The following is a 57,188-nucleotide window of genomic DNA, read 5'->3' on the forward strand; positions in this document are numbered from 1 at the left end:
GCGTCCGGGCTGCTGCGTGTCTGGTCGAGGAAGCCCTCAGCCGCGGGCGTGAGGGGTGTTGCATGGGTCTGATGATGCGGGAGGCAGTTTGATGGGGAACAGGAAGCGGAGCGGCAGGCCGTCGAAGGCTGTGGCACGGTACCCGAGCGGGCAGCCCATCCATTCAGCGCGCACGCCACGCGGCGAGACGGAGGGACAGATCATGGCCACCGCATTGGCCTATCGGCAGAAGCTCGTGCCGGTGAAGGACGCCCGGCAGCCGGAGGCCGGGTATGAGCTTGGGCGCATGTACCTCGCCGGCAAGGTCACGGCGCAGGAGCACCGTGCCGGCTTCGAGTTGATGAAGCTGGTGCGCGACTACCGGATTTCTCATGGCTATCCGAGCCCGTTCCCGCGGAGCCTGGACATCGGCGAGGTCCACGGGCTTTCGCTGTCGGCGGAGCCGGACGCCGCCAGGATCCGTCGCACGGCGAACGAATACATGCGCGCGCAGACGGCGCTTGCCGATGCCGGGCGCGCCGCGATGACCGAGGTGCGAGAGGTGTGCATCTTCGATCAGACGGTGCGGAGTGTGGAAGACCTGCGTCTGGGATTGCAGGCTCTTGCGCGCTTGCGACAGATTCCACTTGACACCCAGGCGAGATAGGGCTATAGAAAAGCATAGTCGGAGCGGTGTGCGAGAAATTCGCCCGCTCCGATTTCATTTCAAGCCGACGCGCTGTGATGTGGGACCGTCCTGGGGCCTGAGGCGCGCATGTGGCGGGCAAGTCCTTCAAAGGCAGGCCTCTGGCCTGTGCCGGCCGAGAAATCGGCGCCGGTGATCTCTGAGCAAAACGGATACTGAAGCTGAAGCACGGAGCTCGTGTCCGTGCAGCGGGCGCGCATGTCGCGCGGCACGGGACAGCAACAGGCTCGGGGACGTCGAGCATGGGCGGACGAGATTCGTGCTGGCCCCGATGTTCCGTGCGTCCGTCTCCGAATTCGACGCATGCTTCTGTCGGGGGAGGGGCGGCGGCGCAGGGATTGGCGACCAACGCCGGGGCGCCACGGTTCCGATCCTGTTCCGTCGTCCGCTTGTGCGGCGTCGCGTGCGGCGAAATGAGGGACGGAACCCGACCACGCTGCCGCCGCGCGGGTGTTCCGGTCCACCCGCCACAGGTTCTTTGCGGTTTCTGCTGTCTCCCGCGTTCTCCCCATCGCCGGGCCTGGAGGGGGGGGCACGCCGCCGGATCGTTGCCGGCGGCGTGACCCCCTCCGGCACGACATCTACGGCCGGGGGGTGAGCGGCGAGAGCCGCTCTGGCCGAGCGTCTCGGATCGAGGCCGGAGCCTGCGCCGGCTCCGCCTGGCAAGGCCCGTGCGTCTTGCCTGGAGGTATCTGGCTCCGTGGCCTCTCATTTCGACCGGCTCCACCCGATGTGCGGCCCCGGGTTTCACACCCTCCACGACCACTCCACCGTCGCGATGTTCATCCAGACGGCCAGTTCCTGCGCACCCCCGCCATGATTCGTTGACGGGGTATTTACCAAGGAGCACCCATGTCCAAGATCACGAATGCTGGAAGCAAGTATTATGTCTGCGCCGCGCCGCAGATCGCGCCCGTCGCCCAGGCGGCGCTCGCGGCGCTGACCTATGTCGAGATCGGGTTCGTCGGCAATCGCGGCGACATCGGCGCCGACGACAACATCGTGAACTACAGCACCATGGGCGAAACCGTGGTGAGCAAGGCCAAGGGCCAGAAGGACGCAGGGTCCTTCGAGATCGAGTGCGCCTTCGAGGCCGCCGACCCCGGCCAGATCATCATGCGCACGGCCTGCGCCAACAAGAGCAAGTACGCCGTCAAGATCGAGTATGACGACGCCCCGACCTCGGGTGCCTCGCCGAAGAAGACCGTCAAGTATGTGCTCGCTCTGATCGGCGGTCCGACCCACTCCGGCGGTGGCGTGGATGACTTCGTGGTGGAAAGTTATTCGGTCAATGTGACTGACCAGGATGTCATCACCGTCCCGGCCTCCGCGTCCTGATCCATTCTCTGGAGCGAATATATGGACATTCTTTCCATCAAGCCCAACACCATCTCGCTCGACCTCAAGCACCCCGGCACCGGTGCGCCGCTGGGCGTGACCCTGGAGCTGGTCTCCATGGACAGCGACGAGGTCAAGGCGGTGACCCGGCAGATTGCCAACGCCAATCTGCGCGCCAAGCAGGCGGTCCAGACCGCCGAGAAGGCGGAGGGCCATGTGGTCGCGATCCTGTCGGCCGCCATCGTCGGCTGGACGTGGTCGGCCGCGGCGACCCTCGACGGCGAGGCCAAGCCGGCGCTGAACGCGGAGAACAAGCGCAAGCTGCTCTCTGTTCCGTCCATCTCCAAGCAGGTGGACCAGGCATTGGGCAATGAAGCCGATTTTTTCGCGATCTCGGCGAGCGCCTAGCCGAGCACATCCGGACAACCGTCCTTTGGGGCACGAAGGACGACAAAGGTGAGACGCGGGCAGACCGCGCCCGCCGCTACGGACAGGGAAACACCATCCCCCAGATCGAGCCGCCCGAGGGTGCCGAGCATCTCATCGGGTGGTTCTGGGGCCTTTCGGCCTCCCGGCCATCGGGCATGACCGGCCCGCTGCCTGTGCCGTGGAGCGAGCTGCAGGCGTGGCTCTCACTTTCGGGCGAGCACGCCTCGCGCGCGGACGTCGCCCTCCTGAGGCAGATGGATGCGGCGTTCCTGTCCGGGCTCGATGACTGGCGCGCCTGGCACGAAACCCTGACCAAGAACAAGGGGAAGTGAAGGCCGGTCCCGCGTTGCCGGTCAGCGCGGGCATCGGCTGATGGTGCCGGCTGACTCATCCACATGCACGAGAACGCGGGACGGGGACTGCGCCACGGCCAGGCCCCGCCCCGTGTCGACCATCCCAACCCTCGCGCCAGCGGGGATGAGCGCTGACGTGCTCCCGTGAATTCCGGACACGGACAAGGTGGCTCTCCGGTGAGGCGAACCCTTCCGGCCGCCCCCCGTGATCCTCCCGGCCCGCTGTCAAAGGCACGGCGAAGGGCTGCGCGTCACAAGCTGTCGAAAGCTCACTGGCCCTGAAGCCCGCGTCGGCGCCGGGGGGAAGCGGGAGCGCTCGCGTGATGCCGCCCCCTCTCCGGGTGGCTTTTCGATTGGAGCCCACATGACTGCGATAGAGTCGAGTCTCAGCTTCAGCTTCGACAGGTCCAGCCTGAAGGCGGCGACATCGGGGCTCAATGAGCTGACCCGCGTGTTGAAACGTGCGGACCTTGCCGCTGCTGGCTTCAGTTCCGGTGCCACCAACGCGGCGAAGTCGCTCGGGTCGTGGACCAATCAAAGTAAAAAGCTCAGCGGTGCCATGGGGCAGCAGGCATCGGCGGCGGGAATGGCCGCCGCCGCCGCCAGCCAGAACATGAGCGGAAGCGCCGGGATTGCGACAAGCGGCCATGGTCTCCAGAAGGTGAAGAACCCCCCTGAGGACAAGGCTCGGGAGCGTCGGGGCGCGATCCTCGGCCAGATCGGGGCTGTGGACGCCGAGATCGCGGGCCTTGGAAAGACGGCGGCGGAGGCGGAGCTTCTGCGCCTCAATCAAATAACCTACCAGGACCTGCGCCGCGAGGCGGATGAGAATGGGCGCCCGGACATCGACCAGGCGCAATACAGGGACCTCCAGGCGGAGAACGCCAAGCTGGCCTTGCGCAAACAAACGCTCAGCCAGCGAAAGGCGATGGGCGAGATGATGGGCGAGGCAAGCCAGTTCATCTCCAAGCAGCGCCTGGGTGCCCAGGTCCTCGGGATGTCGACGCAGGCCGCTGCCGCTCTTGGTCATGAATATAATTTCCTGAACAAGGCGCGCCAGGCCGGCATCGTCCTCTCGGACACTGAGCGTGCGGCACTCCACGAGACCGCCAATGCGATGGCTGCGGAGGAGGAGTCAACGCGCAAGGCGAAGGAGGCTTACGATGACGCGCGCTCTCAGACAAAAGGGTTCATCGTCGATACGGTGAAGGGCCTGCGGGAAGGAAAAAGCGCGACGGATGCTTTTATCGGCGCCATGAATAACCTTTCCGCCAAGATGGTGTCGAAGGTTGAGGATCGGTTCGCGGACAGCATCGTCAACTTGCTCTTCACCTCGAAGGGTGACGGCGAGGATTTCCTTGCGCGGACCTTCGGCGGCAAGGCGAACGCGGATACCGTCGCGCTCAACGGTGCCGTGGCTCACGTCAGCGGTGCTTCGGGAGGCCTGGGCCGGGCGCTTCCGGGCGGCGGGCCGGCGCATCCCTGGAGCGTCGCCGGCGCGGCTGACAGCGGCTGGAGCGCGGGCCTGTCCGACCGGCTGGTCAACGCAGTCAAGGGCTTTGAAGGTTTCACGCCGCAAGCCAAGTGGGACAATCGCCAATATTCCATCGGCTATGGAACGCGGAGCGTCGCGGGAGAGGTCATCACGCGTGACGTCGCGGATGCGCGGCTACGGGAAGAGCTGCAATCGGCCCAGGCTGCTGTCGACAAGTTCGCGAGGGACATCCCGGCGGGCATCAGAGATGCCCTGACCTCTTTGACCTACAATACTGGCCAGCGCTGGATGTCGTCCGGGCTGGGCGATGCCATTCGTGCCGGGGATTATGAGACCGCCAAGCAGCGCTTTCTGCAATACAATCGCGCGGGCGGGAAGGTGCTGCCGGGGTTGGTCGAGCGGCGCCAGATGGAGGCGTCGTGGTTCGACGCGGGTGCAGGTGGCGTTTCCGCTCCGCTGGGTGGCAAGAGTGCCGGGCTGAACGACGAATTCGCCGCGCGACTCCAGGCGTTCCAGACAGCCGCGCAAGCCGCCGGTTACGACATCTCGGTCTCGTCTGGCTATCGCTCCATCGCCGAGCAGCAGCGGCTTTGGGATGCCTCCGACAAGACCGGCCGCACCGTGGCCGCTCCCGGAAAGTCATACCACAATTACGGCTTGGCGGCAGACCTGAAATACGGGCCGGGAGCGCGTGACTGGGCGCAGCAGAACGCGAGCACCTACGGCCTCAGCTATCCGATGGGCTATGAGCCCTGGCATATCGAGCCGTCCGGTGTTCGCGGCGCCGGAAGCGCGGCCGCCGCATCCTTGCAATGGAATGCCGGTGGGGCGTGGCCGTCCGTCGCCGCGCCCGTCCCGGTGATGCCGGGGGCGCCGGGACAGCCGTCCGCCGTCACTGCCAGCGGCGTCTGGCCCTCTGCCGGCGCATTGTCCGCGGCCGGATCGTGCTGCACCCAGATGCAGGCGTCCGGGAGCAGCGCGGCCAGTGCTCTTGATCGCACCGCGGCGTCCGCCGACCGGGCGGGAACCAGCGCCGCGGGCCTCGGCGTGGGCACCCAGAATGCCGCGGATGCGGCGAATGGGTTCGCCGGCGGGCTTGGAGGAGCGCTCCAGCAGATCATGTCGGGTCTCGGCAATGTGCTCTCCGGGGTCATGAATGTCGCGGGCGGCCTGGTCAAGGACGGCGGCGACCTGCTGTCCGGCGTGCTCGGGGCCTTTACCGGGTGGGGTGTCCATGCCGCCACCGGCGGCCTGATCCGGGGGCCGGGCACGGCCACCTCGGACAGTGTCCCGGCCATGCTCTCGCGCGGCGAGTTCGTGGTCAATGCCGCGGCCGCCGGACGCTACGGCCCGCTGCTCCAGGCGATCAACGACAACAGCGTCTCCCGCCTGGCTGCGGCTGGCCGCGTCAGCCGACCGGCCGCGATCCGCATGGCCCAATACGATGGACGAACAATCATGACGCCAAATAGCAGCGGCAGCCCGCCTCCGGCGGCGCCGCAGATCGCGGTCCATAACTATGCCGGCGCCCAGGTGCGGGCGGAAACCGACCCGACCACCGGGCGGACCGACATCTACCTGGACCAGCAGGTGTCCAAGGTTCTCGGCAAGACCGGCTCGGCAAGCCAGCGGCAGCTGGCGCAAGCGGGGGCCAAGCGCCCGCCGGTGCGGCTATGAGCATCGCGATCTGGCCGCAGGACCTGCCGCAGCGCGTCCTTGCCGACGGCTACCAGGAGGGCGTGCGCGACGGCCGCCTGGTGCAGGCCATGGACAAGGGGCCGCCCAAGATGCGGCGCCGCACGTCCGCTGCCGTGAAGCCGGTGCAGGCGGCGATGGTGGTCGATTTCAACGGCCGCGCGCGGTTCGAGCGGTTTTGGGACGACGACACGGCGGGCGGCGTGCTGCCGTTCTATGTGCGCGACCAGGCGCTGGACAGCCTGGCCCTTGGAGTGAGCGCCGACGGGGAAGCCGCCGGTCCGCTGCTGACGGCCCATGGCGCGCCGGTCCTCATCGCCGCGAGCTGGCTGTGTCAGTTCGCGGAGGAGCCGCCGTCCGTCACCGCCATGGACGGGATTTGGTTCCGCATTTCCTTCGGACTGCTGGTGCTGCCATGAGGACACGGGCATGAGAACACTTTCGCTCACCATGCGCGAGGCGCTGACCGCGCAGGCGACCGACAAGGTGCCGGTCACGCTGGTGACCCTCACCCACCCCACCACGGCGGACGTGGTGCGGCTGTCGTCCGACCCGACGGTCAATCTGATGGACCTCGGGCTGTCGTCCGATCTGCGCTACGGCACGCTCAGCAATGGGGAGGTGTTCACCCATGTCCTGATGACGCGCGTCTGGCCCGACGACAAGGAGGGCGAAAACCCCTCCGGACAGATGACGTTCGACAATGTCGCGTCCGATTACGTCAAGGTCCTGCGCAGCTTCGTTGTGCCCGCCACCTGCAACATCCGCCTCGTGCTGTCGGATGCGCCGGATACCGTGGAGATGGAGTTCGACGCGATGGCGACCCTGTCCGCCACCGGCAACGCCAGCACCATCACCGTGGACATCTCCCGCGAGGATTACACCCACTGGCCCTGGCCGTGCCACCGCATGACCAAGGACCGTTTCCCCGGTCAGCACTGATGCACTGGTCGGCGGACTACGTCGGGCTGCCGTTCCTGGCGACGGGGCGGGACCGGGCCGGAGTGGACTGCTACGGGCTGGTCGCGCTGTGCTACCGCGAGGTGCGCGGCATCGTGCTGCCCAGCTACACCGGGCATTACACCTCCATTGACGAACGGGCCGAGATCGCCGCCGCCCTGAACGCGGGTAAGGCGGCGTGGACCCGCGTCGACGCGGCGCGCGAGTGGGACGTGGTCCTGTTCTCGGGTGCGGTGGGGGCCTGCCACGTGGGCCTGGTCGTGGCGCCAGGGCGGATGCTGCACACTTCCTCCGGCCATGACAGCCGGATCGAGCGCTACGAGGCGCCGCAATGGCGGCGCCGGCTGATGGGAGTTTATCGCCGGTCATGATCCGCGTCATCCTCATCCCCCACCTGGACCACTCCGGCCGGCGCGAGCACACGGTGTGCGCCGGGACCTCGGTTGCAGCCATCGTTGCTCTGGTAGCGCCGGTGGCGCCTCTCGATAACGTGCGCGTCGTACTGGTGGGCCCCGCGGGCGATCACGTCATCACCCCGGACATGTGGCGCGCGGTGCGCCCCAAGAGCGGCGCCGTGCTGGTGGTGCGCGTGGCGCCGGGCGACAGCGGAGCCCTGCGCTCGGCCCTCACGATCGGCGCAAGCATCGCCGCCATGACCATCGGCGGCCCGCTGTTCGCCGGCCTTGGCGCCTTCGCCCCCGTGGCCACCGCGGCCCTGGGCATGGGCCTGACGCTGCTCGTCAACTCCCTGGTGCCGGTCGAAACCCCCGCCAAGGCGAGCGGCAAGACGCCCCACACCATCACCGGGTTCCAGAACCAGCTCAGCAAGGACGGCGTGGTGCCGGCGGTGCTGGGCAAGGTGCGCTGGGCGCCGGTGTACGCGGCGGCGCCCTGGACCAAGGCCGACAGCCACAAGCGCTTCATCACGGCGGCCTTCCTGTGTGGCTACGGCCCCCTGCGCCTCAGCGATATCCGCATCGGCGACACGCCCATCGAGAAGTTCAAGGGCGTTGAAATCGAGGTGCTCGAAGGCTTTCCGACCGATGGAAAGATGAGCATCTACAACAAGCAGGTGGTGGAAAAGCAATTGTCCATCAACCTGACCTGGGTCGATGGCGAGGAAATGGGCCCGGAAAGCGAGTTCACCGCCATCGACGGGACAGAGTTTTCGTTTGACGTCTCCTTCCCTCAAGGCCTTTACGCCATGACGAAGGAGAAGAACCCCCGGCAGATCCAGATGGGGGTGGGTATCGAGATCGGCTGGCGTCCGGCCGAGTCCACCAGCGAAGCCGATTGGGTCATCAAGACCTATTCGTATTGGGCGAAGTCCATGCAGCCGGTGGTCTTCACCACCCGCATCACGCCCCGCGACAAGAATGGCGCGCGCCTGCCGCGCGGGCAGTACGAGGTGCGGTGGAAGCGCCTCACAGAGGATTGGGACGAGGTCAACGACATCGGCCCGTTCCAGGCCTGCTCGCGCTGCGACATCACGGCCTTGCGGACCTTCCGCCCGGAATATCCGATCAACTTCGGCAAGCCGCTCGCGCTCATCAACGTGCGCATCAAGGGCACCGGCCGGCTCAACGGGATGCTCGACACCCTCAATGTGCTGTGCAGCTCGATCCTGCCCGATTGGGACCGCGCCACCGGCACCTGGATCGCGCGGGAGACCAACAACCCGGCCTCGATCTTCCGCCACATCCTGACCGGGCCGCAGAACGCCTATCCCGTGCCGACGAGCGCCATGCGGGCGCTGGAAGAGTGGCATGAGTGGTGTGCGGCGAAGGGCCTCGAATACAACGCGGTCATCACCGACGAAGGCTCGGTGCTGGATCGCCTGAAGGAGGTGGCCGCCGCCGGCCGGGCGAGCCCGCAGGATCTCGGCGCCGAATGGACGGTGGTGATCGACCGCATTCTCGATACGGTGGCGGGCCACGTCACGCCCCGCAATTCCTGGGGCTTCGAGTGGACGCGCAACTACAGCCGCCTGCCCGACGCCTTCCGGGTGAAGTTCCTCGACCAGGCGAACAGCCATGAGGCGGCCGAGCGCATCGTGCCGCTGCCGCATTTCACCGGCGGCGAGCCGCAGATCGTCCAGGACCTGGAACTTCAGGGCTACACCGACGCCGCCAAGGTGTGGCGCGAGGCGCGCCGGCGCGGTTACGAGCTGCTGCACCGGCCCGACACCTACACCGCCTTCCAGGATTGGGAGCACCTGGCGGTCACGCGCGGCGACCTGGTGATGGTCTCCCACGACGTGCTGGACCGGGTGCAGCAGCAGGGCCGCGTGGTCGAGACGCTGACCCTGGGCGACAGCGTCATCGTGCGGCTGGATGAGCCGTGCGCCATGGAGGCGGGCACCGCCTACGTCGCCCGGTTTCGGCTGGCCGATGGATCCACCTTGCTGCGCACCGTGGCGACGGCGCCGGGGGAGACGGACATCCTGCGCCTCACCGGCACCGGCGGCGTGCCGCAGCCGGGCGACCTTTTCATCTTCGGCGTCGCGGGACGCGAGGCCCTTGAGTGCATCGTCAAGGGCGTGGAGATGCAGGAGGACCTCAGCGCCAAGCTGTACCTGATCGACCACGCGCCGCAGATCGAGACCCTCGCCGATGCCGAGGTGGCCCCCCCCTGGTCCGGCCGGGTGGGCGAGGAGACGGGCGCGAGCACCGTCGTTCCCGGCGCCCCGATCCTCTCGGTGGTGTCGGGCGACAATGGGGTGATCGTGGACGGCGAGACCGTCGCCGGCGCCGTGGTGGTGACGCTGCGGCCGGGCCTCGGCGCCGGCGAGGCCGCCACCTATGAGGTGTCGTATCGGGTGGCGGGCGAGGCCGCGTGGTCCCTGGTCACGGTGGACGCCAGCGCGGGGGCGGCGGTGCTCACCGGCATCGCGGTGGGCACGGCGCTGGAGATCCGCGCCCGCGCCCTCGACGAGGACGGCGATCCCGGCCCCTATTCCGCCCTCGTCACCCACGAGGTCGGCGCAGTGACGCCGCTGTCCGAGGACACGACGGTGGACGCGCCGGCGCTGGCGGCGGCGCTGGTGGCGCTGCGGCGGGAGGTGCGCTCGGCGCTCGATGAAAGCGCCCATGCGCTGGGCACCGCCATCGGCGAGGTGGCGGCCACGATCCCGGCCACGCTGCCCTGGGATGCGGTGACCGACAGGCCGGCCACCTATCCGCCCGCGCCCCACGGGCACGCCTGGAGCGAGATCGCCGACCCGCCGGCGACGTTCCCGCCGGCCGCCCACGGGCACGCCTGGAGCGCCATCGCCGGCACGCCGACGACGCTGGCGGGCTATGGGATCGCGGACGCGGTGCCGAGCACCCGCGCCGTTTCGACCGGCGCGGGGCTCACCGGCGGGGGGGCGCTCTCGGCGGATCGGACCCTGTCGCTCGCGACCAGCGGCGTCACGGCAGCCTCGTACGGCAGCGCCACCGGGGTGCCGGTGATCACGGTGGACGCGTATGGGCGGATCACCGCCGCCTCGGCCGTCACCGTGGCGCCTGCCTGGAGCAGCATCACCGGCCGGCCGACGACGCTCACCGGGTATGGGATCACGGACGCCCTGTCGGCCACCACACTGGCCGAGGCGCGGGCGGCGGACCGGGCGGCGGACCGGGCGGCGGTGCGCCGGGCGTTGGACGATCTCACCTATGCGCTGGGGACGGCCATCGGTGCACCCATGCAGGGCGATATCTACGATCCGTCGGGCTCCGGCAAGGTGCTGGCGGCGGTGACGGCGGACACGATCCCCTGGGCGGGCGTGACCGGCGTGCCCGCGCTCACAGCCGGGGCCGGCGTGAGTATCGGCGGGAGCCTGGCCGGCACGGCGGGCGTGACGCTGTCGCTGGCGACCAGCGGCGTCACCGCCGGCACCTATGGCAGCGCCACCGAGGCGCCGGTGATCAGCGTGGATGCCTATGGGCGGGTGACCGGCGCCGGGAAGGTCGCCACCGATGTGGTGAGCGGTACCGCCCTGGCGGCGGCGCGGGCCTCGGACCGGGCGGCGGTGCAGCGGGCGCTGGATGAGCTGCGTTATGCCGTTGGGACGGCGCTCGCCGATGCGGCCAGCATGCCGTGGACCGGCATCACCGGCACGCCGACCACCCTGGCGGGCTATGGGATCGCGGATGCGGTACCGAGCATCCGCGCCGTTTCGGCGGGCGCGGGGCTCACCGGCGGCGGCGCGCTCTCGGCGGATCGGACCCTGTCGCTGGCGACCAGCGGTGTCACGGCGGCGTCCTACGGCAGCTCCACCGGCGTTCCGGTGATCACCGTGGACGCTTACGGGCGGGTCACGTCCGCCTCGGCGGTCACCGTGGCGCCTGCCTGGAACAGCATCTGGGGCAAGCCGGAGACCTATCCGCCGAGCGCCCACACGCACACGGACATGGATAGCGGGCTCACCATCTCCGATAATGACGTGAATTTATGGGGTTCTAGATTGATCCTTCAAAAGGATTATGGCGGACCACTTCCTAAAGATGTGGGAATCGGAGCTTTATATTTCAACGTGCGCTCATATTCCGAGAGTCACGCGCCCAGCTTCGACATAGCGGCCGTGATTCGCGCTGTTTCATCCGCATCACACGCCCCCGTGTCCGGATATGGGTTTAATTTTCCAAGCCGGCTTGAGTTTTGGACCAGCACCGGGCCGACAAACGACATACCTGAGACCCTGCAATACACGATGGATGAGACCGGAGCCCTGATCCACAAGGGCGCGCGCACCCTCGTCACCAAGGACGGGCATCTTCAACTTCGCCCTTACACCGTTTCGACTTTGCCGCCCGCCACGCCGGCGGGGCAGCTGATCTACGTCTCCAACGGCACATCGAACAAGCGGCTTGCGATCTCGGACGGCGCCGCCTGGCGCTGGCCGGACGGTGCCGTCGTCTCCTGAGGTTGAACCATATGGCACTGATCACCACTCCGGGCCTCGCCCTCATCGCCCCGCTCGCCCCGCCGACCTGGCACAAGGAGGCGGATTATCTGCTCAATGGCGTCGCGCCCGTGCTCGCCGCCGATTTTGCCCGCGAGCGCTATGTGATCGAGGGGGTGAGGTGCCGCGCCAAGGACATCATCAGCCGCGCCGGCGTCGCCAAGCGGGTCATCGGCCCGAGCGGCGGGCTGGAGCTGGTGCCGGCCAACACGCTTTCGTACACTTATTCCGGAGGGCGGAGAAGATTGTATGCTGAAGGGGCAGCCACAAATCTGTACCGTAACGATCAGATTGTGAAAGATAGCGGCACTGACTACACAGTGACGGCGCAACCTTACACTTTGTCATTCTTGGGGGGTGGGCGGTTAAACATCGGCAGTGCGGGGCCGTCTGCGGATGTCTATGGTGTCGGCCGCACGGTACGCACGACATATACATTTACGCCGACCGCTGGAACGCTGTGGATCTCTCCCACTTGGGAGGGCAGCCAGAGCATCGAGGCGGTGCAGCTCGAAGCCGGCTATTACGCCACCAGCTACATTCCGACCACCACGGCGGCGGTGACGCGCGTCACGGACGTGATGACCTTCTCGGCGGCGGTCACGGCGCTGCTCTCCGCCGCCGGGCCGTGCACCCTGGTGCTGCGGGGCACGATCACCCGGCCGGGAACCGCGCTCTATTCGATTCTCACCTCCACCAGCCGTGTCCTCAGCCTGCACGGCACCGGCGCCTTCCTGGTCGAGATGGGCGGGGCTTCGATCACCGCGCCGGTTGGCGTCGAGACCGGCGCGGAGCTGGAAATGGGGGCGGCGCTGTCGTGGGGGCCGGCGGGCCGGGCGATCTCGGTCAACGGATCGGCGGTGGCGAGCAACGCCGCGCTCGCCACCTCCGCCATGGGCTCGCTCTGGCTGGGCGCCTCCACCGGCCTGCCGGCGGGCGGGCGTTACGAGCTGGACCAACTCCTGATCTACCCGGGGTATGACGCCGGGACCGCGCTTCGCGGCGCGGCCCGCGTGTGGAATGGAGCCGAGCTGTGAGCATTCTCTACCTCACCTTTCCCGACCGCGCGGCGGCGCTCGCCGCGCTCGCCGCCGCCCTTGGCTACGAGACCTCGGCCGAGGCGCCGGGCGGCGCCGAGGGCGTGACCTGCGGCTCATTCGGCGGCACGCGCTACGACCTGTGCTTCCTGGCTGACGCCGGGGTGATCGCGCCCGGAGGCGTGGACCTCGTCAACCTGCGCTGGTGGGGCGCGCCCGAGGCGGCGCCCGACTTCGGCGCCGCCGTGGTGGCGCCGCTCACCCCGTCCGCCGCATTTTTGGAAGAGGTTTGAAATGGCTTCGAACTCTGGCGTCCAGGCCAACAATCTGCCCCGTGCCGCGCTGGTCACCGACCTGATCGGCCTCACCGGCGCCATGGGCGATACGGCGCTCATCTCGCTGGCGCGCCTCGGCGTGCTGGTCGGCGCGGCGGCGACCTATACCCGCGCCGGCTATGCCACCAAGGCGGCGCTGCTGGCCGACCTCACGCCGCCCGCGAATACCATTGGCGAGGTGTTCGGCGATCCGGTGGCCGCCAACAATGGCTATTACCTCAAGGCCGGCGCCGGCGGCACGGGCGGCTGGACCTATGTGAAGGCCCTGCCCGAGGCCGATTTCGCGACCGCCGCCGAAGCGATCGAGGGCCTGATGGCCGGGCGCGCCCTGTCCCCGGCGGCCCTGTCGGCCGCCCTCGATGCCGACCGTGGACCGCCCATGACCGACCACCGCTATGCGGCGGTGTGGGGCGTGGGCGCCGGCGGCCTTCCGGCCCAGGTGCTCACCCACGACGGCGCCCTGCGGCGCCTCGCCCCGAGCGTGATCATGACCAGCGAGGTGTGGGAGACGGCGCTGGTGGACCTCGATGGCGTGGTGCTGTGGGGCAAGCGCTGGGACGACGAGGTGGCCGTCAACGGCCCGGTCTACGAGACCTCGGAGGCCTATGACGCGGTCCTCCTTGGCGCCTCCCCGGCGCGCGTGGCCTATGTGCTGGCCGACGACGAGGCGGTGCGCGTCTCCAGGATCGGCGAGGACCCGGTGGCGGCGCGGGTGGACGGCGCCGCTTTGGTCTATCGCACCCTCGCCGGCACCACCGTCACCACCACCCGCGAGGACCTGACCTGCCAGACCCAGCTTTCCGCCGGCCGCACCAGCCTGCATCACCTGCTGCTGCTGGGGCAGTCGCTGGGCAAGGGCACGGTTGGGGCTGTCACCACGGCGGCGGAGGGGGCGGGCCGCTACATGATGTTCAGGGGTGGTATCCGCGTGCCGCTGGAGGCGACCACGCCGGTGACCTCGGCCGACACCGTCAGCCTCGCCGAGGCGGTGGAGTTCGATACCGAGAGCCCGTGCCGGGCGCTGATGGAGGCGCTCGGCGCCGGCTGGGCCGACGATGGCACCGCGTTTCTGGCCAGCAATCATGCGCTCGGCGGCGCCTATTACAGCCAGATCAAGCGCGGCACCGTGCCGTTTGCCAATGCGGTGGAGGCGATGCGGCGGGGCCACCTGATCGCCCGCCTCAACGGGCTGGCCTACGCGCCAAGCGCCCACATGGTGCACGGCGAGGCCGACAGGGCCGCCACCGCCACCGCTTACGCCGGCTATCTCACCGAACTGCAGGCGGACCTCACCGCCGCCTATCGGGCGATCACCGGCGCCACCGACGAGGTGGTGCTCTACGTGAGCCAGGTGGCCGGATGGACCGCCTATGTGGATGCCGCCGGCATCTCGCATGTGCCCACCGGCATGGCGCAGGCGGCCACCGCCAGCCCCGGCAAGATCGTGCTCGTCGGCCCCCGCTACACCCTGGCGACGGATTCCGGCGGGACTCATCTTCTGGCCAGCGCCAGCCGCCAGCTCGGCGACATGCACGCCCAGGCCCAGCTGCGCCACCGCGCCGGCCGGCCCTCCTGCCTGCGGGCGCTGCCCTATACGCGGGCCGGCGCCACCCTCACGATTCCCTGCGCGGTGCCCACCGCCCCCATCGTGCGCGACACCTCTTTGGTCACCAACCCGGGCGGGTGGGGGCTGGTGTATGCGCAGACGGGCGGCACGCCGGCCACGGTGGTCAACGCGGTGGCGGAGGGCTCCACCATCGTCGTCACCCTCTCGGCCAACCCGGGCGCGCCCACCGCCGAGAGCCTCCGCATCGCCCTCGACGGCGTGCCGCTGGCCCACGGCGGACCCACCACCGGTCCGCGCGCCTGCTTCCGCGATTCGACGCCGGGCGTGGACGCCACCGGCATGAGCCGCGCCTGCTACCTCGCCGCCGGCGAGATCACCCCCGCTATCTGAGGACCATCATGCAGCGCTTCGAACAGCTCCCCACCACCGTTTCCGCCACCAGCGCCGCCGCGCGCATCTCCATGAGCGCGCTGGACACCGCGATCGCCCGCATCCCGGGCCTGGTGCACGACATGGACGTTTCCCGCCTCGCGGACGCCGCGAGCGCCGGCCGCTGCCGGGGCTCCGGCGCCAAGGTCGCCAAGGTGGGCGCGGGGGTGAGCCGGGTGGCCTCGTCCTATCTCAATGGCAAGGCCGCGTGGCGCATGGCCACCGAGGGCGGCTCCAAGGTCCGCATCGCCAGCGCCTGGCCGGGCGCGGATGCCGACTTCACGCTGGTGTTCGCCGGCACGCTGGGGGCGGGCACGTCGGGGTCGACGCCGACCCGCAACATCGTGACCATCGGGTCAGGGACAGGGGCGTTCGCGGTGCTGTGGCAGGTCACCGGGGGGGCGATGCGATTCCGCCTGGGCACCTCCGGCGGGCTCAACACCACGTCCATGCCGGTGGCCAACACGCCCTGCATCATGGCGGTGCAGCGCAAGGGCGCAGTTCTGTCGCTGGACATCAACGGCATCATCGTCGCCACCGCCACCGACACGGACATCCTGCCCGACCTCGCCGTCCAGCCGATCCATCTGGGGTCCTCGATGCCGGTGACCACCGACCCGACCTTCGACGGCGATTGCGCCCGGTTCCTCGCCTACAGCGCCGCCATCCTCACCGACACCCCCGCCGCCTGGGCCGAGCTGGTCGCCGAGGCCAGGGACGAATTCGGCATCGCCTGATCCCCGGCCCACACGCTCTGACCGATCCCCGCCGCCTCCGGGCGGCTTTTTCATGTGCGCATGGCCGCCCCTTTTCGGGGCGGCCTTTTTGCTGGGAACACCTTATGTTGCGTGCCATCGACATCATCAAGAAGCTCGCGCCCAAGGCGAGGCCGGCCTATCTCGACGCCTTCGCCGCCGGCGACAGCCTCCTGGTCGCCTATGGGCTGACCACGCCGCTGCGCCTCGCCCATTTCCTGGCCCAGGTGCTGCATGAGACGGGCGGGCTCACCCTCGCCCGTGAGAGCGGCAGCTATACCGCGAAGCGCATCGTGGAGGTGTTCGGTGTCGGCCGGCACACTGCCGCCATCACCGCCGCCGAAGCCGCCCGGCTGGCCGGCGACGGCCCAGCCCTGTTCGAGCGGGCCTACGGCCTGGGCAATCCCCGCAAGGCGAAGGAACTGGGCAACACCAGGGCCGGTGACGGGTGGACCTATCGCGGCAACGGCATCATGCAAACCACCGGGCGCGATGCGCATCGCCGGCTCGGTGGCGTGGTGGGGCTCGGGGCCCTGTTTGAGGACCGCCCCGAGGCGGTGACCGAGGCGCCCTATGCGCTGCTGCCGGCGCTGGCCGAATGGAGCGAGATCGGCGGCAACGCGCTGGCCGACACGAACGATCTCGCCGGAATCACAAAGCGCATCAATGGTGGATACAACGGCAAGGCGGACCGGCAGGCTTGGCTCGATCGCATCTATCCGCTGCTCAAGGCAGGCGGTGCCGCCTGGAAGGATGCGGCTGAGGATGACGAAATCCGCGCTCTCCAAGAGAAGCTGAACGCTCTGGGCTATGGCCTCGCCGTGGATGGGCGCAAGGGGCCGGAGACCGAGGGCGCCGTCGAGAATTTCCAGTCGAGGAACAGCCTGAAGGTGGACGGCATCGCCGGCAGGGTGACGCTGGCGGTCCTCGACGCCCGGCTGTCGGAAACGAAGGTGCCGCCGGCCGCGTTCGCGCCCGTCGCCGAAGTCTTGCCTGATCCGGCGCCCTCCATCGCGCCCGGCCTCCCGCCCACTTCCCCCGTCTCCGCGCCTTTTGGCGCGGCGCCGCCCGGCGCTTCTCCCTCCTGGTCGGCGCGCCTCGCCGCCGCGCTGCGTGACCTGTTCGCCAACGCCTGACCGCTCCCCGCGTCCGGCGACCGCCGGACGCCTCTTCTGCAGATGAGGCCCTCCATGTCGATGCTGAAGGATGCCGTCGAACAGGCGGTGCGGTCCGCCGCCGCGAATCCCTCCATTCCGCTCGATCCCGCCGGCGTGCGCCAGGTGGCCGAAGCGGTGTCCGCCGCGCTGCCCGCGCCGGTGGCGGTGGAACTCCTGTGGCCGCAGCTCGCCCGTTACGCCGTCTCCATCGCCGGGTCTGTCCTGGTGGGCCGGGGGCTGGTGGCCGAAAGCGACTGGCCGGTGATCGCCGGCGCCGTCCTGGCTCTCGCCCCGCCGCTCTATCGCTCGCTCGCCACCTGGGCGGCGCGGCGGAAGGCGGCGGCGTGATGGCCTGGCCAGATCCCGATTCCACCGTGTGGGGGGTGAAGCTCTCCACCATCGCGGCGGGGGTCGGCGGCGGCATCGTCCGCGCCCTGCTGCTGCGCCATGGCTGGCTGAAATCGTGCCTCGGGGTGGTGGTCGGCACCGTGCTCGGCGTGCAGGGCACGCCGCTGGTGGCGGCCATCGTGGACCGCTATGGGTTCGACTACCTGCCCGACCCGCAGGTGGATTATGTCGCGGCCTCGCTGCTGGGCATGACCGGGCTGACCCTCGCCGAGGTGGTGCTGGCCCGGGTCAAGGCCCTGGCCAAGGCGGCGCCGACAGGCGCGGGGGCCAAATGACCGGGACCCGCGCCTTCGTGCGCGTCGACTGGGAGCGCACCACCGACGGCGCGCCACGACCAGGATGTGGCGCGGAGCGCGGAACGGTAGGAGAGGGCGGAGCGAGGGCCTCCGTTCCGAGGGCGTGATGTCGTGGGGGGGCGTTCCATTGCTCCCGCTCTTGAGGGTGAGCGGGAGCGCGAGAGGTCCTGCGACGTCCGCGGCGCTCTCTCCCTCCGTGCCTTATGCGGCGCGGATGGAGAGAATGAAGTCGTGGATCTCCGTCTCCAGCCGCGCGCCGCCGGTGGAGAGCTTTTCGGCCGCGGCGGACACCTTCTGGGAGGCGCTGCTGGCCTCATTGGCCGCCACATTGACGTTGGCCACGTCCAGCACCACCTGGGAGGTGCCGCCGGCGGCCTGTTCGATGTTGCGGGCGATCTCGGCCACCGCCGCATCCTGCTCCTCCACCGCGGCGGCGATGGCCCCGGAGGTTTCCGCCACCTTGCTGATGGTCTTGCGGATGTCCCGCACGGACGCGACCGCGCCGGAGGTCGCCTCCTGGATGCTGGAGATCTGGGTGGAGATGTTGCCGGTGGCCTGCGACGTCTGGTCGGCCAGTTGCTTCACCTCCTCGGCCACCACGGCGAAGCCGCGTCCGGCCTCGCCCGCGCGGGCGGATTCGATGGTGGCGTTCAGCGCCAGCAGATGGGTCTTCCTGGCGATGTCATCGATCATCTGCGTGATGGTGCCGATCTGCGCCGCCGTGGTGGTCAGGTCGGCGATCAACTGGTCGGTCTGCTCGGCCTTGCTGACCGCCTCTCCCGCGATCTGGCTGGAGGCTTGCACCTGGCGGCTGATCTCGCGGATGGAGGCGGAGAGCTCGGTGGTCGCGGCCGCGACCGCGTGGGCGCTCATGGAGGCGCTCTCGGAGGTCCGGGTGACCATCTCGGAGGTCTCGCGGGTGGTCGCGACCGTGCGGGAGAGCGTGGCGGCGGTGTCCTCCAGCGAGATGGCCGAGGTGGAGAATTCCTTCACGATGCCGCCCACCGTCTCCTCGAAGCGGTTGGCGATCTGCTCCATCTCGTCGTGCCGGCGCATCTCCGCCCGCGCTTTCTCCTCGGCCTGCTCGCGCTCCAGCTCGATGCGCCGGATCTCGTGCTCGCGGAACACGACGACAGCGCGCGTCATCTGGCCGATTTCGTCGTCCCGTGCGAGCTGCGGCACGGATACGCTCATATCCCCCGCGCGCATGCGGGCCATGACATCGCACAGGGCGAGCAGCGGCCGGGTCTGCCGGCGCAGGATGAAGAACAGGATCGCCCCCACCAGCAGGGCGGCGAGGGTGGCCTGGATGATGATGGTCATGACGAGCGTACGGACGATCGCCATGAACTCGCTCTGCTTCAGGCCGACATAGAGGATGCCGACCACCTGGCCGGAGGCATCGCGCAGCGGATCGTAGGCGGTGAAATACGGTTGGCCGAGAATGTCCGCCTCGCCGCGATAGGGCTGCCCCTGCTTCAGCACCGTCTCATAGGCGGGGCCGGGCTTGAGCGTGGTGCCGATGGCGCGGGACCCATCCGCCGCCTTCACGTTGGTGGCGATGCGGGTGTCCCCGAGGAAAATGGTGGCTGTGCCGCCGACCAGGTCCTGGAGGCGATCGACCAGCGCGGTATCGCCGTTCAGGACGGTCTTGCCTGCCATGAGCTTGCCGTCCTCCATCCGAAGCTCGCCCAGGGCGCCGAGTAGCTCGCGGGCGACGCGGATGTTCGAATCCTGGCGATCCTGCGCCTGCTGTCGCATCTCCTTCGAAATGTCGTGCGACACCACCAGCAGAACGGTGGCGAAAATGACGAGTATTCCACAGAAAACCAATGCGGAAATCTTCGTCGGGAGGGACATCTTGATGTGAATTGGAAATGACCTCGACACCGCGCCCTGCCTTGACTGTCTAGATTTCTCCGCTTCAAAGAACACGAAGCCTCGGCGCGGTCTTTGCGCTACGTCATATGGGCATTCATCGTCCGCGCCCGCCCCGGGCCGCCGGCGCGTCAAGGCGGAGGGGTGGCGGTGCGAGCCGCAGCGCCCAAGGGCATCCCGGCGATGCCAAGGTCACCGATCTCGATCGGCTTTTTGCTGCTGTGGCGTGCGCGACGGTGTCCGTGGCTCGCGATTCCTCGGCGCTCTTGGAGCGCTCCTGCCGCAACCCCAGGGCGGAGCGAAAGGACGGAGCGAAGGAGGATCACGTTCCCCGAACCTTTCACGCGCACAGATGCCATGTTCGCATTGGTGCGCCGGAGTTTGCCGGGCGAATGTCTTGGCTGATGGCGACAAAGCCTGCATCTGCAAGGCTTGGAATGGTGGGCGATGCAGGGATTGAACCTGCGACCCCTCCCGTGTGAAGGGAGTGCTCTCCCGCTGAGCTAATCGCCCATTCCGTCGCGGAGGAGTGCTTGTTAGAGCGAAGGCCCCCTTGGTGTCAAGGCGGGTCTTCGAGACCCCCGAAACCGGCCTCATCTATCCACAGCCTCTGGGGACAAGATCCGGCGCCGCCGCCGCCGGATTGTCCAGAAAGCGTTGAGCTTTCAGGGAAAACAGCCCTGTCTCAAGGTCGGGCCTCAGGCCGGGGCTTGAGCGAGCAGGGCTTCGACGGCCCGAGTCAGCTCGTCGAAGTGGTGAATCAGGGCGTCGGCCCCGAGTTCGCCGGCGGGGGTTTCGGTGTAGCCGAAGGACACCGCGATCACCGGCACGCCGGTGGCGCGGGCGGCGCGGATGTCAGTGATGCTGTCGCCCACCATGATGGCGCTGCCGAGCGCGCCGCCGGCTGCCGCGATGGTGGCGGTGAGGGGCAGGGGATCGGGCTTGGGCTTCTCATAGGTGTCGCCGCCGGTGACCACCGCGAAGCGGGAGGTCAGGTCGAGGGCATCCAGCAGGCTGCGGGCCAGGTGCTCCAGCTTGTTGGTGCACACGCACAGGCGCGCGCCGGTGTCGGCGAGCCGGTCCAGCGCCGGCAGCAGGCCGGGGAAGGGACGCGATTCGTCGGCGATGTGGGCCGCGTAGTGGGCCAGGAAGCGCTGGTTCAGCTCCGCGAGGTCGGTGTCGGACACCGGCACGCCGGCGCTGTCGAGGGCGCGCTGGATCAGCACCCTGGCCCCGCCGCCGATCATGTTGCGGGCCGCCGTCCGGTCCACCGGCGGCAGGCCGTGGCCGGCCAGCACCTGGTCGAGGGTGTTGAGCAGGTCGGGGGCGGTGTCCACCAGCGTGCCGTCGAGGTCGAAGGCGATCACGGGTGGAACCGGGGCTCCGGCCGGGATGGGCGCGGGAGGGCGGGGGAAACTTGGGGCGGACATGGACGTTCCTCGGCTGTGCTGTGTGGGGCGTGGGCCTTTATGGGCGGCCCGCCATAAATCCTGCCGCTTTTCGGCGCCAGCGTCGCGCTTCCAGTTGGCCCTGCGGCCACACGGCGCGGGCCGTGGCCGCTGATGGAGGTGCGAATGCGGAGGACGAGGTGGACGCTGCCGCGTTGCGGACAGGGGACCGGGGCGGGCGCGGCGCGGCGGCCGGCGATGGCCTGCGCCGTGGCGGGGCTGGTGCTGGCCGGCGCCTCCGCGGCCTCCGCGCAGAGCTTCGGCGCGTTCGATTTCACCGCACCGCCCTCGGCGGATGCCAACCGGGTCTATGGGGTCAACCGCAAGACCGGGGAGGTGTCCGCCTGCCAGTTCGAGCGTCCCGCCGGGTCCTCGGTGGGCCTCACCCGCTGCTTTGCCCAGGGCGAGGGCGCCGGCACCCAGAAACAGGCGCGCTATGGCCTCGTCTCCACCCACTATGCCGGCGAGACCGGGGTGTTCCGGGTCAATTACGACACCGGCGAAATGAGCATCTGCTACGTCCGCGATCTGCCCAAGGCGGACGGCAAGACCGAGCCGACCATCCTGTGTACGCCCCAGGGCCGGTGAGGCGGGGCCGCGGCCGGGAGGGATGAGGCGTCGCGGCGCTTGTCGGCTGGGGCGATCGGGGCTAGAGCCGGGAGGAACGGGGGGCCTCGCCTCGCGCCGGCGCGGCGCCCCTTCCGCATTCGCGCACCAAGACGGAAACGCCCCATGGTCCACGCCGAAGACTTGAAGCGCCGCGCCGCCGCCCATGCCCTGGAATACGTCACCGACGGCATGCGGCTGGGCCTCGGCACCGGCTCCACCGCCCGCCACTTCGTGGAACTGCTGGCGGAGAAGGTTTATGCCGGCCTGAAGGTGATCGGCGTGCCGACCTCGGAGCAGACTTTAGCCCAAGCGGTGGAACTGGGCGTGCCGATCGGCACCCTCGACGAGGTGGGCGAACTCGACCTGTGCGTGGACGGCGCCGACGAGGTGGGCCCCGGCCTTGCTTTGGTGAAGGGCGGCGGCGGCGCGCTGCTGCGCGAGAAGATCGTCGCCCGGGCCGCCAAGCAGATGGTGGTCATCGCCGACGCCACCAAGAAGGTGGATGTGCTCGGCCGCTTCCCGCTGCCCATCGAGATCGTGGACTTCGGCGCCGGAAGCATCGCCCGCAGCCTGGAAGAGGCGATCCGCTCCGCCGGCTGCGTCGGCGAGCTGCGCACGCGCCGCGACCGCGACGGTCATCCGTTCATCACCGATCAGGGGCATGTGCTGCTCGACGCCCACCTCGGCCGCATTCCGGACCCGTCGGCGCTGGCCCGGGCCATTTCGGAAGTGCCCGGCGTGGTGGAGCACGGGCTGTTCCTGGGGCTCGCCACACGGGCGGTCCTGGCCGGCTCGGAGGGCATCCTGGTGCTCGACCGCGAGGGCGCGTGACCGGGGCGTGTGAGCCCGAGCTTGTGACACTTTGCGCTTTTCGGAGAAGATGATGCGTTGTTCCAACTTCGCCCCTCGGCGGCTGGGCTTGGTGATGGCCGCTGCGGTTTCGGTGTCGGTGCTCGCCGGCGCGGTATCGGCGCCGGGCGTGGCCCTCGCCCAGCAGGCGGCGCCGACGCCGGCGCAGGTCGCCCTCGCCAGGGACCTGGTGGAGGCCAATGGCGAGGCCCGGGCCTTCGACGGCGTGATCGCCAACATCGTGGACGGCGCGGCCCTGTCCTTCCTGTCCACCAATCCCGACCTCGCCAAGCAATTGCGGGACGTGGCCATCGCGGTGCGGCCGGAGTTCGAGAAACGACAGGCCGAGATCATCCAGATCCTCGCCACCGCCTACGCCTCGCGCTTCACCGAGGCCGAGCTGAAGGAGGCGCTCGCCTTCTTCCGCACCCCCACCGGCAAGAAGCTGGTGACGGATCGCCCCGCCATCGTCCAGCAGGCGGTGCAGGGTATCCAGGCCTGGGGCGCCCAGCTCAACGCCCAGGCGGTGGAGCGGGTGCGCGCCGAGATGCGCAAGAAGGGCTTCGACCTCTGATGCCGGAGGCCCGCGAGTTTCCTCGCGGGCCCAGCCCGCGCCGCGCCTGAGCGCCGGTCAAGGGGCAAGGGGCCGGGGCCGGCGGCAGGAGCGCGGGCCTGCGGCTGATGGTCTTTGGCGCCGCGCGGACCTGTGATCCCATGGCCGGGCGCCGCCACCGCCGGTAGCGGCGCCCGGGTGCGTCAGATGGCGTCGGTGCGGGGGTCCCGTGGGCCTTCCGGGGCGGTGGCGCAGGCGGCGAGCAGGCTGTCGCGCTTCAGGTTGGGATTGTAGTGCGGGTCCACCAGGGTGGACGCGTGCCACACGGCATTGAAGCTGGCGCGCTGGGCCTTCAGGCGGGCGCGATGCTCGGCGGTGCGGCGGCGCCCGCGCGAGGCCGATTCGTGGTGGATGAGCAGGGCGAACGGGGTCTGCACCACCCCGTAGCCGGCCCGCCGGGCCCTCAGGCACAGGTCGATGTCGTTGCAGTCCTCGGCGAAGCGGTCCGCGTCGAGGGGGCCGATGGCGTCCCAGGTGTCCTTGCGGATGAGCAGGCAGGCGCCGGTCACGGCGCTGAGGTTCTGGCGCACCCGCAGCCGGCTTTCATGGCCCGGAGCGCCCTGCGGGCAATGGGCGAACCAGTGGGCGGCATAGCGGAACAGGCCGGCGATGACGCCGGCATGCTGCACGGTGCGGTCTGGAAACAGCAGCTTCGCGCCCACCACTCCGGTGTCCACCCCATGGTCCCGGCGTGAGATCAGCGCCACCATCTCGTCCAGCCAGCCGCCGTCGATGACCTCGATGTCGTTGTTGAGCAGCAGGATCAGTTCGCCGCTCATGGCCTCAACGCCGGCGTTGCAGATGCGGGGAAAGTTGAAGTCTCCGTCGTCGCGTACGATCTGGGTCTCGGGCCATGCCGCCTTGGTTTCCTCGAACAGGGCGAAGGTTTCCGGTTCCATCGAGCCGTTGTCCACCACGATGATCTCGAAATTCCGGTAGGTGGTGTTGGCGACAAGGGTGCGCAGCGTCATGCCCAGCACCGCGGCGCGGTCGCGGGTGGGAATGACGATGGAGACTTTCGGCGGGCGTGCCGGCAGGGGAAACAGAGGGGTGAGGAAGCGGCCGTCCGTGCTCACCTCCACCGGCACGCCGAGCCGGGCGGTCAGGGCCCGCGCCCCTCGCGCCGCGGCCTCCGGATCGGCGAAGCCCGGCCCTGGCGCGGTCCGGCCATAGGCGACGCGGGGCAGGTGCAGAATGTCGGCCGGCGCCAGGCTGTCCACATGGCGCAGCAGCAGGTCATAGGCAGCGGCATCGCCGAAAGACGGGTCGAGGCCGAGCGCCTGTGCGCGGCCGGCATGGAGCACGGTGAGCGCGCCCATGTAGGGCCAGGCTTCCAGCAGGTGGCGGTTGAAGGCGGGCTTGAACACGCCCTCCAGGGGGGCGCCGGCCGCGTCCCAGCGCTCCTCGTCGGTGTAGAGCAGGCGGCAGCCGGGGTGGGCGGCGAAGGTGGCGCGGATCATGGCGACGGCGTCGCGGGTCGGCCGTCCGCCGGCATCGAGCGCGCTCACCAGGGCGTCGGGCGTGGCGGCGGCGAGGGCCGCGGCAAGGCCGTGGGAGGGCTCCTCGCGTTCCACCGGCAGCAGGCGCCCCAGGCCGGCGACGATGCCGCGAAGGGCCGCCTCCTCGCGCTGCAGGCGGGCGGCGGGAACTGCGACCAGCCAGTCGAAGGCGGGGTCGGTCTGGGCCTTCAGGGCGGCGGCGCAGGCGGCGAGGGCGTCAAGGCCCGGCCCCTGCGCTCCGAGCGCGGTGAGCAGGGCGAGGCGCGGGGCGGCGTCCGGGGGCACGGTGGTGGCGAAGTCCTCCACCCAGCGGGCGCGGAAGCGCTGGTAGTCGGCCTGCCGGGCGTAGCGGCCGAAGGGCGAGGAGACCAGGAGCGTGGACAGGCGGGCCCGGAGCTCGCGGGCGGCATCGGTGGCCACCCGCCAGCGCGGCCGCAATCCGGCGAGGCCGCCCCGGGTGCCCGGTGGCAGCTCCAGCCGGCCGCGCAGCATGGCGTTGAGCTTCAGCAGCAGCCGGCCGAGCGGATACGAATCAGGCAGCGGCAGGAAGCCGGCGCGCAGCGCCGCCCCGCCGCCCGCCACCACGATGCGCGCGGCTCCGCGCGGCAGGGGCACCAGCACCAGGCGGTCGCCGGCGTCCAGCGGCGCCGCGAACAGGGGCGAGCCCCGGCGGTCCTCGACCCGCAGCGCGAGGCCCTGCGCCGGCGCCGGAAGGCTGAGGGCGATCAGGGTGTTGCGGCGGCGCGCCGTCAGCTGCAGCGGCACGGGGAGATGGAAGGCGGCGTCGCCCGGTCCCGCCCGCCCGCGTCGCAAGGGAAGGGGAGGGGTCTCATCGGCCATGACACGCACTCGCACAATTGCCCAGGCCGGCGTTACACCACCGACCGGCCTGAGAGCGCAAGGGGCGCTCCGGTGAGGCGCTCCGGTGAGGCGCTCCGGCGGGGCGGCCGGTCCCGCCCCTCGCGGCACAGTGACGGCTTGACGTGGGGCAGCAGGGCGGACTTGTCTGGGCGCCTTACGATGCGGCCAGAAGGTGGAGCCCCATGTCGCAAAAGGAAGTGGATCTGTTTGTCATCGGCGGCGGCTCCGGCGGCGTGCGCGCGGCGCGGATCGCCGCCCAGCATGGCGCCAAGGTGATGATGGCGGAGGAATACCGGATCGGCGGCACCTGCGTCATCCGCGGCTGCGTGCCCAAGAAGCTGTTCGTCTATGCCGGCCGCTATGCCCACGACCTGGAGGACATGGCCGGCTTCGGCTGGCGGGTGGACGCGGTGGAGTTCGACTGGCTCACCCTGGTGGCCAACAAGGACAAGGAGATCGCCCGCCTGGAGGGGATCTATACGCGCAATGCGCTGGCGGCCGGCGTCGAGGTGGTGGCCTCCCGCGCCGTGGTGGTGGACCCCAACACCGTGCGCATCGTCGCCACCGGCGAGGAGGTGAAGGCCCGCACCATCCTCATTGCCACCGGCGGCCAGCCCGCCCTGGGGCCGGCCATTCCCGGTGGCGAACTGGCCATCACCTCCAACGAGGCGTTCAGCCTGCCGCGTTTCCCCAACCGGATCGTGGTGCAGGGCGCCGGCTATATCGGCGTCGAGTTCGCCTGCCTGTTCCGGGCGCTGGGCGCCGAGGTGACGCTGGTCTATCGCGGCCATGCGGTGCTGCGCGGCTTCGACGAGGAGGTGCGCACCCATATGACGCAGGAGCTGACCAACGCCAACCTGCGGCTCATGCCTGGCCAGTCGCTGGCCGCCATCGAGGCGGTGGCGGGCGGCAAGAAGGTCACCTTCACCGACGGCTCCACCGTGGAGGCCGACGAGGTGATGCTGGCGGTGGGCCGTATTCCCAATACCCGCGGCCTGGGCCTGGAAGCCGCCGGGGTGGAGCTGGACAAGGTGGGCGCGGTGGTGGTGGACGCCGGGTCGCGCTCGTCCGTGCCGTCCATCTATGCGGTCGGCGATGCGACCAACCGGGTCAACCTGACGCCCATCGCCATCCGCGAGGGTCACGCCTTCGCCGATACCGTGTTCGGCAACAAGCCCTGGACCGTCGATCATTCCCTGGTGCCGACGGCGGTGTTCTGCGAGCCGGAGATCGGCACCGTGGGCCTCAGCGAGGAGGCGGCGCGCGCCGCCGGGCGGCCGGTGGACATCTACAAGACGGCGTTCCGGCCGCTGAAGGCAACCTTGTCGGGGCGCGAGACCCGCATGTTCATGAAGCTGGTGGTGGATGGCGAGACCGACCGGGTGCTCGGCGTCCATATCGTCGGCGAGGGGGCGGGGGAGATGATCCAGGTGGCCGGCATCGCCGTGGGCATGGGCGCCACCAAGGCGGACTTCGACCGCACCGTGGCGGTGCATCCCACCGCGGCGGAAGAGCTGGTGACGATGCGCACCAAGGTATCCTGACGCGCCGCAGGCGATTCCGGCCGCGTCCGCAGCGTCCGGTGCGGGAGATCGCCCGCCCGCGCCGGAGCGCGGGCGGGCGTTCGCGCGACCCGGCGGGGGATCAGGCCGCGCAAAGGGTGCCAGAGCGCGGCGGCGTGGCCGCCATCGCCTCAAGCAGGGACAGAAGGGGCGAGGCCTCGGCTTCCGCCTGAACCTTGCGCCCGAGATCGACGGCGGCAGTGGTGAAGGCGGGCTCCTCCAGCAGGCGCACCAGCGCCGCGCGGATTTCGGCAACTGACGCCCCGGCCGCCAGGGGCAGGCCGGCGCCGCGGGCGGCGATGCGGGCGGCGTTGTCCGCCTGGTCGCGGCCGTGGGGCATCACCAGCATCGGGCAGGCGTTGGCCAGGGCCTTCATCACCGTGCCATGGCCGCCATGGGTGACGACCACCGCCGCCTCCCGCATCAGCGCCCCATGGGGGGCGCTCTCCACCACGGCGACATTGTCGGGGATGGTCCCGAGATCGGACCGCACCAGGGCGCCGCCGAGCGTGACCACGCCGCGTATGGGCAATGGCCCGAGGGCCTCCATCACCCGCTGCACCGCGCCGGCGTGATTCTGGAACGTGGTGCCGAAGGCCACCAGCACCAGCGGCCGGCGGTCATCCCGCGCGAAGGGCGAGGCGAATGGGGCCGCCCAGCCCGGATCGCCGAGGAGGGGGCCGACGTAGCGCAGGCCGTCGGGCATCGGCTCCGGGGCGAAGTCAAAGGCCCGGCTGGTGGCCAGCAGCAGCCCGCGCGTGGCCTTGTGCTGGTCGGCCAGGCTGGCGAGCGGCGCCAGGCCCAGGGCGATGCGCGCCGCATTGAAGCCGGGCAGGGTGGCGGCGTCGAGCGCCTCGCGGATGGCGGTGCGCATGGCTTCGTGCGCGGCGGCCTCGTCGGCGGAGCGGGCCGGCATCAGGCCGGGGCCCATGGGCAGCGCGCCGGCCGCGGGGAACAGATTGATGTTGACCCCGAGCAGGACCGTGTTCTGCGCCGCCGCCTCGCAGCCCAGGTGCACGCCGAACAGCAGCTCGTTCGCCACCACCAGGTCGGCCGGCTCGCGGGCGAGTTCGTTCATGACGTCGCCGGCGAAGGCGAGGGCGGGCCCGGTGAACACCGCGCGGCAGGCGGCCAGGATGCCCTCGAACGGCGTCGGCGCCGCCCAGTCCTGGAAATAGTCGAACGCCCGCCCCCGGCCGATCTTCGACGGCGCGGTGGTCCAGGGGACGAAGCGGGCGTCGGCGGCCAGGGCCTCGGGCCGGTTGCAGGCGTCGCTCATGAGGCGCACGCGGTGACCGCGCGCCACCAGCCGGCGTGCCAGCTCCACGAACGGGGGCACCGAGCCGCCGCCCTCGAAGGTGGCGAGCAGGAACGACTTGCGCGGGGCGTCGGCGGTCGGGGCGTCAGTCATGGCGGGGCTCCTGCGCGGGGGCATGGCTTGCGGGAGGCGTGAGCGGAAGGGGGCCGATGGCGGCGGTCACCAGCGTGCTCATGAGGGCGCGCGTCTCGGCGGGGGTGCGCCCCATGTCGCGGCGCAGCAGCTTCCAGACATAGAGATCGGTGGCGACCACGAGGGCGTCGAGGCGGGCCTGGCGCGCGGCGGCGTCGAGGCTGTCGAGCCAGGGCGCGAAAATGCCGGCGATCCAGGCGCGGTGTTCGCGGCGCCCCTCATCGGCCATGGCCTTGAACGGCGCATGGCGCTCCTCCTGGGACAGCACCCGCATCACCAGGTCGCCGGCCGCCTCATAGTCGTCGATCAGGGCGGCGAGGGCGCCTTGCACATCGCCGGGAGCGATCCGGCGCCGGGCGTGGATCTCCCCCGCCGTCCGCCGCTGCACCGCCGCCAGCAGCCCGTCCTTGCCGCCGAAATGGCGCACCACGGTCGGCACCGTCACGTCCGCTTCCTGGGCGATCTGGTCGAGGGTGATCTGGTCGAGCCAGTCGTCGCGGATGCGGCGCGCGAAGACGTCGAGGATGCGCCCCGCGGTGAGCTCGGCGGCGCGGGCGCGGGCGCCCTGGTTGTAGGCCCGCTTGCCGGGCACGTCGGAGGGGGCGTTCGCGGATTTCATGATAGTATGACTATCGCGAAATCTGCGCCCGGTCAACAATTCATTTAATGACCACTAATGCGAATTTGCGCCAGCCGCTCAGGGCTGGTGGCCGAACAGGCGCCCGCGCTCGGCCCACAACACCGCCACCAGCGCCAGCGCCGACAGCACCACATAGGTCAGGCTCAGCGGCAGGACCGTGCCGTCGAAGGCGCGGCCGGCGGCGAGCGCCAGCAGCGCCGCCAGCAGCGTGGTGAAGCAGCCGATGAAGGACGAGGCCGTTCCCGCCACCGCGCCCAGCGGCTCCATGGCCATGGAGTTGAAGTTCGACACCGTCAGCGCGAACAGGAACTGGCCGAGGCCGATGAACAGGCAGAACAGCCAGAACGGCGGCCGGCCGTCGAAGGCGAGGGCGGCGGCGGCCAGCCCCGCCGACACCGCCAGGAAGCCCACGACGCCGCCGTGCGACAGGCGCCGCATGCCCATGCGGCGCACCAGGCTGGCATTGAGGAAGGAGGCCACCGCCATCACGCCGGCCACGCCGGCGAACACCGCCGGGAACAGGGTGCCGAGGTGGTACACGTCGGTCTGGAACACCTGGGAGGCCGAGCCCACATAGGTCATGAGGCAGCCCATCATGAGGCCCATGGCGAGCGCGTAGCCGGCCGAGCGGCGGGTGGTGAGGGTCAGCTTCATGCCGGCCAGGATCGCCCGCACCGAGAACGGGACGCGGTATTCGGGGTGCAGCGTTTCCGGCATCCTGAGGCCGAACCACAGGGCCAGGGCCAGCGCCAGGCCCACCATGGCGACGAAGATCAGCCGCCAGGAGCCCACGAGCAGGATGAGGCTGCCCAGCGCCGGCGCCAGGATCGGCACCGCCAGGAACACCATCATGGTGAGCGACATGATGCGGGCCATGTCGCGACCGGCGAAACGGTCGCGCACGATCGCCACCGCCAGCACCCGCGCGGCGCCCGCGCCCAGCCCCTGGATGACCCGCGCCACGATCAGGGTGGAATAGGAATCGGTGAGCAGCGCCAGCAGGCCGCCGGCGATGTAGATGGCGAGCCCCACCATCAGCACCGGCCGCCGCCCCACCACGTCCGACCACGGGCCGTAGAAGATCTGCCCCACGCCGATGCCGATCAGGTAGGCGTGAACCGTCAGCTGCACGTCATTGGCGTTGGCCAGGGCGAAATGGGCCTGCATGATGCCGAAGGCCGGCAGCAGGTTGTCGATGGAGAAGGCCGTGATGCCCATCATCAGGGCGATCAGGGTCACGAATTCCGCGAAGCTGGGAACCGGCTTGCGGGCCGGCGTGGCGGAGCCAGGGAGCTGGGACATGACGCACTCGAAGGGTGGGGTGTCCCGCAACAGACACGCGAGGAGATCGCGACGGCGGAAGGAGGGTGCCGCGCGGCGCGCCAGTCATAAGTGAACGCCGGGGGGATGAGAAGGGCGGGCAGGCCCGCCCCGCCCGCGGCGCGGCATGGACTTGCGATTGCGATGCAGCATCGCCACATGGCCATCAGCGGCCGTCCTCGCCTTTCACAGGCCACGGTGTTCATGTATAAGCCCGCTCTCCGGCTGGGCGAACACAAGAGGAACGCCAGTCCGGGTCCGGCTTGGAACCGTCCAGGCCGGCGAACCTCATGGAGAGTCAAATGGTGACCCGCCCGCAATCCGCACCTGTCCCTGGCGCCGAGGTGTCTCGCCGCGCCGAAGGCTGGCGTCCGGATAGCTGGCGATTTTATCCAGGCGTGCAGATGCCGGATTATCCCGACAAGGCCGTCCTCTCCGAGGTGGAGGCGAAGCTCGCCTCCTATCCGCCGCTGGTGTTCGCCGGCGAGGCCCGCAAGCTGAAGGCGGAGCTGGCGCGCGTCGCCAAGGGCGAGGCGTTCCTGCTCCAGGGCGGCGACTGCGCGGAGAGCTTCGAGGAGCATTCGGCCGACAACATCCGCGATTTCTTCCGGGTGTTCCTGCAGATGGCGGTGGTGCTCACCTTCGCCGGCTCCTCGCCGGTGGTGAAGGTGGGCCGCATCGCCGGCCAGTTCGCCAAGCCGCGCTCGTCGGACAACGAGACGGTGGACGGCGTGACCCTGCCGAGCTACCGGGGCGATATCGTCAACGATCTCGCCTTCACGCCGGAGGCGCGCATTCCCGATCCGCGCCGCCAGCTTGAGGCCTACCGCCAGTCGGCGGCGACGCTGAACCTGCTGCGCGCCTTCGCCAACGGGGGCTATGCGAACCTCGCCAATGCCCATGCCTGGATGCTGGGCTTCGTGAAGGATTCGCCGCAGTCCTCGCGCTACCAGGAGCTGGCGAACCGCATCACCGAGGCGCTCGACTTCATGCGCGCCTGCGGTATCGACCCCAAGAGCCATCCGGAGCTGTCGTCCACGGACTTCTTCACCAGCCATGAGGCGCTGCTGCTCGGCTACGAGCAGGCCTTGACGCGGGTGGATTCCACCTCTGGCGACTGGTACGCCACCTCCGGCCACATGATCTGGGTCGGCGATCGCACCCGCCAGCCGGACCACGCGCATGTCGAATATTTCCGCGGCATCCGCAATCCGATCGGCATCAAGTGCGGGCCGTCGCTGGCGCCCGACGGCCTGATCCGCCTCTTGGACATCCTCCAGCCGGACAACGAGGCCGGCCGCATCACCCTGATCTGCCGCTTCGGCGCCGACAAGGTGGGCGACCACCTGCCGGCCCTGGTGCGGGCGGTGGAGAAGGAGGGCCGCACCGTGGTGTGGTCGTGCGATCCCATGCACGGCAACACCATCAAGGCGGCCTCGGGCTACAAGACCCGCCCGTTCGAGCGGGTGCAGGCGGAAATCCGCGCCTTCTTCGACGTGCATGCGGCCGAGGGCACCTATCCCGGCGGCGTGCACCTGGAGATGACCGGCAAGGACGTGACCGAGTGCACCGGCGGCGCCCGCGCCATCTCCGACGAGGACCTGCGGGACCGCTACCATACCTATTGCGACCCGCGCCTGAACGCCGAGCAGTCCATCGAAACCGCCTTCCTGGTGGCCGAACTGCTGAAGCGCGAGCGGGTCGCCCGTGGCCGCGTGCACGTGGAGGCGGCGGAGTAATCCGCTCCCGGCCGGAGGTTGGCCGGTCGGCCTTCGGCTGGGCCGGCGGCTTCTGGTGGCAGACATGAAAAACCCCACCGCGCCTGCGCGGTGGGGTTTTTTCGTTCATCCTCTTTTTCGTTCACCCTCATGGTCCGGCGCCGGCACCCGGCGTCAGGGGCCGGCGGCGGCGGGGCCCTATTCGGCCGGATGGACACTGCCGGGCGTGCCGTGGCCGGCGGGATCTTCCGGCTCGTCCCTGCCCCCCACGAAGCGGCCGAACAGCCGGCCGAACAGCCGGCTGAGGTCGTCCATCACCGTGAACACCGCCGGCACGAACACCAGCGACAGCACGGTGGAGGTGATGAGGCCGCCGATGACGGCGATGGCCATGGGGGCGCGGAAGCCGCCGCCGTCGCCCAGCGCCATGGCCGAGGGCAGCATGCCGGCCGCCATGGCGATGGTGGTCATGACGATGGGCTGGGCCCGCTTGTGGCCGGCCTCCATCAGCGCCGTGGTGCGGTCGGCGCCGTGCTTGATGGCCTCGATGGCGAAATCCACCAGCAGGATCGCGTTCTTGGTCACGATGCCCATCAGCATCAGGAAGCCGATCACCACCGGCATGGAGATGGAGTGGCCGGTGAGGAGCAGGGCGATGAAGGCGCCGCCCACCGACAGCGGCAGCGACACCAGGATGGTGATGGGCTGCAGCACGTCATGGAACAGCAGCACCAGCACCGCCAGCACCAGCATCAGCCCGGCCGCCATGGCCAGCGCGAAGCCGGAGAACACCTCGCCCATGATTTCCGCGTCGCCCGCTTCCTTCAGGACCACGCCGGGCGGCAGGTCGCGGGCGGTGGGCAGCGCCTTCACCGCGTCCACGGCGGTGCCGAGCGGCGTTTCGCCCACAAGGTCCGCCTCCACCGCGATGCGGCGGGCGCGGTCATAGCGGTCGAGGGCGGTGGGGCCCTTGCCGAAGCGGATGTCGGCCACTGCCGAGAGCGGCACCGCCCCGCCGGCGGCGGTGGGCACCTTCAGGGCGTCGAAGGTTGAGAGCGCGGTGCGGGCCTTCTCGTCCAGCTTCACGCGGATGTCGATCTGGCGATCCTTGGCGGAGAACTTGGCGAGGTTGGCGGAGATGTCGCCGATGGTGGCGATGCGCACGGTCTCGGCGATGGTGTCCACCGAAACGCCCAGCTCCGCCGCCTCGTCCAGCTTCGGAACGATGCGGATCTCGGGCCGGTCGAGGGCGGCGGAGGACACCACGTTGGTGAGCACGCCGACGTCGTGGCGCATCTCCTTTTCCAGCGCCAGCGCGGCCCGCTCCACCGCATCGCCGTCATTGCCGGACAGCACCATCTGGAAGCCGCGCTGGGCCGCCTGGCCGTTGGAGCTCCAGGTGAAGCGCATGTCGGGCAGGGCGGCCAGGGTGGCGTTGAGGGCGGCCTCGAAGGCCTTCTGGTCCTGCCTGCGCTCGGCGCGGGGCTTCAGGTTGATGACGATCTGGGCCTTGCGCACCTCGCCCGCCAGCATGGCGAGCCCGCCGGCGCCGCCGGCGCCCGCAGTGGCATAGACGCTGGCGACCTCCGGCTGTTCCCGCAGCAGGCGGGTGATCTGGTCCGACACCTTCTGCGTTTCCGCCAGCGTGGTGCCCGGCGGCAGCTCGATGGACAGCATGGAGCGGGAGATGTCGTCGGACGGCAGGAAGCCTGACGGCAGCAGCGTGGACAGGAAGATGGTGCCGACGAAGATACCGAGGCCCATGGCGATGGTGAGGAAGCGGTGCTTCAGCGACCACCACAGCAGGCGCATGTAGCCGCGCATCACCCGGCTGTCGGTTTCGTGCCGGCGGCCGGTGTCGCGCAGGAAATAGGCCGCCAGCAGCGGCGTGACGAGCCGCGCCACCGCCAGCGAGAACAGCACCGCGATCGCCACCGTCAGGCCGAACTGCTTGAAATACTGCCCGGCGATGCCGCCCATGAACGACACCGGGGCGAACACCGCGACGATGGTGAGGGTGGTGGCCACCACCGCGAGGCCGATCTCGTCCGCCGCCTCGATGGCGGCGCGGTAGGGCGACTTGCCCTGCCGCATGTGGCGCACGATGTTCTCGATCTCGACGATGGCGTCGTCCACCAGGATGCCGGTGACCAGGGTGATGGCGAGCAGGCTCACCGCGTTGAGGGAGAAGCCCAGCATGTCCATGACCCAGAAGGTGGGCAGGATGGACAGCGGAATGGCGAGGGTGGTGATGATGGTCGCCCGCCAGTCGCGCAGGAACAGGAACACCACGATCACCGCCAGGATGGCGCCCTCGATCAGGGTGTGCATGGCCGAGCGATAGTCCGACTTGGTGTAGCGCACCGTGGTGTCGATCTCGGTGATGGCCATTTCGGGGTGGTGGGCGCGCAGCTCCTGCACCGCCTCCTCCACCCGGTCGTAGACGGTGACGTCGGAGAAGCCCTTGGCGCGGTACACGCCGAACGCCACCACGCTCTTGCCGTCCAGGCGCGCGAACACCCGGGGCTCGGCGGCGCCGTCGGTGACGCTGCCGAGGTCCTTCAGCCGCACATAGCGGCCGTTGCTGAGGGCGATGCGGGTGTCGGCGAGGTCGTCCACCGAGCCGGCGCCGGCCAGGGTGCGGATCGACTGCTCCTGGGTGCCCACCTCGCCGCGTCCGCCGGAGACGTCGAGGTTGGTGGCGCGCAATTGCCGGCTCACGTCGGCGGCGGTGATGCCGAGCGCCATCAGCCGGTCGGGGTCGAGGGCGATGCGGATCTCGCGGTCCACCCCGCCCTCGCGCTTCACCTGGGCGACGCCGCGCACGCCCTGCAGGGCGCGGGCGATGGTGTCGTCCACGAACCAGGACATTTCCTCCGCGCTCATGGAAGGCGAGGATACCGCGAAGGTGACGATGGGCAGGCCCTCGATGTCCACCCGCTGGATCAGCGGCTCGTCGATGGCGCGCGGCAGCTCGGAGCGGATCTTGGTGACCGCGTCGCGGGTGTCGTTCACGGCCCGGTCCACCAGGGTCTCCAGGTGGAATTCCACGGTGGTGATGCTGGTGCCCTCGGAGATGGACGAGGTGATGTGCTTCACCCCGGCGACGCCGGCGATGGAATTCTCCACCCGCTTGGTGACCTGGGTCTCAAGCTCGCTCGGCGCGGCGCCGGTCTGGGTGATGGTGACCATGACGATGGGCACGTCGATGTTCGGCATCTGGGTGATGGGCAGGGTGCGGAAATGCACCAGGCCGAGCACGGTCAGGATGACGAACAGCACCAGGGTGGGAATGGGCTTGCGGATGGCCCAGGCGGAGATGTTGATGGCCATCAGCGCGCCTCGCCCACGGAGATCTGGGCTTCCACCGGGTTGACCCGGTCGCCGTCGCGCAGGAAGCCGCCGGCCCGCGCCACCACCAGCTCGTCGCCGGCCAGCCCCTGGGAAATCAGCACCCGGCCCCGGCTCTTGAGCGCCGGGGTGATGCGGCGCGTGGCCACGGTGCCGTCGGCGACGACCAGCACATAGGCGCCGTCGGCATCGAACATCACCGCCGACTGGGGCACCACCAGGCCGCTGCGGGCGCCCACCGTCACCAGGGCGCGGGCATAGGCACCGGGCTTCAGGCGGTCGTCGGCGGGGAGGGCGATCTTCACCCGGCCGAGGCGGGAGGCCTTGTCCACCTCCGCCGACACCAGCCGCACCGTGCCATCCACCGGCTGGTCGAAGCCGGCCGGGGTGACCTGGGCGGAAAGGCCGGTCTTCATGCGCGGCATGGCCGCCTCGGGCACTTCGGCGTCGAGGTCGATGGCGCCATTCTCGGCGATGCGGAACAGCGGCTCGCCCCGGGCCGACAGGGCGATGGCCCCCACCTTGGCGTCGCGCGAGAGGATGATGCCGGCTTCCGGCGCGCGGATGTCGGTGCGCTTCAGCTTCACCTCGATCTCGTCGCGCTGGGCTTTGACGAACACCGCCTCCGCCTCGGCGGCGATAAGGCTTTCGCGGGCGGCGGCCACCTGGGCCGAGGCCACCTTCACCGCGCGCTCGCGCTCGTCGGCGGTTTCCTGGGAGACGGTGCCGGTGACGCGCAGCTTGCGGGCGCGGTCCACGGCGGCGGCGGCCTCGGTCTCCTGGGCCAGGGCCTGGTCGAGGGCGGCGCGCTGCTGGGCGATGGCGGCCCGCGCCTTGGCGGCGCTGGCGGTGTTCTGGGCGAGCTGGGTGTCGAGCATCTCGCGGGAGAGGCGGGCCAGCACCTGGTCCTTGTCCACCCGGTCGCCGGCTTCCACCAGGATGTCCTCGAGCCGCAGGCCCTCCACCTCCGGCCCCACCTCAATCTCCTCGCGCGGCAGCAGCGAGCCGGTGACCAGCAGGGTTTCCGCAACCGTCTCGGTGCGCGGGCGCAGAACCGAGACGGTGAGGGCGGCGGGGCCGGCTGCCGGCGGCGTGCTCTCGGCGCGGGCGGCGCCCATCCCGGGGGCGGTCCACGGCGCGCCGCCCGCCGCGCCCAGCAGACACATGGCGAGCGCAAGGGTGCGGGCACGGCGGGAGAAGGCGGGCATGATGGAACGAACCTCGTTCAGACGGCGGGCGGCAGGGTGACGGATCACGGCGGCATTCCCGTGACGGCGTGAATCGGCGGGGCGCATCATGTCTCAGCTTCCGCCGGCGGCGGTGGGCGCCAGCATGCGGCGCACCAGCGCGGACAGCGCCGACATGCGCCGGGGCAGGTCCCAGGCGGGGTGGAGCTGGTGATGCAGGATCAGGCCGTCGGCCATCACCTGGAGCATGATCATGACGTCGTCCAGGTCGAGGGCGGGGTCGATCTCGCCCCGCGCCATGGCGGTGGCCAGGGCCTCGCGCAGCTGAGTGCGGGTCTCCTCCTCGCACGGCTCGATGGCGGCCCGCATGCGGGTGTTGCGGATCGCCTCGGCCATGATCTCCGGTCCGAGCTGGGCGGTGGGCAGGCTGGGTTCTTCCAGCATCAGCCGCAGGCAGTCGGAGAGGGCATCGAGGATGGAGGGCGACTGCGCCACCGCGTCGAGCATGTGCTGGCGCTCGCTGCGCTCGTCGGCGACGATGGCGGCGATCAGCTCCTCCTTGGAGGGGAAATAGCGATAGAGCGCGCCGGGGCTCATGCCGGCCTCGGCGCAGATCTTCTGCATGGACGTGCCGTGGAAGCCCTCGCGGGCAAAGCAGGCCATGGCGGCGGCCAGGATGCGCCGGCGCTGCTCGGCGCGCCGGTCGGGCGGCGCGGGCGGGCTGTCCGCCGCTGCGGGGGCGGCTGCGGGCGCGGGAGGGGAAGAGGTCATCGCCGGCGGGCCCTGTTGGAGGGTGTGAGCGAACATTCGTTCGCTTGCTCTGGCGACCCTAGCGCGACCGTCGCCGGCGGGGCAAGAGTGAATGTTCGTTCGCACGGTGCGGCCTGAGGCCGCCGGGCGCCGGGCGCCGGCCGGCGCATGCTCACGCCGCCGCGCGGGCTTTGGGGCCAGGAGGCTTTGGGGCCAGGAGGCTTGGGGCCAGGAGGGTGGCGTCGGGAGCGGGCGCGGGGATGCGGCGGGGAGGGGCCGGGCGCTGTGCGGGGGGCGGTCTGTGGGGAGGCGTGGCCGGCGCCCCTTGAGGCGGGGGAGCGGAGGCCTTACCTCTCAGCTCTCACCGGAGACGGATGCCAGATGCTCGCCGCCGCCCTTGAAGCCCTGCGCCAGACCTTTTCGCCGCTCCTGCGGGGGGTGCTGCTGCGCTCCGTGGGGTTCGCCCTCGGCCTGCTGGTGGTCCTCGCCATCGCGCTCGAGGCGGCCCTGGCCCATGTGGTCGACGTGCCGTCCTATCCCTGGGTCGAGACCACCCTGGCGGTGGTGGCGGGGCTGGGGCTGGTGTTCGGGGTGTTCTATCTGGTGCCGGCGGTGTCCTCGCTGGTGGCGGGCCTGTTCCTGGACGAGGTGGCGGAGAAGGTGGAGGCGGCGAGCTACCCGGGCGATCCGCGCGGCACCGCGCAGCCGCTGTTGCGCGGCATGGTCTATTCGGCGCGCTTCTTCGGCCTGGTGCTGGCGGTGAACCTCTGCGCCCTGCTGCTGCTGCTGGTGCCGGGCGTCAATGTGGTGATCTTCTTCGTCGCCAACGCCTATCTCATCAGCCGGGAATATTTCGAGCTGGCGGCCATGCGCTATCGTTCGCCGCAGGAGGCCCGCGCCCTGCGGCAGGCGAACGCCACCACGGTGTTTCTGGCCGGCCTGCTCATTACGCCGATCCTGTTCATCCCGGTGCTCAACCTCATCATGCCGGTGTTCGGCACCGCCTTCATGGTGCACCTGCATCGCCGCCTCGCGCCGCTGCCGGCGCGGCGCGCCGCCGATGGCGGCCTCGTCATCGAGGGCAAGGCGCTGTGAGGACGAGGGACGGCGCGCCGGCGCATACCGTCAGTGCAGACCGGTGGCGGCGAGGGCGGTGATCTGCCGGATCGACACGCGCCCGGCGTCGAAATCGCCGATGACGGCCTCGAACAGGCGGTGGAAATTGAGCTGGGCGCGCAGATGCAGGAACGCGGCGCCCAGCCCCACGGCGGCGCGGTCCATGAACACGAACTCGCGCGGCACCGTCACCGGGCCGAGCCGCTTCAACTCGGTGTGGACCTTGAAGGCCTCCTTGCGGCCGTATTGGCCGGGCGCCACCCCATCGGCGATGGTGCGCACCCGGTCATCCAGGAGCGGGCCATAGATGAAACGGGCCCAGATGTTCAGGGCGTCGATCAGGTCCTTGTTGAGCCCCTTGAAGCCCCAGGTCTCGTAGGCGTGGACCACCCGCGCCGCATCGCCCTCCAGAAGGCCGCGATAGAGGTCCACCACCCCGGCCACGAACAGCGGCGGAAACACGCGGATGCAGCCATAGTCCAGCAGGTTGATGCCGGCGGGCCGGCCGGCGGCGTCCAGGAACACGGTGTAGTTGCCCAGGTGCGGGTCGCCATGAATGACGCCGAACCGGCTGAAGGGCTGCCACCACGCCGCGAACAGCGCCTCGGCCAGGGTGTTGCGGTCGGCCAGGGGGTGGCGGGTGAAGGTGAGGATCTTCTCGCCCTCCAGCCACTGCAGGGTGATCAGGCGGCCGGTGGAGAGCTCGGCCCGGGTGGCGGGCACCCGCACCCGGGGCTCGTCCGCCAGCATCAGGGCGTAAAGGGCGGCGTGGCGGGCCTCGCGCCGGTAGTCCAGCTCCTCCCGCACCCGATCGCCGATCTCGCGGGCGATCTCGCGGGTGTCGAGGGTCTGGTCCATGCGCCGGTGCAGGGAGAACAGGAGCTGGAGCTGTTTGAGGTCGGCCTCGACCGCCGCCTGCATGTCCGGGTACTGGAGCTTGCAGGCCACGGTCTCCCCGTCCAGCGTCACCGCCTTGTGCACCTGCCCGAGGGAGGCGGCGGCCGAGGGCTGGTGCTCGAAGCGGGCGAAGCGCTGCTCCCAGTCGCGGCCCAGCTCCGCCGTCATGCGGCGCTTCACGAACGACCACCCCATGGGCGGGGCATCGGATTGCAGGCGGCGCAGCTCGGCGGCGTATTCCGGCGGCAGCAGGTCCGGCACCGTGGCCATGAGCTGCGCCACCTTCATCAGCGGGCCCTTCAGCCCGCCCAGGGCGGCGGCCAGGGCGGCGGCGGTGTCGCCGGCGGTGTCCGCGCGGCCGAGCAGGCGGTTGCCGGCCATGCGCGCCGCCACCCCGCCCATGTTGGCGCCCACCTTCGCATAGCGCGCGGCGCGGGCCGAAAACCGGTTTCTCTCGTCGTCAGCCATGCTTGCTCGCGCCTCGCCGCCGCGCCGCCGTCCTCACCGCGCCCGTGCCGACCGGAAGGTCAGGGCGCTGAGAATGAGGAGCGAAAGGGGCGTCAGCACGTCGGTGTAGAGAATGGGGCCGGCATTGCCCGGCGCCAGGTTGCCGGTCGAGGCGATCTCCACCACGTGCACCGCCGCTGCGCCGCCGAGGAAGCCCGCCGCCATCACCGCCGCCGCCAGGCGGAAGCCCCAGCTCGAATAGAAGGCGGCGATGACGCCGACGAGGCCGATGCCCAGATTCGCCGCGCCCACCTCGGTCTGGAACGGGCTCGTCGCCCAGCCGATGGCTTGCGCCGACTCGGCGGGAAACACGATGTGCCCCAGCGCGCCCCACAGACCCATCAGCCCCAGGGGGATCAGATTGATGTAGCGCAGCAGCCGGTCGGTGATGAGCGCGAAGCCGCGTGGCCCCGGCGCGCGCGCCACCGACACGGCGGCGAAGGCGAGTGCCGCCAGCCAGGAGATGATGGGGACCCAGAACACCATGTGCGGCACCTCGATCAGCGTGCGCTGCAAGGTGACAGATACCGCGTCCCCCCGCCAGGGGAACGTGGCCGAGGGGAACGTGGCCGAGGGGAACGTGGCTGCGGGGAACGTGGCCGAGGGGGACGTCGCTGAGGAGGCTTGGCCGAGAGGGACATGGCGGCCGGACATGGCGGAGAACCGGGCGCGGGCCGGGGTCAGGCCACGGCGTAGAGCGGATGCTCGCGGCGGATCTCCTCGCTCAGGATTTCCTCCACCTTGGCGAGGGCGGGGCTGCGGGCGCCGGGCCGGCCGTAGAGCACGAATTCCATGTCCGGCAGGGCGGCGGTGCCGAGGTCGTTCACCACCGCGAGGTCATGCCGCAGCGAGCGCGGCGCCCGCACCGTGACACCGATGCCGGCGCCCACGGCAGCCATCAGCCCCGGCAGGCTGGGGCTGGTGAAGGCGACGCGGAACGCCCGCCCCGCCGCGCTCAGGGCGGCGATGGCGGCGCTGCGGCAGATGCAGGGATTCTCGAACAGCACCAGCGGCACCGGCGCGTCGCGGTCGAGCCTGAGGTGGCGCGAGGCGATCCACACCAGCGGCTCGCGCAGCAGCGCCGTGGCCGGAAGGTCGGTGTCGTGCCGAAAGCCGACGGTGAGGTCCAGCTCTTCCACCATCAGCTTCTCCAGCATGGCGGCGGTGGAGCAGACCCGCACCGTGATGGGCGCCTGGGGGAAGGCGGTGGACACGCGGGCCAGGATGCGCTGCATCACCCCCTCGCCCACGTCCTGCACGAAGCCGAGCCGCAGCGGCTGGGCAAAGGTGCCCTCCACATGCTGGGTCAGCACCTGGTCGTTGAGGTCCAGCAGCCGGCGCGCGTCGTCCAGGAAGGCGCCGCCCCGCGGGGTCGGCACCACGCCGCGGCCCTTGCGCTCCAATACCGCGAAGCCGAGGGTCTCGGTCAGGCGGTCCATCTGCAGGCTCACCGCCGACTGGCTGCGCCCCACCCGCCGCGCCGCCGCCGAGATGGAGCCGAGGTCCGCCACGGCGACGAAGCTGCGCAGCAGGTCGAGATCGAAGTTCCGGATCATTCTATGAGGATAGCAAAATCCTCGAATTTTTTAATTCAATTTTTTTCATGAATAGGTCGGCCCTAAGGTCAGTCTCGCCGCTCCGATGGCGGCAGGAGATGGACCCATGCCCTTGCTGAACGTGACGATTTCCGGAGACGCCGACGACATCCTGGCGGCCCGCGTGGCCGCCGCCCTGAGCGCGCTCACCGCCCGCATCCTGCGCAAGGACCCGAGTGTGACGGCGGTCGCCGTCGGCTTCATTCCCGCCGCCCGCTGGTTCACCGGCGGCGTGTCGCTGGCGCAGAAGGGCGCCTCGTCCTTCGCTCTCGACATCCTGGTGGTGGACGGCACCAACACCAAGGACGAGAAGGCGGCCTATCTGGAGGCGGTGTTCGCCGCGATGGCGGAACTGCTGCCGAATCTCGATGCCGACAGCTACATCCTGGTGCGGGAGGTGAAGGCCGACGCCTATGGCTATGGCGGCCGCACCCAGGAGCGGCGCTATGTGGAGAAGCGCCTCGCGGCGTCGGCATAGGGCGGGGCATCGTCGCGGCCCTTTCGTCGCGGCTCTTGCATTCGGCGGCGGGTTGCGCCTCAACTCCCCCGCATTCCCGCAGCGCAAGGGACCGAGGGACGAAGACATGACGCGACTGACGCTGGCCCTGCTCGCGGGCGCCGTTCTGCTGGCCGGCGCGGCGCGCGCCGACACCGCGGCGGGGGATCGCTGCGCCGCCAAGCTGCCCCCCGAGGCCCGGGCCATCTACATCGCCAGCGCCCCGAGGCTGGTGCCGGGCGCGGACGGGCGCGCCGTCGTCACCGAGGAAACCCGCAAGCTGGTGCTGGCCGGGACGGTGGATTTCGCCAAGGCGCAGGACTCCGCCCTGGCCGCCGCCGATTGCCTGGTGCTGCGCTGAGGCGGCGCCACGCCCGATCCTCGCATCTGTTGTCAGCGCCGCGCGCGCTGACTATAGAACCAGACGGACGAGATGGATGCGGCGCCCGGCCGTCCCGCGCGGGACGCGGCGCCGCACGACGAAGCGGGCTGGGAACCATGGTGGCACGCATCTACAAGCCGACACGCAACGCCATGCAATCCGGCGTGGCCAAGACCAAGCACTGGGTCTTGGAATACGAGCCGGAGAAGCCACGCACCGTGGAGCCGCTGATGGGCTACACGTGCTCGGTGGACATGCACAGCCAGATTCGCCTCACCTTCGACACCAAGGAAGAGGCGGTCGCCTACGCCGAGCGCAACGCCATCCCGTATCAGGTGTCGGAGCCCCATGAGACGGCCCGGCGCAAGATCGCCTATTCCGACAATTTCGCGTTCCGCCGCGTCGGGCAGTGGACCCACTGAGGCCATCGCCACGCGGTGGGCCAGGAGACCGCGGTTAAGCAGGGGACCACGGGTTAAGCAGGAGACGAAGGGTGAAGCGGCCGGGGGCGTGAGCGCCCCCTGATTCGCTGTTCACGGCCCGGGTTTCCCGTCTTTGACCTGGGTTCGCCCGCGAGCGGTGGCCCCGCGGGCGGGGCGCGTGGTGAATCGCGCGCGGGCTGATTTGACCGGCCGGACTTCCGGCCCCGTAGCTCAACTGGATAGAGCACTCGCCTTCTAAGCGAGCGGTTGCGTGTTCGAGTCACGCCGGGGTCGCCATCTTTTCCGCATGCGGTGCCGACTCAATCCGGTCCCGGGGGCCGCCGAGGCGCATCCTCGACGCCTGCGCCCGACCCGGCGCGGTCGTGCTTCGAGCGGTTCCTGGTCTTGCGCGCCTTTACCTTGGCGAGCTCCTCCGGCGCATAGTCGGAGGCGAGGTCGAGTCGGCGGATGCCGATTTTCACATAGGCCTCGTTCAGCTCGATGCCGAGGCTGCGCCGGCCCAGGCGCCGGGCCACGGCGCTGGTGGTGAAGGTGCCGGCGAAGGGGTCCAGCACCAGGTCGCCCGGCCGGCTGGAGGCGCGGATGATCCTCTCCAGCAGCGCCTCGGGCTTCTGCGAGGGGTGGTTTTCGTATTCGGCCATGCGGAAGCGCACGCGCGGCAGGCTCCAGACATTGCCCGGCACCTTCTCGCGGCCATAGGGGGCCGGCGGGTCCTTGCGATAGTCGATCAGCCCCCGGCGGGCGCCGGTCTTGGCCTCGACCATGATGTCGTCGGCGTTGAAGGTGTAGGCGCCGCGATCCATCACCATGTGCAGGATCGGTTCCCACATGGAGCCGAACATCTTGCGCGCCTGCACGCCCGAGCTGTCGTAGGCCCAGACGATGCGCGAGAGGATGTGGAATCGCGCGCGGCAATACAGGTCGAGGCGGGGCATCGTCTGGGTGGAGCACATGAGGTAGAAGCTGCCGCGCGGCGTCAGCACCCGGTGGCATTCGTCGATCCAGCGCCGGCACCAGTCGAGATATTCGCCCTCGTCCCGCAGGTCGGTGAGGCCGTCGAAATCCTTGCCGATGTTGTAGGGGGGGTCAGCGAAGATCAGGTCCACCGTGCCGCTGCCGAGGCCGGCGAGGGCGTCGAGGGCGTCGCCGTGGATGACGGCATGGTCGTGCGATCCGATTCTGCGCATGGGTCCTTCCGTCCGGCCCGCGACCCGCCGTCGGGGAGCGCGCCTTGGGGGCGGACCTTATCGCGGGCCGGGCGGACGCGGAACGCCCGCGCCGCCAATGGAGCGCGGCCGCCATGCGCTGTCCGCAGAGCGGCGGGCCGCCCCCGGTCCTTGAACTGCATACCGGATTGGCCGATCAGGTCTGCAATGAATGCGGACCCGTCTCAAGGGCCGCACGGCGGCGCGCGCCGAGGCGCCGCCGGCATCGGGAGGAACTATGTCGGCTCAACTCCCCCTGCGTCGCCTGTTCGACGCGCCCTATCTCCTGCTCTGCCTCACCGCCCTGCTGTGGGCGGGCAATTTCGTGGTGGGGCGCTATGTGGCCGGCCATGTGCCGCCGCTCACCCTGGCGCTGGTGCGCTGGGTGGGGGCGACGCTGCTGATCCTGCCCTTCTCCCATGCCCAGGTGATGCGCGACCTGCCGGTGATTCGCGCCCATTTCTGGTCGCTGCTGCTGCTGGCGGCGACCGGCATCTCCTGCTTCAACGCCATGAGCTATTACGCCCTGCAGTACACCGAGGCCTTGAACGGCCTGCTGCTGCAATCCATGGCGCCGCTGCTGGTGGGCGTGTGGAGCTTCGCCTTGTTCCGCGACCGCCTCAGCCTCGGCCAGGCGGCAGGCATCCTCACCTCCCTGTGCGGGGTGCTGCTCATCATCAGCCGCGGCGACATGGACACGCTGATCCACCTCAAGCCGAACATCGGCGACGTTTGGATCGTGGTGGCGCTGCTGATCTACGCCTTCTACGCGGCGATCCTGCGCACCCGTCCGCCGCTGGGGCAATTGTCGTTCCTCACCGTCATCATGGCGCTGGGGGCGGTGCTGCTGGTGCCGTTCGGGCTGTGGGAGGCGCTCACCGGCCATGTGCTGGTGTTCGACGCGCAATCCCTGCTCGCCCTGGCCTATGTGATGGTCGGCCCCTCGCTGGTGGCCTACCTGTTCTTCAACCGGGCGGTGGAACTGATCGGCGCCAATGCCGCCGCGCCGTTCCTGCACCTGATGCCGGTGTTCGGCACCGGCCTTGCCATCGTCTTCCTGGGCGAGGCGGTGGCCTGGTTTCATCTCGGCGGCTATGCGCTCGTCATCTGCGGCATCGTGCTGGCCACCCTCTCCGCTCGCAACGCCCGCCGGGCGGCGGACGCGGCGGGCGGCGCGGCGGATCGCGGCCAACGCTGAGGCGGGGCCGCGCGCGGGTCAAAAGCTCAGGCTCTTCAGCTGCCGCACCTGCGGCAGCGCCTGGAGCCGCGCCAGCACCGGCGCCGGCACGGGGCCATCCACCGCCGCCAGGGCGATGGCGCGGCCGCCGCGATGGTCGCGGCCGAGGGCGAAAGTGGCGATATTGACGCCTGCCTCCCCGAGCATCCCCGCGAACTGGCCGATGAAGCCGGGCGTGTCGGCACTGGCGGCATAGATCATGGACGGGGCGAAGGCCGCGTCCAGCTTGATGCCCCGGACCGCCACAATCCGCGGCTGCCCGTCGGCGAACACCGTGCCGGACAGCGTGCGCTCATCCCGGTCGGTCACCACCGTCAGGGTGACGAGGCTGTCATAGTCGCCGGCGGCGGCGCGGGTGGTTTCCTCCACCACCACGCCGCGGGCCTTGGCGATGGCCGGCGCGGAGACGGCATTGACCTCGGCCAGCATGGGCCGCAGCAGGCCGGCGACGGCGGCGGCGGTCAAGGCCTTCACTTTCAGCGCCGCGACGGCACCCTCGTAGGTGACGGTGACGGTCTTGATGTCGGTGTCGGTGAGCTGGCCGGCGAAGGCGCCCAGCTTTTCCGCCAGGGCGACGAAGGGCGCGAGGCGCGGCGCCTCCTCCGCGGTGATGGAGGGGAAGTTGAGGGCGTTGGCGATGGCGCCGTCGAGCAGGTAATCGCTCATCTGGGCGGCCACCTGCAGCGCCACGTTCTCCTGGGCCTCGCGGGTGGCGGCGCCGAGGTGGGGGGTGCACACCACCGTGTCGCGGCCGAACAGCGGATTGCGCCGCGCCGGCTCCTCCACGAACACGTCCAGCGCCGCGCCCGCCACGTGGCCGCGATCGAGAGCGGCGGCCAGCGCCGCCTCGTCCAGCAGTCCGCCGCGGGCGCAATTGATGATGCGCACCCCGGGCCTGGCGCGGGCGATGGCCTCCGCCGAGAGGATGTTGCGGGTCTTTTCGGTGATCGGCGTGTGCAGGGAGATGAAGTCGGCGCGGGCCAACAGCTCGTCCAGCTCCACTTTCTCCACGCCGAGGGCCAGCGCCCGCTCCACCGACAGGAAGGGATCGAAGGCGATGGCCCGCATCCGGAGCCCCAGCGCCCGCTCGGCCACCAGGGACCCGATGGTGCCGCAGCCGATGATGCCGAGGGTCTTGCCGGTCAGCTCCACCCCCATGAAGCGGTTCTTTTCCCATCGGCCGGCCTGGGTGGAGGCGTCGGCCGCCGGAATCTGGCGGGCCAGGGCGAACATCAGGGCGATGGCATGCTCGGCGGTGGTGATGGAATTGCCGAACGGCGTGTTCATCACGATCACGCCCCGGGCGGTGGCCGCCGGCAGGTCCACATTGTCCACGCCGATGCCGGCGCGGCCGATCACCCGCAGCCGGTCGGCCCGCGCCAGGATCTTCGCCGTCACCCGGGTACCGGATCGGATGGCGAGGCCGTCATATTGGCCGATGACCTGCGCCAGGCGCTCCTTGTCGCGGCCGAGGTCGGGCTGGACGTCCACCGCAATGCCGCGATCCGCGAACACCTGCACGGCGGCGGGCGAGAGGGGGTCGGAGATGAGAACGCGGGGGGCCATGGGATGAACTCCGGTGAGGAGCGCCACCGCGCCCGTTCGCAAGGCCACGACCCGCCCGGGCGCGGTGGGAAGGCCCCGCGTCAAGGGGCCCCGGGGGGGGGGCGCCAAGGGGTTCGGGCCGAAGGTTCGCGCCAAAGGGGTTCGCGTGAGGGGCTTCCGGCCAGGGGGCCGGACGGCCGCCATGCCTTGCGTCCCCTGGCGCTGGCCGGGGCGCGCGACGCTGGGAACTGCCCGCTTCGCGACCGCCCGATGGCGGCCCCGGGGGCGCGATCCCGGTGTGCGGGATCCCGCAGGCCCGATCCCGCAGGCGCGATCCCGCAGGCGCGATCTTGGCGCCGCGACCCTGAAGGTGCGGTCCTTGGCGCGCGGGACCTTCGGGGCGCCGGTTGCGCCCGCCGGCCCGCCTTCAGGCGCGGCCGGCGGGCGGACGGGCTCACGCCGCCTGGGGCAACGCTGCCTTGGCCTCGGTGAAGGCCCAGTCCAGCCAATGGGTCAGGGCCGCCACGTCGGAGCGCTCCACGGTGGCGCCGCACCAGATGCGCAGGCCGGGCGGCGCGTCGCGATAGGAGCCGATGTCATAGGCGATGCCGCCCTTCTCCAGCCCCGAGGAAATGGCCTTGGCGAACGCCGCCTGGGCCGCCGCCGGCAGCGCCGTCACGTCCGGGTCGACCACCCGCAGGCACACCGAGGTGTTGGAACGGCTCACCGGGTCCTTCGCCAGGAAGTCCACCCAGGGCGTCACCGCCACCCACTGGGCGATGGCCTCGAAATTGCGGTTGGAGCGCGCCTGCAGGGCCGAAAGGCCGCCGATGTTGCGCGCCCACTTCAGGGCGTCGATATAGTCTTCCACGCACAGCATGGAGGGGGTGTTGATGGTTTCGCCCTCGAAGATGCCCTCGATCAGCTTGCCGCCCTTGGTGAGGCGGAAGATCTTCGGCAGCGGCCAGGCCGGCGTGTACGTTTCCAGCCGCTCCACCGCGCGCGGGGAGAGGATGAGGATGCCGTGGCCCCCCTCGCCGCCGAGCACCTTTTGCCAGGAGAAGGTGACCACGTCGAGCTTGCGGAAGTCCAGCCGCTGGGCAAACGCCGCCGAGGTGGCGTCGCAGATGGTGAGGCCTGCGCGGTCGGCCGGAATCCATTCGGCATCGGGCACCATCACGCCGGAGGTGGTGCCATTCCAGGTGAAGACCACGTCGTGGGTGAAATCCACCTGGGCGAGGTCGGGCAGGGCGCCGTAATCGGCGGTCAGCGCCCGGGCGTTGGCCAGGCGCAGTTGCTTGGTCACGTCCGTGATCCAGCCTTCGCCGAAGGATTCCCAGGCCAGCATGTCCACAGGCCGGGCGCCCAGCAGCGACCACAGCGCCAGCTCCACCGCTCCGGTGTCGGAGGCGGGCACGATGCCGATGCGATAATCCGCCGGCACCTCAAGCACGTCGCGGGTGAGGTCGATGGCTTCCTTGAGCTTGACCTTGCCCACCTTGGCGCGATGCGAGCGGCCGAGCGGGGCGTCGGCCAGCGCCTCCAGCGTCCAGCCGGGACGCTTGGCGCAGGGGCCGGACGAGAAATTGGGATTGTCCGGCCGCGTGGCAGGAGCGGGATTCGCGGTCATGTCGCCATCCTTCCAGATGATCGCCTCCCGTTGGGGGGAGGTGGCCCACCGCAGGCGTTACGCCCGCCGCGGAGGGGGCGTCAAGGACAAGATGGCGTCACCCGGCGCCGGTCGAGCCGGGGCGATCCGGACCGGGGCCGGCCCTTCGTTCACGGCGCCAGGCCGGCCCGCGCCGGTGCTGCGGGGCCGGGGCCTCACATCGTCGGCGCCATCCGCGCGGCCCGCCGCGCCTTCAGCCGCACGCCGATGAAGGCGGCGATGAACACGGCCGTCATCAGCAGCACGATGGTGGGGGCGGGGGCACTGTCGAGGAAGAAGGAGGCGTAGACGCCGAGGACCGCGCAGCCCGCCGAGACCGCCACCGCGATGCACAGCATCTGCCCGAACCGCCGGGCCACCAGGAAGGCGATGGCGCCGGGCGCGATGAGCAACGCCACCGCCAGGATGATGCCCACCGCCTTGAGCGCCCCCACCACGGTGAGCGAGAGCAGCACCAGCAGCCCGTAATGCAGCAGCTTCACCGACAGGCCCATGGCCTTGGCCTGGGCGGGATCGAACGCATGAAGCAGCAGGTCGCGCCAGCGCACCACGATGACGCCGGTGACCAGGGCGGCGATGAGCCCGGTTTCCAGGATGTCGGCGGGCCCCACCCCCAGCATGTCGCCGAACAGGATGTGGTCGAGATGCACGTCGGACTGAATCTTGGTGTAGAGCACCAGGCCCAGGCCGAACATGCCGGAGAACACCACCCCCATCACCGTGTCTTCCTTGATGCGGCTGTTCTCCTTGAGGTAGCCGGTGGCGAGCGCGCAGCCCATGCCGGCCACGAACGCGCCGATGGCCAGCGGCAGGCCGGCCATATAGGCCAGCACCACCCCCGGCAGCACCGCGTGGGAGACCGCGTCGCCCATGAGCGACCAGCCGCGCAGCACCAGGAAGCAGGACAACAGCGCCATGGGCACCGCCACCAGCACCGAGATCACCAGCGCGCTCACCAGGAAGTCGAACTGGAACGGCTGGGCGAGGGTTGCGAGCAGGCCCATCATCCCGCCTCCGGCAGGCGCTTCAACGCCGCGGCGGCCTGGCGGCGGGCGGCCAGCAGGCCGTGCCTGGGGGCGAGCACGAAGGCGATGAGAAAGATCAGGGTTTGCGCCACCACGATGATGCCGCCGGTGGCGCCGTCGAGGAAATAGGACACGTAGGCGCCGATGGCGCTGGTGAGCATGCCGATGGCCACCGAGATGGCGATCAGGCGGGGAAACCGATCGGTGAGCAGGTAGGCGGTGGCGCCCGGCGTCACCACCATGGCGATGACCAGGAAGGCGCCCACCGTCTGCAGCGCCGCCACGGTGCAGGCGGCCAGCAGGGTGAAGAACATCACCTTGAGCGCGGTGGTGCGCAGGCCGATGGAGCGGGCGTGGCTCTCATCGAAGAAGGTTACCATGAGGTCCTTCCAGAACACCAGCAGCAACGCCAGCGAGATGAAGCCGATGAGCGCCAGTTGCAGCGTGTCTTCCGGCGAGATGGCGAGGATGTTGCCGAGCACGATGGTCTGGATGTTCACAGAGGTGGGCGACAGCGACACCATGAACAGGCCCAGCCCGAAGAAGGAGGTGAAGATGAGGCCGATCACCGCATCCTCCTTCAGCTTGGTGCGCTCGTTGAGGAACAGCATGGCCCCCGCCGCCAGCGCGCCGGAAAAGAACGCGCCCACGGAGAACGGCAGCCCCAGCATGAAGGCCCCGGCCACCCCCGGCACGATGGCGTGGGAAAGCGCGTCGCCGATCAGCGACCAGCCCTTCAGCATCAGGAACGCGGACAGGAAGGCGCACACCGCCCCCACCAGGGCGCTCACCCACATGGCATTGGTCATGTAGGAATAAGCGAACGGCTCCAGCAGCACCGACATCAGCCGATCCCCTCCGAGGCGCCGGCCGCGCCGGAGGCGGCGGGCCGGTCCTTGAACAGCACCAGCGGGCGCTCGTCGTCGGTGAGCACGCCGACGGTGCCGGGGGCGGTGGCGTGGCCCTCGTCCAGCACGAAATGCCGCAGCACGCCGCCGAACGCCTTTTCCAGGTTGGCCTGGGTGAAGATCTCGTCGGTGGGGCCGGCGGCCAGCACCGTGCCTTTCACCAGCACCGTGCGGTCGCAGAACTCCGGCACCGAGCCCAGGTTATGGGTGGACACCAGCATCACCCGGCCCTCGTCGCGCAGCGCCTTCAGCAGGGCGATGATGGCATCCTCGGTCTTCACGTCCACGCCGGTGAAGGGCTCGTCGAGCAGGATCACCCGGGCGTCCTGGGCCAGGGCCCGGGCCAGGAACACCCGCTTCTTCTGCCCGCCCGACAGTTCGCCGATCTGCCGCGTGCGGAACGCGGCGAGGTTCACCCGCGCCAGCGCCGCCTCGACCGCCGCATGGTCGCGGGCGCGGGGAATGCGCATCAGGCCCATGTGGCCATAGCGGCCCATCATCACCACGTCTTCCACCAGGACCGGGAAGTTCCAGTCCACCTCCTCCGATTGCGGCACATAGGCGACGATGTTGCGCTTCAGCGCCTCGCGCACCGACAGGCCGAGAATGCGCACCTCGCCCCGTGCGGCGGTGAGGAAGCCCATGATGGTCTTGAACAGCGTGGACTTGCCGGAGCCATTGACCCCCACCAGGGCGGTGATGGTGCCTACCGGAATGTCGAAGCTGGCATCCCGCAGGGCGGTATTGCCGTTGCGATAGGTGACGGTGACATGCCGGACGCTGAGGCCGCCGCCCGGCGCGGCGATCTCGGGGGAGGTCTGTGCGGCGGGAAGCGGCGCGTTCATCGGGCGGACCCTTCAGGGGCGGTCTGTGCGGAGGCAAGGCTTTCGGCCAGGCCGGCGGCGATGGTGCCGGTGGTGGCCGTCAAAAGGTCGAGATAGGTGGGCACCGGGCCGCCGGGATCGCTCAAGGAATCCACATAGAGCACGCCGCCATAGCGGGCGCCGGTCTCCCGCGCCACCTGCTCGGCCGGCTTGGGGGAAATGGTGCTCTCGGAAAAGATGACGCCGATCTGGTTGGCGCGCATGGCGTCGATCACCCGCCGCACCTGCTGCGGCGTGCCCTGCTGGTCGGCATTGATGGGCCACAGGTACAAGGTCTTCAGGCCGAAGTCGCGGGCCAGATAGCTGAAGGCGCCCTCGCTCGTCACCAGCCAGCGCCGCTCCGCCGGAATCGCATCGAAGGCGGCGCGGGCTGGGGCGATGGCAGCGGTGATCCGCGCCTTATAGGCCTCGGCATTGGCCTTGTAGGTCTCGGCATGGGCCGGATCATGTTTGGCGAAGGCGTCGCGGATGTTGTCCACATAGACCAGGGCCGCCTGGGGCGACATCCAGGCGTGGGGGTTGGGCTTGCCCTTGTAGGGCCCCTCGCCGATGCTCATGGGCTCCACGCCGTCCGACACCACCACGCCCGGCACGCCCTTCAGGCGCTGGAAGAACTTCTCGAACCACAGTTCCAGGTTCAGCCCGTTCCACAGGATCAACTGGGCATCCTGCGCCTTCAGGATGTCGCCCGGGGTCGGCTGGTAATTGTGAATCTCGGCCCCGGGCTTGGTGATGGATTCCACGATGGCCGCGTCCCCGGCCACGTTGCGGGCCATGTCGGCGATGACGGTGAAGGTGGTCACCGCCTTGAACTTGTCCGCCGCGTTGCCCGCCGCGTTGTCCGCCGCTTGGGCGCACGAGCCGGAAAACGAAAAAGCCAGCACTCCGGCGACCGCCGCGCCTAGAAAAGACCGGCGCGCCCTACGCTCCGACATGGCTCTCTCCTCACGCTCCCCATCCATGACCGGAGCATAATCCGCACGATATGCAATTGCAAATTAATCGCATTAAAGATCATTATGCGATCGTAGCCGGTACGCGGGACGCAGCCAAGCCCGCATCGGCGGGTCCGGCGCCGGTCGCCGAGCGCGCGGGGGGACCGTCCGCAGGCTCCAGCGGCGCATCCTGGGGCGTGGCCGCGCGCGCCTCGCCGGCCCTGTTCTCCCGCTCCGCCGGCACCAGGGGGCTGGGCGATGCCGCGGCGTCGTCCTCGCCGCCGGTGAGGACATGTCCAAGCAAGCCGCGCGCCACTTCCCGCTCGCCCATGATGATGTAATTAGCGCCGCTCAGGCGCAGGCGGTCCACTTCCTCGTCCGAATGGGCCCGGGCCATGATGTCGATGCCCGGATTGATCGCCCGCGCCTTGCGCAGCACCCGGCTGGCCTCGAAGCCATTGGGAATGGCCAGGATCAGCCGCTTTGCCCCGGCCACGTTGGCGGCGGCGATGGCGGCGGGAGAGGCGGCGTTGGCATAGACCACCTCGAAGCCGCCGGCGCGCAGCGCCTCCACCCGGTCTTCCTGGTCCTCGATCACCAGCAGCGGCAGCCCGGCCGCTTTCAACCCGTCCGCCACCAGTTGCCCCACCCGGCCATAGCCGACGAGGATGGTGTGGTGCTCGAGCGTGGTGCGCTCGAGGGGCTCCGGCTCCGCCTGCATCCGCTCTGTCGGTGGCGCGTCGGCGGGGGCTTCGGCCGCCGGCTCCGGCGCCTTGCCCCTGGCTGCGGCCTTCGTGGTGGCCTTGACCATCTCCTGCCCCATCTTGCGGGTGCGGAAGCGGTCGAGAATGAGGAAGAAGAAGGGGTTGGCGAGAATGGAGAGGATGGCGGTGGCGAGGATCAGGTCGCTGCCGGCCTTCGGCAGCAGGCCCAGGCTCACGCCCAGCGCCACCAGGATGAAGGAGAACTCGCCAATCTGCGCCAGCGAGGCGGAGATGGTGAGGGCGGTGAACTTGGCATAGCCGAACATCCGCACCAGCAGATAGGCCGCGGCCGACTTGCCCACCAGCACCACCGCCAGGGTGGCCAGCAGCGGCAGCGGGCTGGTGATGAGGATGGAGGGGTCCACCAGCATGCCCACGGACACGAAGAACAGCACCGCGAAGGCATCGCGCAGTGGCAGCGTTTCTTCGGCCGCCCGGTGGGAGAGGGGCGATTCGCTCAGCACCATGCCGGCGAAGAAGGCACCGAGGGCAAACGACACCCCGAACAGCTTGGCCGAGCCGAAGGCGACGCCCAGGGCGATGGCCAGCACCGCGAGCCGGAACAGCTCGCGCGAGCCGATGTGCGCCACCCAATGCATGAGGAAGGGGATGACCCGGCGGCCGATCACCAGCATGAAGGCGACGAAGGCCACCACCTTGGCCAGGGTGACGGCGATGGAGGTCCACACGTCCATGGGCCCGAACCAGGCCGCCGCCGCGCCCGCTTCCACCGGCTTGCCGCCCAGCGCCTCGGACAGGGCGGGCAGCAGCACCAGCGCCAGCACCATGGCGAGGTCCTCGACGATGAGCCAGCCCACCGCGATCCGGCCTTGCTCGCTCTCGATCATGCGTCGTTCCTGCAGCGCCCGCAGCAGCACCACCGTGCTCGCCACCGACAGCGCCAGCCCGAACACGATGCCGCCGCCGATGCCCCAGCCCAGCAGGTGGGCAAGGCCCATGCCCATCAGGGTCGCGACCGCGATCTGCAGCACCGCGCCCGGCACCGCGATGGCCTTCACCGACAGCAGGTCGCTGAGGGAGAAGTGGAGGCCGACGCCGAACATGAGCAGGATGATGCCCACCTCCGCCAGCTCCACGGCGATATGCTGGTCGGCCACGAAGCCGGGGGTGAAGGGGCCGGCCATGACGCCGGCCAGAAGATAGCCCACCAGCGGCGAGAGCCGCAGCCGCTGCGCCACCGCGCCGAAGGCAAAGGCGAGGACGAATGCCCCGACGAGGGTCGCGATCAGCGGCGTATCGTGGGGCAAGCGTCACCTCCGGGGCAGGGGCGGTCAGGGGGAGGAGCATGTGCGCGGCGTCGCGCGGTCATGCCGCTGTGCAGGCATGCCCTCGGATTAAGGGGAACCGAAGGCGGAGCCGGCTTTTCCCGCATATTTGCCGCGGCGCGGAAATGTCGCGACGACCCGTGCGCCCATGGGGCTCGCCCTCAAGCAAAAGGGCACCCGCCGGGGTGCCCTTTTCAACATCGTGCCGCGTCGCGGAGCCGGTCACAGCCAGGGCTGCTCGCCGGCCTTGGCGGTCTCGTAGGCGGCGATGGCGGGCGCCTTTTCCAGCGTCAGGCCGATGTCGTCGAGGCCTTCCAGCAGGCAGCGCTTGCGGAACGGGTCGATTTCGAACCGCACGGTGCCACCGTCGGGGCCGCGGATCTCCTGGGCGGCGAGGTCTACGGTGAGGGTGGCGTTGGCGCCGCGCTCGGCGTCCTCGAACAGCTTGTCGAGGTCGCCCTGGGAGACGACCACCGGCAGGATGCCGTTCTTGAAGCAGTTGTTATAGAAGATGTCGGCAAACGACGTGGAGATCACGCAGCGGATGCCGAAGTCGAGCAGCGCCCACGGGGCGTGCTCCCGCGACGAGCCGCAGCCGAAATTGTCGCCGGCCACCAGCACCTTGGCCTTGCGGTAGGCCGGCTGGTTGAGGACGAAGTCGGGGTTCTCCGTGCCGTCCTCCATGTAGCGCATCTCGGAGAACAGGCCGGTGCCGAGCCCGGTGCGCTTGATCGTCTTCAGATACTGCTTGGGAATGATCATGTCGGTGTCGACATTGACCAGCTTCAGCGGCGCCGCGACGCCTTCGAGGACGGTGAACTTCTCCATGGACCTTGTGAACCTTCCCTGATTTAAGCCTTCGCCCCCGGCGGGCGGCAGGATGCCCCGCCACCCGCGCGAGCGCCAGTCCGTGTGCGGGCGTCAGCTGCCGCGATCGGGCAGCATCCGCTTCAGCACGTCATCCTTGAGAATCACGTGGTGTCCGATGGCTGCCGCCGCATGTGCCAGAGCGACGATGACGAGCCCGTTCGCCAGCCATTCGTGCACCCCCTGCACGGTGCGGGCGAACGTGCGGTCCACCGGCAGCGGCGAGGGAATGGTGAAGAGGGAAAAGAAGGTGACCGCGTCGCCGCGCAGGAACGCGAGATAGATGCCCACCAGCGGCGTCACGATCACCAGCAGATACAAAAGCCCGTGCGCCGCCTCGGAGGCGATCACCACCGGCCGGCTGAGCTGGCGCGAGGGCGCCGGCATGCGCCCGAAAATGCGGTTGGGAATGCGCAGCGCAAGGATCACGAGCAGCAGCAGCCCCACCGAGATGTGGGTCCACCAGATCCAGCCGCGCGCCGGCGTGCCGCGCGCGAAGAACGCCTCCAGGTAGGTGACGCCATAGATGACGAGCACCGCCAGCGCGGTCAGCCAGTGCAGGGCGCGCGCCGTGGGCGGATAACGGGTGAGGGACGGGTCGACGGACATGGGAGGCTCCAGTGTTTGGAAAAGTTCTAATCCCGTGTCCCGGGGTGGTCCAGCACGGTGGTCACTCCGCGTCCGCTTCCACCTCGGCCATGTCGTCGTCCGACAGGCCGAAGTGGTGGCCGATTTCGTGCACCAGCACATGGGTGACGATGTCACCCAGGGTCTCCTCGTTCTCGGCCCAGTAGTCCAGGATCGGCCGGCGATAGAGAAAGACCATGTTGGGCATCTGCCCGGTCTGGGCCAGCGCCCCGCCCTGCGCCTGGCCCACGCCCTGGAACAGGCCGAGCAGGTCGAACGGGGTCTCCGCCTCCAGCGCGTCAAGCACCTCGTCGGTGGGAAAGTCCTCCACGGCGATCACCACGTCGGCGCAGCGCCTGCGGAAGTCCTCCGGCAGCCGGGCGAAGGCGGCCTGCGACAGGTCCTCGAATGCGGCGAGCCCGGGGGCGAGCAGGTGGTGCCAGTCCGGCCCGCCGCCGGCGCTCGCCGACGCGCTCGCCGCCGCTGCCGCGTGGGATGTGGCGCCCGTCTTCGACTTGGATTTGGCGTTGGCGGACATGTCCTGCTCCCTGGCGCGCAGAGGGCGCAAGCCTCCCCGCCGCGTGTCGCGATCCGGCTTTCGGATCGGCTGTGTGCACTGCAGTGCTGAGCCTCAAGATGTTTGCGCTGCACATCTTTGCGCCCGGCGCGGTGATCTTCCCCGACACGGTGCGAACGCCGCCGTTCAGAAAGCGTTCAGTCGCGACTGGTTAAGGAACTCTTAATCGTCTGCATCGTTCACCCCTGCAGACAGCGATCAGGAGTGCAACCATGCTTCGCAAGCTCGCGGTCGCCGGTACGCTGGCGGCCATCCTTGGAATTGCAGTGTTTTTTGCCCCGCACGAGGCGAATACCGCCGCCTTCGCGCTCACCGGGGCCGCCCCCGTCTGAGATTGGCCCGCCGCGCCGGGCACTGTGCCCCCTGCATGATCACGCTTTTGTGATTGTATGACGCGCCAGAATGCCTGGCGCGTCACCTTTCGGCAACGGTGGCCGGTCGTTCAGCCGGTGGTTCAGCCGGCCTTGGGGAACGTGCGCAGGTCCACGAAGTGGCCGGCCACGGCGGCGGCGGCGGCCATGGCCGGCGACACCAGGTGGGTGCGGCCCTTGAAGCCCTGGCGCCCTTCGAAATTGCGGTTCGAGGTGGAGGCGCAGCGCTCCTC

50 protein-coding genes and 2 tRNA genes (1 of these 52 cut by a window edge) are annotated in these 57,188 nt (G+C 69.9%); 27 read left to right on the top strand and 25 right to left on the bottom strand.

Translation table 11 applies throughout. From position 1 onward, the window contains the following. Positions 1-202: 202 nt before the first annotated feature. From V5F53_RS02500 to V5F53_RS02575, 16 genes are all read left to right on the top strand, one after another. A complete protein-coding gene (locus tag V5F53_RS02500) occupies positions 203-646 on the top strand; it encodes a hypothetical protein (RefSeq protein ID WP_393996892.1) in 444 nt (147 codons plus the stop codon). A gap of 891 nt (positions 647-1,537) precedes the next feature. Beyond that, positions 1,538-2,023, top strand: coding sequence for a hypothetical protein (locus tag V5F53_RS02505; RefSeq protein ID WP_393996893.1), 486 nt, complete (start codon positions 1,538-1,540; stop codon positions 2,021-2,023). 21 nt (positions 2,024-2,044) lie between these two features. Then, a complete protein-coding gene (locus tag V5F53_RS02510; RefSeq protein ID WP_393996894.1) occupies positions 2,045-2,431 on the top strand; it encodes a hypothetical protein in 387 nt (128 codons plus the stop codon). A gap of 134 nt (positions 2,432-2,565) precedes the next feature. Continuing rightward, positions 2,566-2,784, top strand: coding sequence for a phage tail assembly chaperone (locus tag V5F53_RS02515; protein WP_509213005.1), 219 nt, complete (start codon positions 2,566-2,568; stop codon positions 2,782-2,784). Between the two features lie 385 nt (positions 2,785-3,169). Continuing rightward, on the top strand, positions 3,170-5,977 hold the full coding sequence (locus V5F53_RS02520; RefSeq protein ID WP_393996896.1) for a glycoside hydrolase family protein: 2,808 nt from the start codon (positions 3,170-3,172) through the stop codon (positions 5,975-5,977). Then, complete coding sequence (locus V5F53_RS02525; RefSeq protein WP_393996897.1) at positions 5,974-6,414, top strand: hypothetical protein; 441 nt, start codon at positions 5,974-5,976, stop codon at positions 6,412-6,414. The genes V5F53_RS02520 and V5F53_RS02525 overlap by 4 nt, the downstream gene beginning before the upstream one ends. A 10-nt stretch (positions 6,415-6,424) precedes the next feature. Further along, entirely contained in the window at positions 6,425-6,937 is a 513-nt protein-coding gene (locus V5F53_RS02530) for a hypothetical protein (protein ID WP_393996898.1), read from the top strand. A gap of 62 nt (positions 6,938-6,999) precedes the next feature. After that, positions 7,000-7,326, top strand: coding sequence for an NlpC/P60 family protein (locus tag V5F53_RS02535; RefSeq protein ID WP_509212843.1), 327 nt, complete (start codon positions 7,000-7,002; stop codon positions 7,324-7,326). Beyond that, positions 7,323-11,861, top strand: a complete 4,539-nt coding sequence (locus tag V5F53_RS02540; protein WP_393996900.1) for a phage tail protein — start codon at positions 7,323-7,325, stop codon at positions 11,859-11,861. The genes V5F53_RS02535 and V5F53_RS02540 overlap by 4 nt, the downstream gene beginning before the upstream one ends. An 11-nt stretch (positions 11,862-11,872) precedes the next feature. Further along, a complete protein-coding gene (locus V5F53_RS02545; protein WP_393996901.1) occupies positions 11,873-12,937 on the top strand; it encodes a hypothetical protein in 1,065 nt (354 codons plus the stop codon). Continuing rightward, the gene (locus V5F53_RS02550) at positions 12,934-13,230 is read left to right on the top strand and encodes a hypothetical protein (RefSeq protein WP_393996902.1); all 297 of its coding nucleotides are present in this window, start codon (positions 12,934-12,936) and stop codon (positions 13,228-13,230) included. Before V5F53_RS02545 ends, V5F53_RS02550 begins: the two co-directional genes overlap by 4 nt. A 1-nt stretch (position 13,231) precedes the next feature. Next, positions 13,232-15,229: a hypothetical protein gene (locus V5F53_RS02555; protein ID WP_393996903.1), complete on the top strand. Its 1,998-nt coding sequence runs from the start codon at positions 13,232-13,234 to the stop codon at positions 15,227-15,229. Between the two features lie 8 nt (positions 15,230-15,237). After that, entirely contained in the window at positions 15,238-16,005 is a 768-nt protein-coding gene (locus V5F53_RS02560; protein ID WP_393996904.1) for a hypothetical protein, read from the top strand. A 104-nt stretch (positions 16,006-16,109) separates the two neighbouring features. Next, on the top strand, positions 16,110-17,159 hold the full coding sequence (locus V5F53_RS02565; protein ID WP_393996905.1) for a peptidoglycan-binding protein: 1,050 nt from the start codon (positions 16,110-16,112) through the stop codon (positions 17,157-17,159). Positions 17,160-17,213: 54 nt separating this feature from the next. Beyond that, the gene (locus V5F53_RS02570; RefSeq protein ID WP_393996906.1) at positions 17,214-17,528 is read left to right on the top strand and encodes a Pam3-gp28 family putative phage holin; all 315 of its coding nucleotides are present in this window, start codon (positions 17,214-17,216) and stop codon (positions 17,526-17,528) included. Then, positions 17,528-17,863: a hypothetical protein gene (locus tag V5F53_RS02575; protein WP_393996907.1), complete on the top strand. Its 336-nt coding sequence runs from the start codon at positions 17,528-17,530 to the stop codon at positions 17,861-17,863. Before V5F53_RS02570 ends, V5F53_RS02575 begins: the two co-directional genes overlap by 1 nt. A gap of 222 nt (positions 17,864-18,085) precedes the next feature. On the opposite strand, the gene V5F53_RS02580 is transcribed toward V5F53_RS02575, so the two are convergent. The 3 genes from V5F53_RS02580 to gph form a co-directional block, all read right to left on the bottom strand. Next, entirely contained in the window at positions 18,086-19,744 is a 1,659-nt protein-coding gene (locus V5F53_RS02580; protein ID WP_393996908.1) for a methyl-accepting chemotaxis protein, read from the bottom strand. Between the two features lie 456 nt (positions 19,745-20,200). Continuing rightward, positions 20,201-20,275, bottom strand: a tRNA-Val gene (locus tag V5F53_RS02585). A 185-nt stretch (positions 20,276-20,460) separates the two neighbouring features. Further along, the gene (gene gph, locus V5F53_RS02590; protein WP_393996909.1) at positions 20,461-21,129 is read right to left on the bottom strand and encodes a phosphoglycolate phosphatase; all 669 of its coding nucleotides are present in this window, start codon (positions 21,127-21,129) and stop codon (positions 20,461-20,463) included. Positions 21,130-21,336: 207 nt separating this feature from the next. On the opposite strand from gph, the gene V5F53_RS02595 reads away from it, so the two are divergent. From V5F53_RS02595 to V5F53_RS02605, 3 genes are all read left to right on the top strand, one after another. Then, positions 21,337-21,798, top strand: coding sequence for a hypothetical protein (locus tag V5F53_RS02595; protein ID WP_509212846.1), 462 nt, complete (start codon positions 21,337-21,339; stop codon positions 21,796-21,798). A gap of 144 nt (positions 21,799-21,942) precedes the next feature. Beyond that, positions 21,943-22,650, top strand: coding sequence for a ribose-5-phosphate isomerase RpiA (gene rpiA / locus V5F53_RS02600; RefSeq protein ID WP_393996911.1), 708 nt, complete (start codon positions 21,943-21,945; stop codon positions 22,648-22,650). 94 nt (positions 22,651-22,744) lie between these two features. Continuing rightward, positions 22,745-23,242 carry a DUF2059 domain-containing protein gene (locus V5F53_RS02605; RefSeq protein ID WP_509212848.1) on the top strand — a complete coding sequence of 166 codons (498 nt, stop codon included), beginning with the start codon at positions 22,745-22,747 and terminating at the stop codon, positions 23,240-23,242. Between the two features lie 182 nt (positions 23,243-23,424). On the opposite strand, the gene V5F53_RS02610 is transcribed toward V5F53_RS02605, so the two are convergent. After that, positions 23,425-25,620: a glycosyltransferase gene (locus tag V5F53_RS02610; protein WP_393996913.1), complete on the bottom strand. Its 2,196-nt coding sequence runs from the start codon at positions 25,618-25,620 to the stop codon at positions 23,425-23,427. 203 nt (positions 25,621-25,823) lie between these two features. Between V5F53_RS02610 and gor the strand changes: the two genes are divergently transcribed. Continuing rightward, on the top strand, positions 25,824-27,185 hold the full coding sequence (gene gor / locus V5F53_RS02615; protein WP_393996914.1) for a glutathione-disulfide reductase: 1,362 nt from the start codon (positions 25,824-25,826) through the stop codon (positions 27,183-27,185). Positions 27,186-27,285: 100 nt separating this feature from the next. On the opposite strand, the gene V5F53_RS02620 is transcribed toward gor, so the two are convergent. The 3 genes from V5F53_RS02620 to V5F53_RS02630 form a co-directional block, all read right to left on the bottom strand. Next, the gene (locus V5F53_RS02620) at positions 27,286-28,614 is read right to left on the bottom strand and encodes a nucleotide disphospho-sugar-binding domain-containing protein (RefSeq protein WP_393996915.1); all 1,329 of its coding nucleotides are present in this window, start codon (positions 28,612-28,614) and stop codon (positions 27,286-27,288) included. Continuing rightward, the gene (locus tag V5F53_RS02625) at positions 28,607-29,272 is read right to left on the bottom strand and encodes a TetR/AcrR family transcriptional regulator (protein ID WP_393996916.1); all 666 of its coding nucleotides are present in this window, start codon (positions 29,270-29,272) and stop codon (positions 28,607-28,609) included. Before V5F53_RS02625 ends, V5F53_RS02620 begins: the two co-directional genes overlap by 8 nt. 78 nt (positions 29,273-29,350) lie before the next feature. Further along, entirely contained in the window at positions 29,351-30,595 is a 1,245-nt protein-coding gene (locus V5F53_RS02630) for a multidrug effflux MFS transporter (RefSeq protein WP_393996917.1), read from the bottom strand. A 320-nt stretch (positions 30,596-30,915) separates the two neighbouring features. Between V5F53_RS02630 and V5F53_RS02635 the strand changes: the two genes are divergently transcribed. After that, positions 30,916-32,352 (top strand): class II 3-deoxy-7-phosphoheptulonate synthase, encoded by a 1,437-nt coding sequence (locus V5F53_RS02635; protein WP_393996918.1) that lies wholly within the window; start codon positions 30,916-30,918, stop codon positions 32,350-32,352. 177 nt (positions 32,353-32,529) lie between these two features. On the opposite strand, the gene V5F53_RS02640 is transcribed toward V5F53_RS02635, so the two are convergent. From V5F53_RS02640 to V5F53_RS02650, 3 genes are read right to left on the bottom strand one after another with little or no spacing between them, the layout of a single operon-like run. Next, the gene (locus V5F53_RS02640) at positions 32,530-35,664 is read right to left on the bottom strand and encodes an efflux RND transporter permease subunit (protein ID WP_393996919.1); all 3,135 of its coding nucleotides are present in this window, start codon (positions 35,662-35,664) and stop codon (positions 32,530-32,532) included. Next, entirely contained in the window at positions 35,664-36,938 is a 1,275-nt protein-coding gene (locus V5F53_RS02645) for an efflux RND transporter periplasmic adaptor subunit (protein WP_393996920.1), read from the bottom strand. The genes V5F53_RS02640 and V5F53_RS02645 overlap by 1 nt, the downstream gene beginning before the upstream one ends. 45 nt (positions 36,939-36,983) lie before the next feature. Further along, positions 36,984-37,640, bottom strand: a complete 657-nt coding sequence (locus V5F53_RS02650; RefSeq protein WP_393996921.1) for a TetR/AcrR family transcriptional regulator — start codon at positions 37,638-37,640, stop codon at positions 36,984-36,986. 360 nt (positions 37,641-38,000) lie between these two features. Between V5F53_RS02650 and V5F53_RS02655 the strand changes: the two genes are divergently transcribed. Beyond that, the gene (locus V5F53_RS02655; protein ID WP_393996922.1) at positions 38,001-38,714 is read left to right on the top strand and encodes a sulfate transporter family protein; all 714 of its coding nucleotides are present in this window, start codon (positions 38,001-38,003) and stop codon (positions 38,712-38,714) included. Between the two features lie 30 nt (positions 38,715-38,744). On the opposite strand, the gene V5F53_RS02660 is transcribed toward V5F53_RS02655, so the two are convergent. From V5F53_RS02660 to V5F53_RS02670, 3 genes are all read right to left on the bottom strand, one after another. After that, on the bottom strand, positions 38,745-40,100 hold the full coding sequence (locus V5F53_RS02660) for an ABC1 kinase family protein (protein WP_393996923.1): 1,356 nt from the start codon (positions 40,098-40,100) through the stop codon (positions 38,745-38,747). A gap of 33 nt (positions 40,101-40,133) precedes the next feature. Continuing rightward, complete coding sequence (locus V5F53_RS02665; RefSeq protein WP_393996924.1) at positions 40,134-40,655, bottom strand: DUF6790 family protein; 522 nt, start codon at positions 40,653-40,655, stop codon at positions 40,134-40,136. A gap of 164 nt (positions 40,656-40,819) precedes the next feature. Beyond that, on the bottom strand, positions 40,820-41,695 hold the full coding sequence (locus V5F53_RS02670; protein WP_393996925.1) for a LysR substrate-binding domain-containing protein: 876 nt from the start codon (positions 41,693-41,695) through the stop codon (positions 40,820-40,822). A 106-nt stretch (positions 41,696-41,801) separates the two neighbouring features. Between V5F53_RS02670 and V5F53_RS02675 the strand changes: the two genes are divergently transcribed. From V5F53_RS02675 to V5F53_RS02690, 4 genes are all read left to right on the top strand, one after another. Further along, the gene (locus tag V5F53_RS02675; protein ID WP_393996926.1) at positions 41,802-42,212 is read left to right on the top strand and encodes a tautomerase family protein; all 411 of its coding nucleotides are present in this window, start codon (positions 41,802-41,804) and stop codon (positions 42,210-42,212) included. 106 nt (positions 42,213-42,318) lie between these two features. Further along, positions 42,319-42,591, top strand: coding sequence for a hypothetical protein (locus V5F53_RS02680; RefSeq protein ID WP_393996927.1), 273 nt, complete (start codon positions 42,319-42,321; stop codon positions 42,589-42,591). A 137-nt stretch (positions 42,592-42,728) separates the two neighbouring features. Next, the gene (locus tag V5F53_RS02685; protein ID WP_393996928.1) at positions 42,729-43,034 is read left to right on the top strand and encodes an ETC complex I subunit; all 306 of its coding nucleotides are present in this window, start codon (positions 42,729-42,731) and stop codon (positions 43,032-43,034) included. A gap of 220 nt (positions 43,035-43,254) precedes the next feature. After that, positions 43,255-43,331, top strand: a tRNA-Arg gene (locus tag V5F53_RS02690). Between the two features lie 23 nt (positions 43,332-43,354). On the opposite strand, the gene yhdJ is transcribed toward V5F53_RS02690, so the two are convergent. After that, complete coding sequence (gene yhdJ, locus V5F53_RS02695) at positions 43,355-44,242, bottom strand: adenine-specific DNA-methyltransferase (protein WP_393996929.1); 888 nt, start codon at positions 44,240-44,242, stop codon at positions 43,355-43,357. Between the two features lie 256 nt (positions 44,243-44,498). Here yhdJ and V5F53_RS02700 point away from each other — a divergent pair, with 256 nt between their 5' ends. Next, positions 44,499-45,458, top strand: a complete 960-nt coding sequence (locus tag V5F53_RS02700; protein WP_393996930.1) for a DMT family transporter — start codon at positions 44,499-44,501, stop codon at positions 45,456-45,458. An 18-nt stretch (positions 45,459-45,476) separates the two neighbouring features. Here V5F53_RS02700 and serA read toward each other — a convergent pair whose 3' ends face one another. The 11 genes from serA to leuC all read right to left on the bottom strand — a co-directional run. Continuing rightward, the gene (serA, locus tag V5F53_RS02705) at positions 45,477-47,063 is read right to left on the bottom strand and encodes a phosphoglycerate dehydrogenase (RefSeq protein WP_393996931.1); all 1,587 of its coding nucleotides are present in this window, start codon (positions 47,061-47,063) and stop codon (positions 45,477-45,479) included. Between the two features lie 433 nt (positions 47,064-47,496). Beyond that, positions 47,497-48,672, bottom strand: coding sequence for a phosphoserine transaminase (locus V5F53_RS02710; RefSeq protein WP_393996932.1), 1,176 nt, complete (start codon positions 48,670-48,672; stop codon positions 47,497-47,499). Between the two features lie 194 nt (positions 48,673-48,866). Further along, entirely contained in the window at positions 48,867-49,718 is an 852-nt protein-coding gene (locus V5F53_RS02715) for a metal ABC transporter permease (protein WP_393996933.1), read from the bottom strand. Then, the gene (locus V5F53_RS02720) at positions 49,715-50,581 is read right to left on the bottom strand and encodes a metal ABC transporter permease (protein WP_393996934.1); all 867 of its coding nucleotides are present in this window, start codon (positions 50,579-50,581) and stop codon (positions 49,715-49,717) included. Before V5F53_RS02720 ends, V5F53_RS02715 begins: the two co-directional genes overlap by 4 nt. Then, positions 50,581-51,489 (bottom strand): manganese/iron ABC transporter ATP-binding protein, encoded by a 909-nt coding sequence (locus tag V5F53_RS02725; protein ID WP_393996935.1) that lies wholly within the window; start codon positions 51,487-51,489, stop codon positions 50,581-50,583. Before V5F53_RS02725 ends, V5F53_RS02720 begins: the two co-directional genes overlap by 1 nt. Further along, positions 51,486-52,463, bottom strand: a complete 978-nt coding sequence (locus V5F53_RS02730) for a metal ABC transporter substrate-binding protein (RefSeq protein WP_393996936.1) — start codon at positions 52,461-52,463, stop codon at positions 51,486-51,488. Before V5F53_RS02730 ends, V5F53_RS02725 begins: the two co-directional genes overlap by 4 nt. A gap of 82 nt (positions 52,464-52,545) precedes the next feature. Further along, complete coding sequence (locus V5F53_RS02735) at positions 52,546-54,495, bottom strand: cation:proton antiporter domain-containing protein (protein WP_393996937.1); 1,950 nt, start codon at positions 54,493-54,495, stop codon at positions 52,546-52,548. A 240-nt stretch (positions 54,496-54,735) separates the two neighbouring features. After that, positions 54,736-55,341 carry a 3-isopropylmalate dehydratase small subunit gene (gene leuD / locus V5F53_RS02740; RefSeq protein ID WP_393996938.1) on the bottom strand — a complete coding sequence of 202 codons (606 nt, stop codon included), beginning with the start codon at positions 55,339-55,341 and terminating at the stop codon, positions 54,736-54,738. A gap of 93 nt (positions 55,342-55,434) precedes the next feature. Continuing rightward, positions 55,435-55,989, bottom strand: a complete 555-nt coding sequence (locus V5F53_RS02745) for a cytochrome b (protein WP_393996939.1) — start codon at positions 55,987-55,989, stop codon at positions 55,435-55,437. 61 nt (positions 55,990-56,050) lie between these two features. Continuing rightward, the gene (locus V5F53_RS02750; protein WP_393996940.1) at positions 56,051-56,545 is read right to left on the bottom strand and encodes a metallopeptidase family protein; all 495 of its coding nucleotides are present in this window, start codon (positions 56,543-56,545) and stop codon (positions 56,051-56,053) included. 493 nt (positions 56,546-57,038) lie between these two features. Beyond that, positions 57,039-57,188 carry the final stretch of a 3-isopropylmalate dehydratase large subunit gene (leuC, locus tag V5F53_RS02755; protein WP_393996941.1) on the bottom strand. It continues 1,278 nt past the right edge of the window, so only the last 150 of its 1,428 coding nucleotides appear in the window; the start codon falls outside the window, past its right edge; its stop codon occupies positions 57,039-57,041.

It is taken from the genome of Xanthobacter cornucopiae, from assembly GCF_043195065.2.
In the GTDB taxonomy this organism is placed as follows: Bacteria; Pseudomonadota; Alphaproteobacteria; order Rhizobiales; family Xanthobacteraceae; genus Xanthobacter.

Coding starts and splice junctions, on each gene's coding strand:
- V5F53_RS02670 (WP_393996925.1), bottom strand. CDS start 41,695: ATGATCCGGAACTTCGATCTCGACCTGCTGCGCAGCTTCGTCGCCGTG.
- V5F53_RS02720 (WP_393996934.1), bottom strand. CDS start 50,581: ATGTCGGTGCTGCTGGAGCCGTTCGCTTATTCCTACATGACCAATGCC.
- V5F53_RS02715 (WP_393996933.1), bottom strand. CDS start 49,718: ATGATGGGCCTGCTCGCAACCCTCGCCCAGCCGTTCCAGTTCGACTTC.
- V5F53_RS02530 (WP_393996898.1), top strand. CDS start 6,425: ATGAGAACACTTTCGCTCACCATGCGCGAGGCGCTGACCGCGCAGGCG.
- V5F53_RS02640 (WP_393996919.1), bottom strand. CDS start 35,664: ATGGCCATCAACATCTCCGCCTGGGCCATCCGCAAGCCCATTCCCACC.
- V5F53_RS02730 (WP_393996936.1), bottom strand. CDS start 52,463: ATGTCGGAGCGTAGGGCGCGCCGGTCTTTTCTAGGCGCGGCGGTCGCC.
- V5F53_RS02650 (WP_393996921.1), bottom strand. CDS start 37,640: ATGACCTCTTCCCCTCCCGCGCCCGCAGCCGCCCCCGCAGCGGCGGAC.
- V5F53_RS02625 (WP_393996916.1), bottom strand. CDS start 29,272: ATGAAATCCGCGAACGCCCCCTCCGACGTGCCCGGCAAGCGGGCCTAC.
- V5F53_RS02685 (WP_393996928.1), top strand. CDS start 42,729: ATGGTGGCACGCATCTACAAGCCGACACGCAACGCCATGCAATCCGGC.
- V5F53_RS02675 (WP_393996926.1), top strand. CDS start 41,802: ATGCCCTTGCTGAACGTGACGATTTCCGGAGACGCCGACGACATCCTG.
- serA (WP_393996931.1), bottom strand. CDS start 47,063: ATGGCCCCCCGCGTTCTCATCTCCGACCCCCTCTCGCCCGCCGCCGTG.
- V5F53_RS02750 (WP_393996940.1), bottom strand. CDS start 56,545: ATGTCCGCCAACGCCAAATCCAAGTCGAAGACGGGCGCCACATCCCAC.
- V5F53_RS02545 (WP_393996901.1), top strand. CDS start 11,873: ATGGCACTGATCACCACTCCGGGCCTCGCCCTCATCGCCCCGCTCGCC.
- V5F53_RS02565 (WP_393996905.1), top strand. CDS start 16,110: ATGTTGCGTGCCATCGACATCATCAAGAAGCTCGCGCCCAAGGCGAGG.
- V5F53_RS02575 (WP_393996907.1), top strand. CDS start 17,528: ATGGCCTGGCCAGATCCCGATTCCACCGTGTGGGGGGTGAAGCTCTCC.
- V5F53_RS02555 (WP_393996903.1), top strand. CDS start 13,232: ATGGCTTCGAACTCTGGCGTCCAGGCCAACAATCTGCCCCGTGCCGCG.
- V5F53_RS02560 (WP_393996904.1), top strand. CDS start 15,238: ATGCAGCGCTTCGAACAGCTCCCCACCACCGTTTCCGCCACCAGCGCC.
- V5F53_RS02505 (WP_393996893.1), top strand. CDS start 1,538: ATGTCCAAGATCACGAATGCTGGAAGCAAGTATTATGTCTGCGCCGCG.
- V5F53_RS02510 (WP_393996894.1), top strand. CDS start 2,045: ATGGACATTCTTTCCATCAAGCCCAACACCATCTCGCTCGACCTCAAG.
- V5F53_RS02680 (WP_393996927.1), top strand. CDS start 42,319: ATGACGCGACTGACGCTGGCCCTGCTCGCGGGCGCCGTTCTGCTGGCC.
- V5F53_RS02500 (WP_393996892.1), top strand. CDS start 203: ATGGCCACCGCATTGGCCTATCGGCAGAAGCTCGTGCCGGTGAAGGAC.
- V5F53_RS02570 (WP_393996906.1), top strand. CDS start 17,214: ATGTCGATGCTGAAGGATGCCGTCGAACAGGCGGTGCGGTCCGCCGCC.
- V5F53_RS02580 (WP_393996908.1), bottom strand. CDS start 19,744: ATGTCCCTCCCGACGAAGATTTCCGCATTGGTTTTCTGTGGAATACTC.
- V5F53_RS02660 (WP_393996923.1), bottom strand. CDS start 40,100: ATGGCTGACGACGAGAGAAACCGGTTTTCGGCCCGCGCCGCGCGCTAT.
- V5F53_RS02745 (WP_393996939.1), bottom strand. CDS start 55,989: ATGTCCGTCGACCCGTCCCTCACCCGTTATCCGCCCACGGCGCGCGCC.
- rpiA (WP_393996911.1), top strand. CDS start 21,943: ATGGTCCACGCCGAAGACTTGAAGCGCCGCGCCGCCGCCCATGCCCTG.
- yhdJ (WP_393996929.1), bottom strand. CDS start 44,242: ATGCGCAGAATCGGATCGCACGACCATGCCGTCATCCACGGCGACGCC.
- leuD (WP_393996938.1), bottom strand. CDS start 55,341: ATGGAGAAGTTCACCGTCCTCGAAGGCGTCGCGGCGCCGCTGAAGCTG.
- V5F53_RS02710 (WP_393996932.1), bottom strand. CDS start 48,672: ATGACCGCGAATCCCGCTCCTGCCACGCGGCCGGACAATCCCAATTTC.
- V5F53_RS02635 (WP_393996918.1), top strand. CDS start 30,916: ATGGTGACCCGCCCGCAATCCGCACCTGTCCCTGGCGCCGAGGTGTCT.
- V5F53_RS02630 (WP_393996917.1), bottom strand. CDS start 30,595: ATGTCCCAGCTCCCTGGCTCCGCCACGCCGGCCCGCAAGCCGGTTCCC.
- V5F53_RS02725 (WP_393996935.1), bottom strand. CDS start 51,489: ATGAACGCGCCGCTTCCCGCCGCACAGACCTCCCCCGAGATCGCCGCG.
- V5F53_RS02655 (WP_393996922.1), top strand. CDS start 38,001: ATGCTCGCCGCCGCCCTTGAAGCCCTGCGCCAGACCTTTTCGCCGCTC.
- V5F53_RS02700 (WP_393996930.1), top strand. CDS start 44,499: ATGTCGGCTCAACTCCCCCTGCGTCGCCTGTTCGACGCGCCCTATCTC.
- V5F53_RS02540 (WP_393996900.1), top strand. CDS start 7,323: ATGATCCGCGTCATCCTCATCCCCCACCTGGACCACTCCGGCCGGCGC.
- gor (WP_393996914.1), top strand. CDS start 25,824: ATGTCGCAAAAGGAAGTGGATCTGTTTGTCATCGGCGGCGGCTCCGGC.
- V5F53_RS02520 (WP_393996896.1), top strand. CDS start 3,170: ATGACTGCGATAGAGTCGAGTCTCAGCTTCAGCTTCGACAGGTCCAGC.
- V5F53_RS02605 (WP_509212848.1), top strand. CDS start 22,745: ATGGCCGCTGCGGTTTCGGTGTCGGTGCTCGCCGGCGCGGTATCGGCG.
- V5F53_RS02525 (WP_393996897.1), top strand. CDS start 5,974: ATGAGCATCGCGATCTGGCCGCAGGACCTGCCGCAGCGCGTCCTTGCC.
- V5F53_RS02620 (WP_393996915.1), bottom strand. CDS start 28,614: ATGACTGACGCCCCGACCGCCGACGCCCCGCGCAAGTCGTTCCTGCTC.
- V5F53_RS02595 (WP_509212846.1), top strand. CDS start 21,337: ATGCGGAGGACGAGGTGGACGCTGCCGCGTTGCGGACAGGGGACCGGG.
- V5F53_RS02610 (WP_393996913.1), bottom strand. CDS start 25,620: ATGGCCGATGAGACCCCTCCCCTTCCCTTGCGACGCGGGCGGGCGGGA.